We start from the raw sequence: 57,671 nt of genomic DNA on the forward strand, positions 1-57,671 counted from the left end.
TGGCGTCATTATGGCAACTGCAATTATTTTAGCAGTAGTAATGGCAATTATTGAAGGCCAAAAAAGACATATTATAAGCGATGATTTTGTAGATTTACTTTTATGGGCAGTACCGATTGGCTATCTAGGTGCGAGGATATATTACGTTGCATTTGAATGGGACTATTATGCGCAACATCCAGATCAAATTATTGCAATTTGGAATGGGGGTATTGCTATATATGGTGGATTGATAGCCGGATTAATTGTTTTATTGGTATTTTGTTATAAGAAATTATTGCCACCGTTTTTGATGCTAGATATAATCGTTCCTGGAGTAATGGCAGCCCAAATTTTAGGCCGTTGGGGGAACTTTTTTAATCAAGAAGCCCATGGCGCAGCGACTTCACTCCAGTTTTTGCAGAGTTTACATTTACCACTATTTATCATTAATCAAATGAAAATAGCTGGCACTTATTATCAGCCGACGTTTTTATATGAATCTGTACTAAATCTTATTGGCTTAATTTTAATTTTACTTTTGCGCCATCGCAGACATATTTTCAAGCAGGGGGAAGTTTTTATGCTATATTTGGCTTGGTATGCTGTGGTAAGATTTTTTGTTGAAGGTTTGCGCACAGATAGTTTATATATTGCAAATACAATCAGGGTATCGCAACTGCTAAGTCTAGTTTTGTTTATCGTGGTTTTCTTGTTATTTATCTATCGTCGAGTAGTGGTTAAACCTAAGTGGTACTTAGATGGTAGTGGATTAAAATACCCGTATACAAGGGATTAAATATTGAGATAGTTATTAAAGAAAGTTTGGAAGTTAAATGACAAAAATTGCAGTTTTAGGAGCAGGTTCATGGGGAACGGTTTTAGGATCTTTACTTGCTGATAAAGGTAATGAGGTTATACTTTATGGTAATAATGCTCAAGTTAATCAAGAAATTAACACTGAGCATACTAATACACATTACATGAAGGATTGGCAAGTGAATGAAACGGTTTGGGCAACAGCTAATTTAAAGCAGGCTTTAAATAATGCCGCAATTATCTTATTTGTTTTACCTACACAAGCAATTCGCAGTGTTGCAAAAGAAGTTAAGCTTGTTTTAAACCAAAGTAATCTTCAGCCATTGATAGTTACTGCTACTAAAGGAATTGAACCCGGTTCTAAAAAATTAATTTCAGAAATTTTAACAGAAGAAATATATCCGGAAAATCCAGAGAAAATAGTTGCTATTTCTGGGCCGAGCCATGCTGAAAGTGTAGCGCAAAAAGATCTTACTGCCATTACATGTGCTTCAATCAGTAAGGAAAATGCACAAAGAGTGCAAACTATTTTTACTAATGACTATTTACGCTTGTATACCAATAGTGATTTAATTGGTGTTGAAGTGGCTGGTGCGGTTAAAAATGTGATTGCAATTGCTGCAGGCATTTTAGCTGGTCAAGGTTATGGTGATAATGCAAAAGCAGCACTAATGACGCGAGGATTAGCTGAGATTACGCGTTTAGGTGTAAACTGCTACCAAGCACAGCCAATGACTTTTAGTGGTTTAGCGGGAATTGGTGATTTAATCGTAACTTGTACATCAGTCAATTCTCGTAACTGGCGTTGTGGCAAGCAATTGGGTGAAGGGAAGAGTTTTGCTTATATTGTTGAAAATATGGGTCAGGTGATAGAAGGCGCAACAACTGTTAAGGCAATTCATGAAATATGTCAGGAAAAAGCAATTGACATGCCAATTAGTGAAGCTGTTTATCGTGTTTTATATGAAAAAAGTAGTGTTGCTACTGAAATTACTAAAATGATGGATAGAAAGCCAAAACAGGAAATTAGACTTTAGAGTTATTTAGGAGTAGTATTTACTTACTAAAAGAAAGTGGCTAAGGTGAAAAAATGACTCAAAATTATGATGTAATTATTATAGGGGCTGGGCCAGGTGGCTTAACCGCAGCTTTATATGCCTCGCGAGCTAATTTGTCAGTTTTGCTTCTTGATCGCGGGCTTTATGGCGGTCAAATGAATAACACTGATGCAATTGATAATTATCCTGGATTTAGCGAAATTAAAGGTTCGGAATTAGGCGAAAAAATGTATAATTCCATTATGAAATTTGGTGCAAAATTTGAATATGGTGATGTACAACAGGTTAGTCTTGAAGGTAACTACAAAGTTGTAACAACTGATACCGGTGAATATCGTGCACCTGCTTTAATTATTGCAACTGGGGCAGATCACCGGCACTTGAATATTCCTGGTGAAGATGAATACGCTGGTAAAGGTGTTTCCTACTGTGCTGTTTGTGATGCTGCTTTTTTTAAAAACGAGGATATTGCTGTAATTGGTGGTGGCGATTCGGCTATTGAAGAGGGCATTTACTTAGCTCAAAATGCTAAGTCGGTTACAGTTATCCATCGCCGCGATCAATTACGGGCACAGCCAACTTTACAAAAAAGGGCTTTTGCCAATGAAAAGATGAATTTCATTTGGAATGCAGAAACTGAATCAATAGATGGGGATGGCAATCGCGTTACTAGTGTTACATATAAAGATAAGGAAAAGGGTATTACTAAGAAATTAACTACTCGTGGGGTCTTTATTTATGTTGGTGTGATTCCGCAAACTGCTCCTTTAAAAGACATCGGTATTGTTAACGAGCAGGGCTGGATTCCTACTGACGAACATATGAAAACTAAAGTGGCCGGTATCTTTGCTGTAGGAGATGTCCGGGCAAAAGATTTACGGCAAATTGCTAATGCTGTTGGTGACGGTAGCATTGCTGGACAAGAAGCTTATAATTATTTACAAGCTTTAAATGATTAAAAAACTTAAAAAAGAATTCAGCTTGTGGGTTGAATTCTTTTTTTTAGTTAATAAATGCTAGAATAGGGGTTATGAAAACGAATTTATTATAGAAAAAGAGGTTTAGTGCAGTAATGAGTGCAAAAGAAACTTTTAAAATATGGCAAAAAGCGCAAAATATGCCTGATTATTTGCAAGCACAATTAAATTTACTTGGTCAAAATGAACAGTGGATTGATGATGCCTTTGGTCAAGATATAAATTTTGGTACAGCTGGGATGCGCGGCAAACTTGAACCTGGAACTAATCGGATTAATTTATTTACAATTGGTCGAATCACTGAGGGACTAGCTCGTTTAATTGTTGAAAAAGGTTGTAAAGAAAAAAAAGCGGGGGTAGTGATTTCTTTTGATTCACGCTATCATTCGCGTGAGTTTGCTGAACATGCGGCTAGAATTTTAGGATTTCATGGTATTCAAGTTTATTTATTTGATGATATTCGGCCCACACCAGAATTATCTTACGCTGTTCGTCACTTAAAGGCCTTTGCAGGAATCAATATCACGGCTTCGCATAATGCCAAAGAGTATAATGGCTATAAAGTTTATGGGGCTGATGGCGCGCAGATGGGACCTGCTGACGCAGATCGAGTATTTACTTATGCCCAAAATGTAGAAGATATTTTTCAAGTTGAGGCAGCTAGTGTAGCCGAATTACGCTCTGCCGGCTTACTTAAATTAATTGGTGAAGATATTGACGAGCAATATTTAGCCAGATTACAAACGGTTTGTGTTAATTCGAATATGATTGCCAAAAATGCTAGCAAACTAACAATTATTTATACGCCGTTACACGGAACTGGTAAAATATTATATGACCGTGCGTTTAGGCAAGGGGGATTTACTAATGTAATACCAGTTCCGAGCCAATCGATTATTGACCCCGAATTTCCAACTACTAAGAAACCCAATCCCGAGTACCGGGATGTATTTGATGTAGGAATTAAATTAGCTAATGAAAAAAATGCGGATTTGATTATTGCAACTGATCCAGATGCTGATCGGATGGGGGCTTGTGTCAGAACAAAGACTGGTAGTTTTGAGGTTTTAACCGGTAATCAGATAGCAACATTAATGATTTATTATTTGTTGACTAATTTAAAAGAAAGTCAGCGCCTTTCTAATGATTATGAGTTAATCACTTCAATAGTTTCAAGTAGCATGCCACTTAAAATTGCTCAAGATTTCGGGATAAGAACTAAGTCTGTTTTAACTGGCTTTAAGTTTATTGGTGAAGAAATTGATCGGCTGGCAAGAGAAAAGGATGGCAAATTTTTAATGGGCTTTGAAGAAAGCTATGGTTATTTATTTAAGCCATTTGCTCGTGATAAGGATGCGATGCAAGGGGCATTGATGTTTGCTGAAGTTGCTGCATATTATGCTAGTCGAGGAATGACCGTATTTGACGGCTTAAACGAAATATGGAAAAAATACGGCACTTCTTATGAAATTACTACTGCAATTGAGATGCCTGGAATTGATGGGCAAAGCCAAATGAACAAGTTAATGAGTCAATTGCGTAGTGAGCAACTAACACAAATTAATGGAAGTAAAGTTGTCAAAACGCAAGATTTTTTACAGCAAAAAGAAATAGTTAATAATGAAGTAAAATCACTAAGCGAACTACCACCAGCTAACGTATTAAAGTATTACTTAGCTGATGAAACTTGGCTTGCCCTGCGTCCTTCTGGAACTGAGCCAGTAATTAAAGCCTATGTTGGAGTTAACCAGTCAAGTATTGCAAAAGCTAAGTCTAAAGCTGAACAGTACCAAGTAACTTTAAAACAATTATTACAATAAGCAAATATTGTGCGAAAATATGTTCGAGAGCGTAAAATAATATCTGTCAATTGAGAGTTGGACTGTGAATGTCCAACTTTTTTAGAAGGAGCCTTTCTATGATTAAACGACAAGAAAAACGAAAATTTGAGCTTGTATCTAAGTTTAAGCCTGCGGGCGATCAAGAGCAGGCAATTACTAAACTAACAGCTGGCTTTAACAATGGATATAAAGAGCAGATTCTTGAAGGGGCCACCGGGACAGGTAAAACTTTTACGATGGCTAATATTATTGCTCAACTTAATAAACCAACTTTGGTTATTTCACATAATAAAACGTTAGTTGGCCAACTTTATGGTGAATTCAAGGAATTTTTTCCTAATAATGCAGTTGATTATTTTGTTTCATATTATGATTATTATCAGCCAGAGGCTTATGTGCCTCAATCCGACACATACATTGAAAAGGATTCCGCTATTAACGATGAAATCGATCAGTTACGTCATAAAGCAACTAGTGATTTAATGGAGCGCAATGACGTAATTGTGGTTGCCTCTGTTTCATGTATTTATGGTTTAGGCGATCCTAAGGAATATTCTGCTAGTGTAATTACGGTTCATGAGGGTGATGACTATGGGCGCAATACGCTTTTGCGAAATTTAGTCAATATTCAATATGACCGTAATGATATCGATTTTCAGCGGGGACGTTTTCGTGTCCGTGGGGATGTAGTGGAAATTTTTCCAGCTGGAAATTCTAATCATGCTTATCGAATTGAATTTTTTGGTGATGAAATTGACCGGATTGTGGAGATAGATTCCCTAACTGGTGAAGTAATAGGCGAAAGAGAAAGTATTTCACTTTTTCCTGCCACTCATTTCATGACTAATGAAGAACAATTGCGGCGTGCTATTAAGGCAATTTCGCAAGAAATGAAAGTTCAGGTAAAAGAATTTGAGGGACAAGGTAAACTATTAGAAGCGGAACGGATTAAACAGCGGACAACTTTCGATCTCGAAATGATGGGTGAAGTAGGCTACACTAACGGGATTGAAAATTATTCGCGGCATATGGAAGGGCGAAAAGAAGGTGAACCGCCCTATACACTGTTAGATTTCTTTCCAGATGATTTTTTAATTTTGATTGATGAGTCGCATGCTACAATGCCTGAAATTCGGGCCATGTATAATGGTGACCGTAACCGAAAAAAGACCCTGATTGATTATGGCTTTCGTTTACCCTCAGCCCTTGATAACCGGCCACTAAAAATAGCAGAATTTGAGCAGCATGTTAATCAAATTTTATATGTTTCAGCTACTCCAGGTGATTATGAGTTAGCGCGGACAGATCACAAGGTGGAGCAGATAATTCGGCCGACAGGGTTGCTTGATCCTAAAATTGATGTTCGACCAGTTGCAGGTCAAATTGATGATTTAGTTGGAGAAATCAATCAACGCATTGACCATAACGAACGTGTTTTTGTAACAACCTTAACCAAAAAAATGGCTGAAGATTTAACGGATTATTTAAAAGATATTGGAATTAAAGTGCAATATTTACATTCAGATGTTAAAACACTAGAACGGATGCAAATTTTGCATGATTTACGAGAAGGTAAGTATGATGTTTTAATTGGGATTAATTTGTTGCGTGAGGGAATTGATGTACCAGAAGTTTCCCTAGTGGCTATTCTAGATGCTGACAAAGAAGGCTTTTTGCGGGCTTATCGTCCCTTAGTTCAAACAATGGGGCGAGCTTCACGTAATGCAAATGGTGAAGTTATTTTGTATGCGGATACGATTACTGACTCAATGCGCCAAGCAATTGAGTCAACTAAGCGTAGACGTGACTTACAAATTAAATTTAACGAAGAACATCAACTTAAACCGCAGACAATTATTAAACCAATTAGAGCAGTTATTTCGGCAACTAAAGCAGTTGATGAAGAACAAAATGAAAGCTTTGCTGATTTAAATTTTGACGAATTGAATGCTAAACAAAAGAAAACAATGATTAAAGACTTGCGTCAGCAAATGCAGCAAGCTGCTAAAAAATTGGATTTTGAAGGAGCAGCCACTTTGCGTGATGCAATAATGGAATTGGAGAGTTCTACTAGAAAACCAAGTATCAAAAAAGGAAATAAAATAAATGGCAAATAATCAAATTGTTATTCGTGGTGCACGAGAACATAATTTAAAAAATATTAGCTTAACAATTCCTAAGGATAAATTAGTTGTAATAACTGGTTTATCTGGTTCAGGTAAAAGTTCATTAGCTTTTGATACCCTATATGCTGAGGGACGAAGACGTTATGTTCAATCACTTTCAAGTTATGCAAGACAGTTTTTAGGCCAAATGGATAAGCCTGACGTTGATGCAATTGATGGCTTAAATCCCGCAATTTCGATTGATCAAAAAACCACATCGCATAATCCACGTTCAACTGTTGGTACAGTGACTGAGATTAATGATTATCTGCGATTATTATGGGCACGAGTTGGTCATCCAATTTGTCCCAATGATCAAACCCCAATTGAACGGCAATCAGCCGAACAAATGGTTGACCGTATTTTAGAATTACCTGATCGGAGTCGAATTCAATTGCTAGCCCCGGTTATTCGAGCTAAGCGCGGTGCCCACCAAGAGGTCTTTAAGCGTGTTCAACGTGCAGGTTATGTCCGTGTAATTGTTGATGGTGAGATGCATGAAATCGGTGATGATTTTACGCTTGATAAAAATAAAAGGCATACTATTGATATTGTAGTTGACCGCTTAGTTATTAAAGATGGTATTCGCTCGCGTTTATTTGACTCAGTAGAGGCAGCGTTGCGCTTGTCTGATGGATATATGAATGTGGACGTGATTAATAGTGAGATGCTCAACTTTTCAGAATACTACGCTTGTCCGAAATGTGGCTTTACAGTTGGCGAAATGGAACCACGACTTTTTTCGTTTAATGCTCCTTTTGGTGCTTGTCCAGATTGTGACGGTTTAGGCATAAAATTAGCGGTAGATGAAGAATTAGTTATTCCGGATCAAAGTAAAACCTTGGCAGCAGGGGCAATTGCACCATGGAAAAATTCTAAATACTACAGTGAAATGCTAACTCAAGCTTGCGCTGCCTTAAAGATACCGCTAGATAAGCCCTTTGGAAAATTAACCAAAAGACAAAAAGAAATAATTTTGCATGGTTCAACTAAAAAAATAAAATTTCATGTGACTGGTGATTTTGGTGTTAATGATACAACTGCTCCTTTTGAGGGCGTAATGGAGAATGTGGAAAAGCGTTATTTGCATCCTATGTCTAAATTTATGCGTGATGTGATGGCCAAGTATATGGCAGAATTAACTTGCTCAACCTGTCATGGCAAGCGGTTAAATCGCAAAGCTTTAGCTGTTAAAATAATGGGTAAAGATATTGCGGAAACATCAAATTTAGCGATTAGTAAAGCCATAGAATTTTTTAATCATATTCAGCTTAGTGAGCAAGAAGAAGTTATTGCTAAGCCAATTTTAAAAGAAGTGCGTGATCGCTTAACTTTCCTAGATAGCGTGGGCCTTGATTATCTGACTTTATCACGAACTGCTAATACTTTATCTGGTGGTGAAGCGCAACGTATAAGATTAGCTACCCAAATTGGGTCTAATTTATCAGGTGTAATGTATGTCTTAGATGAACCCTCGATTGGTCTGCATCAACGTGATAATGATCGCTTGATTGCTGCCCTAAAAAGAATGCGTGATTTGGGGAACTCCCTAATTGTGGTTGAACATGATGATGAAACTATGCGCCAGGCAGACTACTTAATTGATATGGGACCAGGTGCTGGTAGTTTTGGTGGTAAAATTATGGCTGCTGGCACACCAAAAGAAGTTGAAAAAAATACCAAATCACTAACCGGCCAATATCTAGCTGGTAAAAAATTTGTACCGGTTCCTTTAACAAGACGTAAGGGAAATGGCAAAAAGATAACTATAACCGGAGCAGAGGAAAACAATCTTAAAAATATAAAGGTAGACTTCCCACTAGGTAAATTAATAGTAGTAACTGGGGTTTCCGGTTCAGGAAAGTCAACTTTGATTAATATGATTTTGAAAAGGGTATTAGCGCAAAAGTTAAATCGCAATCAAACTAAACCTGGTAAATATCAGAGCATTAGCGGGTATAAGAATATTGAGAAAGTTATTGATATTGATCAAAGTCCAATTGGGCGAACTCCAAGAAGTAACCCGGCAACTTATACTAGCGTTTTTGATGATATTCGCTCGCTTTTTGCGCAGACTAATGAAGCCAAGTTACGAGGCTACACTAAAGCAAGATTTTCATTTAATGTCAAAGGTGGACGTTGTGAAGCGTGTCATGGGGATGGAATTATTAAGATTGAAATGAACTTTTTACCGGACGTTTATGTACCGTGTGAAATTTGTCATGGCAATCGTTATAATTCAGAAACAATTGAGGTAACTTACCGTAATAAAAACATTGCACAGGTGTTAGACATGACAATTGTTGATGCGTGTGACTTTTTTAAAAACATTCCGAAGATTGCGCGCAAGCTACAAACAATTGTTGATGTGGGCTTGGGTTATGTTAAATTAGGTCAGTCTGCTACTACATTATCTGGTGGTGAAGCTCAACGGATGAAGTTAGCGGCTGAACTACAAAAACTTTCAACTGGTAAAAACTTTTATATCTTAGATGAGCCAACCACTGGGTTACATACGGATGATATTAAGCGTTTACTTGAGGTGCTCCAAAGGTTAGTAGATCAAGGAAATACTGTTTTAATTATTGAACATAATTTAGATGTTATTAAAAGTGCAGATTGGTTGATTGATTTAGGACCTGAAGGAGGAGAAAGAGGTGGCACAATTATTGCAACTGGAACTCCAGAAAAACTTGTTCAAGTTAAAGAAAGCTATACCGGACAATACCTTAAACCAGTGCTGGAGCGTGACAAAATTTTAACAGAAAGCGCTAACAAAAAAGCAAACAAATAGTAATTATTTTTAATACAGTGTAGAATACTCTTCAAGGGGGAAAAGAGATGGATAATTTTTCTACTTATAGGGAAAAGCATGGCTTTAACTGGGCTGCTTTAATAGCTGGTGTACTAATGGTTGTTGCTGGGCTATTCTTGATACTTCATCCTGGCCGAGCTTTACATGCCTTTGTATTACTTTTTGCTATCTTGTCGATTGTTCAAGGTTTTGTTTGGTTAGCAGTTTATAGTCATTTACGTTATTTTATTTCCTTTAGTTGGCTAGCAATTGTTTCTGGAGTTATTGATATTATAATTGGTATTTTATTTCTCTATTCGTATGATGCCGCAGGACTGACTATTGCTTATTTATTTGCTTTTTGGTTTTTATTTGATTCCGTATCAGGTATTAGCTTTAGCTGGCATCTAAAAAGTACATTAGGTCCTTACTTTTGGATTAATATGATTTTGAGTGTTTTAAGCTTATTTATCGCCATTGGGATGATGTTTAACCCAGCATTATCGGCATTAACTCTAATTTGGCTAGTTTCATTCTGGTTATTAATTTTTGGAGTAAGTGAGATTGTAGCAGCATTTGGAAATCGTTAATTGTTATAGATGAAAAGTTCGTTTGAGAACTTTTTTTTTATAAAAAAATATGAAAACTGTGTGTGCTATAATTTAGATGATAGGAGACTTATGAAATGGCTGATGAAAAAAAGCAGTTACTGATTGTAACGGGAATGAGTGGTGCCGGTAAAACTGTAGCATCACATGCCTTAGAAGATATGGGGTATTTTGTTGTTGATAATTTACCACCGACGCTTTTACCCAGCTTTTGGGAACTGATTGTTAATTCAGATGATTTTACTAAAGTGGCAGTCGTTGTAGATTTACGCGTTAAAAATTTTTATAAAGATTTGCTCAATGAAGTAAATTCATTAGAAGATAATGGTAGTGTTCGTTCAATCATTGTTTTTTTGGAAGCGGCTGATGACACTTTAGTTGCCCGCTACAAGGAGACTAGGAGAATTCCACCATTAGGTAAAAGCGGACGTTTGCTTGATGGTATTTTAGAAGAACGTCAGATACTAACAGGTATTAAGAACCGTGCTAATTATATAATTGATACTTCAGATTTGTCTCCACAACAACTAAAGCAAAAATTGCTTAATGAGTTTAGTGATCAAGCAAAACAGCCATTTTCAGTTGAAGTAATGTCATTTGGCTTTAAATATGGTCTCCCCATCGATGCAGATATTGTAATGGATGTTCGTTTTTTGCCGAATCCTTTTTATTTGCCTGAACTTAGACCATTTACGGGTCTTGATAGACGAGTTTTTGATTATGTAATGAATAAAGAAGAAACGCAAGTTTTTTATCATAAACTGCTTAACCTAATTGAGTGTACCTTACCAAGTTACATTAAGGAAGGTAAGGCTAAGCTGACAATTGCTATTGGCTGTACTGGTGGTCAACACCGTAGTGTTGCAATTGCTAAGCAACTGGCTCATGATTTAGCCAATAATTATACAGTTGATCTTACCCATCGTGAAATTAGTCGTTATATTAGAAAAAGGTAAAGTATGAAGTATGAAGATGCAAAAGTAGTTCGGATAACTAAAAGTAGACGACCACAAGTTGTGGTGATTGGTGGTGGCACCGGCCTACCCGTGGTTTTAAATGCTTTAAAAGATCAAAATGCCGAAATTACCGCTATTGTTACCGTATCTGATGATGGCGGTTCATCAGGCTCAATTCGTAATTTTATTAATGTTGTTCCACCAGGTGATATTCGGAATGTTTTAGTTTCTTTGAGTGAAATATCGCAAGAAGAAAAGGATATTTTTCAATATCGCTTTGATTCATCTGATTCTTTCTTTTCTGGTCATGCAATTGGTAATTTAATTATTGCCGCTTTAAACGAAATGCATGGTAATATTTTTGATGCCGTTCAATCCCTTTCCAGAATGATGCGGGTTGATGGTCATGTTTTTCCAGCTTCTAATGAACCGTTAACTTTAAATGCAGAATTTATTGATGGCACAATTCAAGCTGGTGAAAAAGAAATTACTAATCAAGATAAGAGAATTAAACGAGTGTGGGTAACTAATACTAATTTGGCGGCCGAACCTGAGGCAGTGCCACCTGTACTGGATGCTATTATGCAGGCTGATGCAGTAGTATTAGGACCGGGTAGTTTATTCACTTCGATTTTACCTAATTTAATGATCCCTAACTTGGGCGAAGCAGTGCGTCAAACTGAAGCTGAAGTTATTTATATATGCAATATTATGACTCAGCTAGGTGAAACAGACCATTTTTCTGATTGCGAGCATGTTTCAGTAATTAATAAGCACTTAGGAGGGCATTATATTAACACTACCTTGGTTAATGGGGCCAAAATTGATATGTCTAAATTTAATCCTAAAGATTATGATGCGTATATTGAACCAGTTAAAAACGATTTTGCTGGTTTACGTGCGCAAGGTAGCCGCGTAATTACTGATGATTTTATTGATCAACGTAGTGGGTTAGTTTTTCATGATGGACAAAAAGTAGCTAAGGAGATTATTAATTTGGCTTTTGCTGCAATGTCTCGTAGAAAGGAATAGTTAAATAATGGCAAGCTATGCAAGCAAGGTGAAAAAAGAATTAACTTCATTAACAATTCATCCAGAACATGCTAAGGCGGAGCTGGCTGCTTTTTTACGTATGAATGGTGTTTTGAATTTTCATGATCACCGGTATAGTCTTGATATTACTACTGAAAATCCAGCAATTGCCCGCCGAATTTTTTCCTTGATAAAAACGGCTTATAAAGTAGAACCACTTTTGATTGTTTCACGTAAAATGAAATTGAAAAAAAATAATCAATACTTAGTTCGTTTGCAAAATCATGTTCATGAAATTCTAACTAATCTAGAAATCTTAGCTGCTGATTTAGGGATAATTACGCGAGTTCCTCCCCGAATTACCTCTTCCCGTGAAGGTGCTATGTCTTATTTACGGGGGGCTTTTTTGGCTAGTGGTAGTGTGAATAATCCTGAAACTAGTAGATATCATTTAGAAATTTATTCAGCTTATGAGGATCATAATAATGACTTGTTGGAATTAATGAATCACTATTTTCATCTTAATGCTAAGACGACTAAACGGCGGCGTGGTTTTATTGTTTACTTAAAAGAAGCAGAGAAAATTGGCGATTTTTTGCATATCGTTGGGGCTTTTAACGCAATGTTATCGTTTGAAGATTTACGTATTATGCGGGATATGCGTAATTCAGTTAATCGGTTAGTTAATTGTGATACGGCTAACTTAAAAAAGACAGCTACTGCGGCGGCTAAGCAAGTCGAAGACATTGAATTAATTGAACGTAAAATTGGTTTAGAAAATATTCCAGAAAAATTACAGACGATTGCCCGGCTTAGGTTAGCTAATCCGGAATTGTCTTTAAAGGAGCTAGCCCAGCAAATACCAGATGGTCCAATTTCTAAATCAGGTGCCAATCACCGCTTAAAAAAATTGCATGATTTGGCGCAAAGTCTGCAAGATTAGTAAAATAAAAAAAGCTCCCAGTAAAAGGGGGCTTTTTTTATTTTACTAATCTTGTTTTTGATTAACCATAATTTCATCAATTAGGCCGTAATCTTTAGCTTCTTCAGCTGTTAGATAATTATCACGTTCAGTATCTTTTTGAATTTTCTCAAGTGGTTGCCCGGTAGTTTCATGCAAAATCTTGTTAATCTTCTCACGACTCTTCAGAATTTCATTAGCTGCAATTTGAATATCAGTTTGCTGTCCTTGAGCTCCACCTAAAGGTTGATGAATCAAGACTGTTGAATTTGGCAAAGCAAACCGCTTTCCCTTAGCTCCACTGGTTAAAAGGATGGAGGCCATTGAAGCAGCCATACCAATTGCAATAGTGGAAACATCAGATTTAATGAAATTCATGGTGTCCATAATTGCCAATCCGGAGGTGATTACACCACCAGGAGAATTAATATAAAGAGAAATGTCTTTAGTATTGTCTTGGGCGTCAAGAAACAATAATTGTGCGATTATTGTATTAGCCATGTCGTCATTAATTTCACCGCTAAGCATAATAATGCGGTCCTTTAATAAGCGTGAATAGATGTCATAAGCACGTTCACCACGTGCAGTTTGTTCGATAACTGTAGGTACTAGCATCTTTTCTACCTCCTAGTTTAAATTAAAAATATTAGCACTCTAAATAGTACAGTGCTAATTAAATCACTTACATTAAGTGCTGTCAATGAAAGTGTATCAAATTTGTATTCTCTGTAATGTTATTTTTATATTATAATATAAAGTGAATTTAAAATTTTGGAGGAACTATTTTGAAGCTTTTTAAAAAATTAGCTGCGATTACACTATTATTGTCAAATTTTGCTGTTTCAAGTCAATTAGCAACTGTTTCAGTTCTAGCGGCAGATGCAAGTGATTCGCAAGCACAAAGGCAAGATCAAGAGCAAGATGATGCTAGTAAGTCAGTTGATGATACTAAATCTGATAGTGATGATTCAAACAGTCGAGACAGGGATAAGACTGATAGCTCTGACAAGGATAAGACTGATGATAATCAGTCAGCAGTCCAAAGAAAAACTAAACCTAAGCAAACTATTACAGGTTTTTCAATGATGACTAAAGTTGCCGGTACTAAGAATTATGCGGTATGGCAAGATGTAGTTGATGGTAAAGTTAGCAAAAAAATCGCTGATGGAATTAACTATCGTTATAGCCATATTCAATCAGATCAATTAATTGAAACTAAGAAAAATCGCTACTGGCGTATATATGTAAACGGTCGTGAAGTAGGCTATGTTAATGAAAAATTCTTTGCCCGTAATCAAATTGCCGTACCCAAGACTGTAAGTCTGGTACGTAATGAGTATTATAGCTTTTTCCCTAAAGATGCAATCTCATACGTAACTAACGGCATGGGTACAGTAATCGATAATGAACAAGTTCAGGTTTCAAGAGATAGTATTGATTGCGCTACTCCTAAAACTTATAAAGTTAAATATACTTACGGTGATACTTCTGCGACCGTAAAAGTTACCGTCAGAAAGAGTACTACAGAAGGTATTGCTGACGCTGAAGTAGTCAATTCTTTTCCGGCCCAGGAAGGGACTAATGACTATAAAACTTGGAAAACACATTATGGTTCTTCTGTTAACTACATCAGCCCTAATGAATATAGCCCCGAAAATGATTCGCGCGAATTAACTAGTGGCGACTTAACACTTAGAACGCGCTTTTATCAACCTGTTTTGTTAAGTGTTAAAGATCCAAGTGATGATAATATTAACCGTGTAGGGCATATTCCAGAAGGATTAACTGTTTCACAAGGTTGGGCTTATACTAGTCTTTTAAGTCATACAAACTTAAATAATGGCCATATTGTTGGTTATGACTTAAATAATTTAAAGAGTCCTTATAATGCGCAACACTTACTTGATATGTCCCAAAAAGCTTTTAACAATTATGTCAAACATATTAAGGTTAGTCCATATATTCCAATTGGGCATGGTCAAGCCATGGGGGCTAGTGATAAATATATTTATGTTTTAAATAATATAAATACGATTCGTGATGGACGACCTGATTCAGAAGAATTAATTCAAATACGTAAAAGTGACTTACAAATCAATAAAATTTGGACAATTAAAACCTGGGTTGGTGATCAAACTAATCCGCGTTATTTCCAAAATGGAGTAATGATGTCTGATTATGAGATGTACACCGTTTACCGTGATACTAAAAATAATTGCTATGAATTTTGGCAATTAACACGCAGTGGTGATAATTGGTATCCTAAATTAGTGGGTAAGACTAGTGGTAGTTTTGTTAATAACAATGCCCCCTGCCAAGGCATTACTTATGATCCTAAACACAAAAATTTCTATTTAGCTTTTAATGATTTAATTTTTAAACTCGGTCGTGATGGTACTTTAAAGCAAACTTACTCATTCGATACTGGACGCGAAATTGAGGGAATGTCAGTTAGTGGGAATAAATTATATGTTAATCTGGCTCAACGAGCAGAATTATTAGAAAGTATGGCTATTAAGTAAGTAGTCGAAACAAAAAAAAGAGCTAAAAAGCTCTTTTTTTGTTTCTAAAATTTAAGCTTGCTAAAAATAAAAAATTATTAAAAGGTTAATCTATTTAATAATAAATGTTATTAAAACTTAAAAAAATCCAATAATTGACATAAATAATTAATTATTATATCAATTTATATTCTGAAAGCGTATACTGGAATCTTTGGTATATAAGCAAATTTAAGCGCTTGATTATTATTTAAAAATAACATTTGATATGTATATTTGTACCCTTTTATATTGCTAATTAAATTTGATTTTATATAAACTTCAACTACTTGGCTGATAGAGCTAACATAAACATAGTAATTTTATATTCAGTTTTTGATGTATAGATATAATTGCACAGTTGTCTGTATATTCATTAACTATTTATAACAAATTATCACCAATGAAAAGTGTTTGCTGTGAGCAACTGCTTTAACAGTAAAGTAAGCGCTAAGCATTAATTTGGTTACTTCTTTGTATGATAATTGGCTCTAATAATAGTGGCAGTTGAAAGGGATAGATTTTTAATTATACATGTGTATAAGATGACTAATCTAACATAAATAGTCACATTGGTAATGGTAAATTACACACGCAATGAAGATAACAGAATTTTTACAATTTAATTAATGCTTGCTACTTAAGTTACTGTTAATAACTTGCTTAGGTTTGTGAGGTTTAGAAATAATGAGTAAAAATAGTTTTTATAAAAAAATGATAATTTCTGTAGCTAGTGCTGCACTATTATCCGTTGGCGTTACTGAAAGCACTACTGCTACTAATAATGTTAGCGCTACTACAGTAAAATCAGCTAAGAAAGTTGTTGCAAAAACCAAGGTTGTTGGTGCAACTTCTGCTGTTTACAAAAAAGCTGGTAAAAAAGTAGTTAAGACTAAGCAGACTATTAGTGCTGGTAAGAAAGTTAAGACTTATGGTAAAAAGACCATTGCTGGTGTGGCATATTACAGTATTGGTAAAGACCAATATGTTAAGGCTGCTAACCTTGATGGTAAAACCCGTCAGCTTGCTAAGAGTGTAGCTTTGTATGCTAGAAGCGGTAAAGTAATTAAAAATAGCAAGTTACGTAAAGGGCAAAGCGTTAAAGTTTATGGTACTGCTGTAACTATTAAGGGTAAAAAGTATTACTCAACTGGTAAGGGTTATGTTGCGGTAAAGGCTTTGGCTAAGAAAGTTGCCGAAGAAGTTCCAAACAACAAGACGAACACGCCAGCAACAGATACTAATAAACCAGCTGATAACAATAAACCAGCTGAAAATACTAATAACCCAAGCTCTAACAACACAAATACAAATAATTCTAGTTCAAATAATTCTGGTTCAAGTTCTAATGAAGCTTCGCTGAAAGCTTTAAAGGACGCTGCTAGTGCCGCAATTGATGATGCCGCCGCAGCAGCTAATGCGCAAATTGATAATAGTACTTTGCCAACTGTAGACAAAGATAAGGCAAAAGCCCACATTGCTAAAGCTGTAACATCTGCTAAAAAAATAATTAATGATGAACAAACTAAATCAGCTGATATTGTGAAAATCACTAATTCATGGATTAGCACTATTAAACAATTTGTACCAACTGACACTTTAAAAGATGCTAAACTGTTAGCAGCTAAAGCAATTGATGAGGCTGCTAAAGCTGCTAAAACTAATATTAGTAATAGTATCTTATCAAGTGAAGACAAAGCCAAAATGCAAGCTCATGTTGATAATATTGCAACAGATGCTAAAAAGGCAATTAATGATGCTACTAGCCTAGAAATGATTGCAAAAACGCAAAGCGATTGGACTAATAACATTAATACCGCTGCTCCTAAAAACATAAAATGGCAAGATTCAGATTTAACTTTAATCAATGGTGTTTTGAAAATAAAAGGTAGTGCTACACCTATTAAAGATCCTGCGACAATTTTATCTGCTTTGAACACAGCAAATATTGATCCAGATGAAGTTACCAGCATTTCAATTGAAGGAAATTTGAAGTTATCTGGTAAAGTTGATGAATTATTTAGTAGTTTACATAAATTACAAAAAATTGATGGTTTATCATTATTAGATATCAGTGAAGCTACTAGTATACAATCAATGTTTTATGGTTGTAAGGATTTAAAAGAATTAGATCTAAGTAGCTTTAATACTAACAAAGTTACTGATATGCACAGTATGTTTAAGAAATGTTTCAATTTAAGTAAGATAACATTTGGAAAAGATTTCAGTACAAAATTAGTTACTGATATGCATGGAATGTTTGGCGACTGCAGTGTATTGACAGGATTAGACCTAAATGGTTTTGATACCTCTAATGTCACAGATATGCGAGAAATGTTTGCAGGTGATAAGCAGTTAACTAAGTTAGATTTGAGTAAGTTTAATACTGATAAAGTTACTGATATGTATGATATGTTTTATTGTTGCTATGGTTTGACAGATTTAGATTTAAGTAATTTTAATATAGGTTCTACTACTAATACAGAAGGTATGTTTAAAGGCGATACTGCTCTAGTTAATATCAAGATTTCAAGTAAACTACTAGATGCATTGCATACTATAGTGAAAGATAACGGTTTAGATATAAACAAATTACATTTAGATGTATTACCGATTGTATCAACTAATAAGTAATAAAATAATATATGTTAATTGATATTATTAAAAAGCGACAAGCTATTAAGGCTTATCGCTTTTTTTGTTACAAAGTTTACTAAATTAAAAATAATATATTTGTACATATTTTGTATACATACTTGCATATTTAATAGATGTTATGTATACTTTGTTAAATAATTATCCCAACTATAGTGCCTTGAGTTATATTATTTAAAAAGAGATATTTCATATGTACGTAAACAAAAAATTATTTAAAGCAAAGTTATTATTTATTAGTATATACGTATTTGTCTTGTTCATGATTGGCTTTGATGTCATTAAAGCAGATACCCAGAATATTAGTGCAACTGACCAAGTAGCAGCTACATCTTATCAGATCCAATCCAGTGCAGATAATGGTAATAATGAAGAAATTAATTATTTTGAATCAAACCAAGATCAAGGCACAAGTGATGTATCTAGACAAGAGTCTAGTCAAATTGCTACAGAATTGCAAACTGATCCGCCTACTCCTAGGCTAGCCCTAGCACCGATTCAATGGGGAAATTCACAGTTAGCTTTTGATCAAACTACGGGTGTAGTGACAATTAACGGGGGACTAGTTAATAATCCATTACCAATTTCTCGAGTACTCCAACAAGAGCGAAATAATATCAAAAGTATAAAAATTACGGCTCCTTTAACAATCACTGGATCGGCAAGTTATCTGTTTGCCGCATTGCCGAATTTGACTACAATTGAAGGGCTAAATCTGGTAGATACTACGGCAATTACTGATATGTCAGATATGTTTAATAACTGCCGTAATTTGACAAGCTTAAAGATCCAATCCTTTAATACGGCCCAGGTTACTAATATGGGTGGTATGTTTAATGGGTGTGAAAGTCTTGCTAAATTAGATTTGGCATCCTTTAATACAGCCCAAGTTAAGAATATGAGATGGATGTTTCATAATTGCTATAGTTTGAAGCAGCTCGACTTAAGCCATTTTGACACTTCAAATACTGAAACAATGGAAATTATGTTTAATTCTTGTAAAAGTTTAACTAAGCTGGATTTGAGCAACTTCAATACTGCTAAAGTAACTAGTATGATGGCCATGTTTGATAATTGTGCCAGTTTAGTAGAATTAAATATTCGAAATTTCAATACTAAACAAGTTACGGACAAATCTTGGATGTTGGGGCTACCTAAGTTAAAGATTATTCATCTGGGTACGGAAATTACTGATTTGCAGAGAACCTATTTTTCAACTACTGGTGGTAAATGGGCTAATGTTGGTCGCGGTACGATTAATTCCCCAGAGAGTAGTAAAGTTTTTGCGGCAGCAGATTTAGAGCAAAACTATCACGGTGAAAAAGATGCGGATACCTATGTTCGTCTTGATTCAGATGTAGTTATCAGAGTCAAATACGTTGATGAAAATAATCAAGCGCTAGCGCCGGATGATATTTTAACTGGGAAACTTGGTGAAAATTATGTAACCACACCTAAGAACATTGCACAGTATTATCTTAAATACCAGCCTAGCAATGCTCAGGGAAAATTTGGCATATTTGAACAAGAAGTCATCTATGTTTATTCTCTGCTAAAGGATAGTGGCACTAGTCGGCCCCCACTTAAAGGCGCTGATATAATAATTCATTATCAGGATGCACAGGGTAATACAATAGCCTCAGATGAGATTCTTCACGGTAATGTTGGCGACGGCTATATTTCAATGAGCAAGGAAATAGCTGGTTATCAATTAAAAACTCGGCCAGATAATGCGACTGGATTTTTTACTGACCAGCCTCAAGTAGTTATTTATGTGTATACCAAATCTACTACTAGTGATAGCCCTCAATCTGGTGCTTCTATTATAGAGAAACCTAAGAATACTGATCCTGACTTGGGTCATTATGAGATAGCTTGCCCAGTTAATAAAGCAAAAAAGCAATTGGCGATTAAGGTTAATCACTTAGCTCGACCTACTAACTCAAGGCATCTTCATCCTGCTGCACCTAACAATTCTTTACCACAGACTGGCACCAATCAGAAACTGGCGAATCTATATTTTTTATTAGGAGGCATTTTATTATTAGCAAGTTTTGGCGGAGTAGTCTGGCACCTTGCTAAACAATTTTAAATAATGAAGCAATATTTTCTAAACCCGCAAACAGCGAATCAGCTATTTGCGGGTTTATTGTTGGTATTAATTATTGGCGCCACTTTTTATGAGAGCGTAACAACATCAGTTTGAAGTTGAGGTGCTGAATGATAGTAATTAGCTGTAATTTTAAAGAAGTTGTTCATGTGCGAAATTATCAGTAAATTGTGAGTTTAATTATTGGGGAAATTATATTAAAGTTTTACTTTCAAATGGAATTTTAGTACAAACTAAAAGAACTCGCTCCGACTATAGGTCAGAATGAGTTCTTAAAGTAAATCAATTTAAAATGCCCTTTGGGCTTAAGCTTTATTTTCTTGATGATTGCGAATAGCCGGCAAAATTAACCCGAGTAAGAACAAGACAATCGGTGTTGCAATGTTTAGCGTTAAAGTTACTGGATCGGTTGAGTAAACTCCCAAAAGACAGCAAGCAAAATTAATAAAGAAAGCCCAGAAACCAGCAGAATATGCTAGCCATTGATGTTTAGTCATCTGGTAATTACCAGGGGTATGGAATTTTTTGATTTGCTTACGTAAAGCAATGTAAGCCACAAATACCCATAAATAACGCATTGGCATCACAATTGAGTTAAGCTTAATTAATTGAGCCATAACTGCTTGCGCATCAGGTAGTAGAGCTTGGAAGACAATTAAACCACCGGATAGAATGACGATCATCCAGATACCATTAATATATGCGCCATGCTTGTTAACTTTGAGTAATTTTTTAGGTATGTAGTCCTTCGCTTCTTTACTACCTAAAAGCATTCTCAATGGGGCATCAATACTCAATACTAACGTAGAGAATTGACCAATCACATTACACCATGAATAGATATACATGAATAAGCCGCCAACCCCATAATATTCACCTAACTTGTTGAAGGCCATGTAAGGTCCATTAGAAATGTACTCGTTAAGGTTATTATTAACAACTTTTGGATCAAACATCATTGCTAAAGCAATTGTTCCCAGAATGGCACAGACCATAACCATTATGGCTAAACCAATCATTGCTTTAGGGAAATTCTTTGAAGGGTCTTTCAGTTTATTAACGTAAGGTGATATTTTTTCACAACCCCCTACGGCAAAAACTAAAATAGATAAGGAAGTAAAGTATTTAACGTTAAAGTCAGGGATAAGATTCTTCACATTCCAACTTATGTTCATAAAACCTGCGTGAGGATTAATTGCTGGTGCGGCAAACATCATCAAAATAAATAAAATAGACATTATAAACATTGATGATCCAGCGATTGTTGACAAAGTCTTAATAACTGGGACACCGCGACTAGCTACCCAGCAGAAGAATAAGAAGACAACTAAAGTAGCTAATTGGGTCCAAGCAGTAGGTAAACTATCATACCAATTAGTATTACCGAAAATGCCCCAAGCCATACTCCTTAATCCACCGGTACCCTTACTTGAAATGTAAACAACATGGACTGCCCAAAAAGTCCACCCGGCGTAATAAGCCCATTTTGGTCCCATGGTAGCGTTAATCCAAGAAGAAACGCCACCTTCGGAATCTTTAAAAACAGATCCTAATTCGCCGACCATTAATGAATATGGAACGAAAAATAGTAGGAAAATTAAAATCCAACTAAAAATAACTTTTGTTCCATCAAAGTAGATGAAACCATTAACTACGTTACCAAATCCCCACACGGTCGAAAAGGCCATGATTGCTAGGGTGGTCCACATCATTTTTTTTGAATTTTTTTCTGATTCAATCATAAAATTAATGCTCCTAATGAAAACTATAATAACTAGTTTATTTTAAACTAGACAAAGAAAAAAATCTATCATTTTATAGCTTAAATAAATAATTAGATAACATAATACATCTATTGCTTATAATTAATAATTATGCAAAAATACATATATAGTTTTAGAAGGTGGGTATATAATGAAGAAAAGAATTAAAAACTTAGCGTTTCTTACAAGTTTAATTTTAGTTATTGCTTTATTTATTGGAAGTAATAATTCAGCTGTAAGTGCTAAGACTTATCATAAAGCTGTTACTAAAATTGCTGGTAATGTAAATTATCCGATTTACCATCATGTTTCAAAGAAGGGACCTGCCGGTAAATTTTCTTCTACTAAATATTTTAAATTTGCTCAAATTCAGTCCAAACAGTCAATTTCTACTAAAAAAGGAGAGTATTGGAAAATTATTGTAGATGGGCGGCCGGTAGGATGGGTAAAACAAGATTTTTTTGCTTGCAATCAAATATCGGTTGCCAAAAATGTTAGTTTAGTCCAAAATAGTGCCTTTGCTTTTGATCCTAAAGATGCGATTAATTATGTTACAGATGCTCAAGGAACAGCCATTGATCTTAACCAAGTAAAAATCTCTCATTCTAGTATAAATTCTGCTTCACCAGGTAAGACGACAGTTGAATACACTTATGGTTCGGCTAAGGCCAGCGTTGACGTTGTAGTTCGCTCTGATAAGAATGAAGGGATTGCTCGGGCTGGTTTACGTCCAATGAACGGACCTAAAGAAGTTTCGACTTGGAAAGGTAGCTCTCCATCTTCTTCTCGTAATTGGAATGCTGCCCATAATTTTAGGTTAGAGACTAGAGCCAACGCCTTTAGAAGTAATGGTTTAACCTTGAAAACAATACTATTTCAACCACGATTTGTCAGCCTTGACTATAATAAGGCCGCAGATAAGATGGGACAAGTTGGGGTAATTCCAGAAGGAATAACGGTTAAGGACGCTAATTTTACGGTTGCAGTTTTTAATTCTAGCAGTGCTGCTTATGGACACCTTGTTTCATATAATTTAAATCAGATAAATAAATTTAAGGCACAAAATTTACCGCAACTTAAGTGGTCAACTTTTAAGCACTATGCCGCTAATATTAAAGTCAGTCCATATATTAAGTTGGGGCATGGCCAAGCGATTGGTTCATCAGAGAATTATATTTATGTAATTGCCAACGATAACAAGTCCAGAAATTCAAATAATTCGGAAGAAATATTGCAAATTCGCAAGTCTGACATGAAGATTAATCAAATTTGGAGTTTTCGTATTTGGAGTGGTACCTCACCTCGTTATATTCATAATGCGACATTTGCGGATGACAACACGATGTATTGTCTCTTTCATAATGGTGCTAATAATTACTATGAATATTGGAAAGTAACTCGTTCAGGTGATACTTGGACTCCTATTCAAGTTGGTGCTACTAAAGGTAATTTTATTAGCAATGGCTCGCCCGTCCAAGGCTTTACCTATGATAAAAAGCACCGTCAATTCTTTATTGGCTTTAATGATTACATTTTTAAAGTTGCAGAAAATGGTACTTATCAAGCAACCCATCATTTACATGTTAAACGTGAAATTGAAGGCTTGTCGGCCGATAAGGGTAAGTTATATGTTGAGTTTGCCCAACGAGGTGAATTAACAGCAGGAAAAATTAATTAAGTTTAAAAACAGGCTCATTGGTGTGAGCCTGTTTTTTTCAAAATATAAGTCTATGGCACTTTTGGCAAAAATAAATAATAGAAAAGCTAAGTAGGTATTTCTATACTTAGCTTTTTATTTTAATGGGTCCCCTGAGAGTCGAACTCAGATTTTAAGAACCGGAATCTTACGTGCGATCCATTACACTAAGGACCCAAACAATACTTTAGCTATTATAGCAGAAAAAGAAGGAAAAATGAAATCTTTTTTTAGCACTAAAAAAGAAAGTTGTAGTATGATTAAGTTCAAGGAGAACTTGGTTATCTTGTATAACTTTGTTTTTCTTGAATTATTTAAAATTGGTTGTTATACTATAGATGTCGATTGAGAAATGGGAGATTTAATATCTATTAGTCCACGTTTCTCTTATATTTTTAGGCAAAGCGGGACAAAAAATGACAACTGATGGGTCAATTTACGTCCCAAGATAAGGAGAGAAGTTGATGTACGCGGAATTTCCAGTGCTTGAAGCTCTCGTTCCTGACATACTAAAAGTTTTTCGGCAAAGATATCTTGTTCTTGAACAGATATCGCTGAATGCGCCCGTTGGTCGCAGAAGTGTGGCTCAGGCATTAGGTCTTTCTGAAAGAAACGTGCGAACGGAAACAGAGAATCTTCGTGATCTCGGTTTAATCGAAATTAAGAATTTTGGCATGTTTATGACAGAGAAGGGCGAGAAGATGCTGCAAGATGCAGCACCACTGATTGACCGTTTGTTTAATGCACGCGAAACCGAAATTGATTTGGCACGTAAACTGGGCATTGAACGAACAATCATTGTACCAGGTGATAGTGATTTACAAGAACTAGTTTTTGAAAGAATGGGTGAAGAGCTCAATGCAGCGCTTGACTTGCTTTTACCACTAGGTCATTCGATTATTACCGTACTTGGTGGGGCAGCACTTGCTAAATCTGCTAAAAATTTGTCTAAAAGTTTAGGGAAAAATCGGCAATTAGAGTTTGTTCCTGGTCGTGGTGCCTTGGGCGAAAATGTTGCTATTCAAAGCAATACAATTGTTCAAGAAATGGCTGCGGCAACTGGTGGCAAATACAAGACCTTATATTTGCCCGAGCAAGTTTCAACCGCAGCTTATAAATCGCTAATTCGTGAATCTACCGTGGCTGATGTTTTAGAAGACATTTCTAAAACAGATGTTTTAATTCACGGCATTGGACTTGCTCATGATATGGCTCGACGCAGAGGTTATAACGCAATGCGGCTATCTGAATTGCGGGAAAAAAGAGTCGTTACCGAATGTTTTGGGTGTTTCTTCGATAACAAAGGTAAGATTGTCGACCGCGTGCAACAGGTTGGCTTGCAGTTCGAGAATCTAAATAAAATACCCCACATATTTGCTTTTGCTTGCGGTAGCCATAAGGCTAAAGCAATCAATGCTTATATGCCTAATGCACCTCATCAAACCTGGCTAATAACTGATGAAGGTGCCTTAAATAAGATTTTAAAGGAGAAATAATTCTCGTTTAAAATAAAAGATGTATGTAGTTCTTACATAGTTCCTAAGGAGGACTTTAGAATATGACAGTTAAAATTGGTATTAACGGCTTTGGCCGTATCGGTCGTTTAGCATTTCGTCGCATTATGGATTTAGGCGAAAAGTCAAAGGATATTGAAGTTGTTGCTATTAACGACTTGACTACTCCAGCACTTTTGGCTCACTTATTGAAGTATGACTCAACTCATGGTACTTTCAACCACGAAGTTTCAGCTACTGAAGATTCAATCGTTGTTGATGGTAAAAACTACCGTGTATACGCTGAGCCACAAGCTCAAAACATTCCATGGGTTAAGAACGATGGTGTTGACTTTGTTCTTGAATGTACTGGTTTCTACACCAGCAAGGCTAAGTCACAAGCTCACCTTGATGCTGGTGCCAAGAGAGTCTTGATTTCAGCTCCTGCTGGCAACGACTTGAAGACTATTGTTTACGCAGTAAACGATGACACTTTAGATGCTAGCGACACTATTGTTTCAGCTGGTTCATGTACTACTAACTCATTAGCACCAATGGTTGATGCATTGCAAAAAGAATTTGGTGTTAAAGTAGCTACTATGACTACTATCCACGCTTACACTTCAACTCAAATGCTTTTGGATGGACCTGTTCGTGGTGGTAACAAGCGTGCTGCCCGTGCTGCTGCTGTTAACATTATTCCTCATTCAACTGGTGCTGCTAAGGCTATTGGTCTTGTTGTTCCAGAATTGAACGGTAAAGTTAACGGTCACGCACAACGTGTTCCAGTTACTGACGGTTCATTAACTGAATTAGTTTCAATTCTTGACAAGAATGTAACTGCTGATGAAGTTAACTCAGCAATGAAGAAATACGAAAGTGACTCATTTGCTTACAACGATGATGAAGTTGTTTCAAGTGATATCGTTGGTATGACTGCTGGTTCAATCTTTGACCCAACTCAAACTATGGTAACCACTGCTGGTGACAACCAATTAGTTAAGACTGTTGCTTGGTACGACAATGAATACTCATTCACTTGCCAAATGGTTCGTACTTTGTTGAAATTTGCTACTCTTTAATTTTTAAATTAATTAAGTAGTAAAAGAGAAGGCGGAGGGAAATTCTTCCTTCCGTCTTTTTTCTTATCATTAAAATAATTAAGTTATCGGAGGATATAGATGGCTAAATTAATTGTTTCAGACCTTGATGTAAAAGATAAAAAGGTTTTAGTTCGTGTTGATTTCAATGTGCCAATTAAAGACGGTGTGATTGGTGATGACAACCGTATTGTTGCCGCCCTTCCTACCATCAATTATATTATTGATAATGGTGGTAAGGCTATCTTACTTAGTCACTTAGGCCGAGTAAAGAATGCTGATGATAAAAAAGAATTGTCACTTAAGCCAATTGCTGAACGTTTAAGTGAATTATTGAAGAAGCCAGTAACCTTTGTACCTGAAAATGAAGGTCAAGAAGTTGAAAATGCAATTAACAACATGCAAGATGGTGATGTCGTAGTTCTTGAAAATACACGTTTTCAAGACATTGATAATGACTTTGGCAAGCGTGAAAGTAAGAATGACCCCGCTCTTGGTGAATATTGGGCAGCTCTTGGCGACATGTACGTAAACGATGCTTTTGGTACTGCGCACAGAAGTCATGCTTCAAACGTTGGTATTGCCGAAGCTATGAAAAAGGCTGGCAAGCCTGCAGCAGCTGGCTACTTAATGGAAAAAGAAATTAAATTCTTAGGCGATGCCGTAGCTAATCCAGTTCACCCATTTGTAACTATCTTAGGTGGAGCGAAAGTTTCTGACAAGATTGATGTTATTACCAATTTAATTCCAAAGTCAGACCACATTTTAATTGGTGGCGGGATGGCTTATACCTTCTTAGCTGCTCAAGGTCATAACATTGGTAAGTCATTATTTGAGCCAGATAAGGTTGACTTGGCTAAGCAATTGCTAAACGATGCTGATGGTAAGATTGTATTACCAGTTGATAACTTAGCAGCAACTGAATTTTCAAATGATGCTGCTCGTGAAGTTGTTGGTGATGATATTCCTGACAACATGATGGGACTTGATATTGGTCCTAAGAGTGTTGAAAAGTTCAAAGAAATCTTAAAAGATGCTAAGACAGTTGTTTGGAATGGACCAATGGGTGCCTTTGAAATGCCAAACTTTGCCGAAGGTACTTTAGAAGTTGGTAAGTCATTAGCTGAATTAACTGATGCCACTACGATTATTGGTGGTGGTGACTCAACTGCAGCTGCTAAACAATTAGGAATTGCTCCTAAGATCACCCACATTTCAACCGGTGGTGGTGCCTCACTTGAATACCTTGAAGGTAAGGAATTACCTGGAATTGTCTGCATTTCAGATAAATAGTTCTCAGAAAGGAATTTAAGATATGCGTACACCAATTATTGCTGGTAACTGGAAATTGAATATGAATCCTGAACAAGCTGTTGCATTTGCGACTGCCGTTAAGGATAAGTTACCCCAAGCAAGTAAAGTTGAATCCTTAATCTGTGCTCCAGCTGTAGACCTTGATGCTTTACAAAAAGCAGCTCAAGGTTCTGATTTACAGATTGGTGCAGAAAATGCCTACTTTGAAAATGAAGGTGCTTTTACGGGTGAAACTTCACCTAAGGTACTTAAAGAAATGGGTATTAACTACTGCATTATTGGTCATTCAGAACGTCGGGATTATTTCCACGAAACTGATGAAGATATTAATAAGAAGGCCAAAGCATTATTTGCCAATAACATTACCCCAATTCTTTGTTGTGGTGAATCACTTGAAAAGCGTGAAGCTAATAAGCAAGAAGAATGGGTTATTGGTCAAATTAAGGCTGCCTTAAATGGTTTGACTGCAGACCAAGTTTCAAGCTTGGTAATTGCTTATGAGCCAATTTGGGCTATTGGTACTGGTAAAACTGCAACATCAGATCAAGCTGAAGAAATGTGTAAAACCATTCGCGATACAGTTAGAGATCTATACGATAATGAAACTGCTGAAAATGTTCGCATTCAATATGGTGGTTCAGTTAATCCTGCTAACGTTAAGGAATTAATGGCTAAGCCAAATATTGATGGTGGTTTAGTTGGCGGAGCCAGCTTAAAAGCAGATTCATACTTAGACTTAGTTAATTACCAAGACTAAGTTATAAAATCTAAAAAAACAGCTATTGCATAGTGTAATAGCTGTTTTTTTATTGAAATACCGGGCAATAATAAAGTAATTAGTTATAGATAGTAAAGTATATTTTTGCTTCCTTTTTTTAATTTTTTTATAAAGTTGCTGCTTGTAAGATGCAACCAAGGCCTCAATAATGATAAATTTCTTTTTAAGAAAATGCTATATTAACAGGCTTTAAATTAAGTAGCCATAATTATGGTGACACCACATGGTCCAAATGTTTGGTGATAATGTGATTACATGATTAAATTAAATAATAAAAAAATCAAAATTAATAAAAGTGAGGTTTGAAAATGAAAAAAATATTTTGTTCAATGATTGCTACTTTAGCTGTTTTATTGACTTTTCCATTTTTAATTCATAATAAATATACTGATTATTTTAACCCTTTATTAAAAACGGAAATTTCTTATGCTCAGGTGCCTAAAAACACGCAAAAATATTATAATGTTCAAGCTGTTAATAAATTCGGCAAGAAGTTACCCTACAAATTAAACTTTGTTGGTGGCTATGATGCCTCAAAAGAGTACATTGCGATTCAACATAAAGGGCAGTATGTCAAACTAGTTGACTATATTGCAGAAAAGCAAATGCCTATGGAATGAATAACTAAAGATACTATAGTGAATATCGTCTTTAATAGGTCTAAGAAGTAAGAGGGCGTGCTATGACTGCTATTAAGCAAATTAGGTTATGAATGCCAGTAATTTTATTGTATCTTTTTGATTACTAATATGACCGTTTGTTTACTATAACCTTACATCTAAGTTTTGTGGTCCAATTGGCTTGTATCGCAAATTACCTGTGGTATAATCCTAAGAATAATAAAAATTTATTAGGAGATAAAAAATGAAAAGTAATAAAATTTTAACTGTATTGGCAGCTGCTGCAATTGGTGTTTCTACTGCTACTAGCCTAGGTGCTACGCAAGCCCAAACATCTCATGCGGCTGCTAAGCAAGCTAAGACGGTTAAGCCAAGTAAACAAGCTAAAGCAGTTAAAGTTGCTTTTGGTAAGTCATATGCCTTCCCTAAAGAGTGGGCTGGTAAATGGTATAGTAATGATCTTTTACGGATGGAGCCATTAGATTTTCATAAAACTGGACTAGGGTCACCAAGAAGTGGTGAATATGCTAAAGCAGTTACAAGTGCAAAATTAAAGGGAACTAATAAGTACCCATGGCAAATGTCTGCTGATTGGCAAGCTAAGAATGCTAAAGAATTAAATAAGTACGTTCGTGTAAGTAAAAAGAAGGTAAACGGTATTGACTGGATTATTGTTACTCCAGTTGGTAAAAAGTCAATTGATAATGGTTTCGCTTTTGCGGCTAGAACTGAAAAACTAAATGGCAAAAAGGAAACTGTTATTTTTGAAGCTAATCCACATGTTGGTGCAGCTACCCAACAATATTTCCGTACTAAGGAATTAGCTGATAAGTATGGTAAGCACCAATTCAAGAATATGGAATATAGTAAATGGGTTTTGCTTAGATCAAAAAACAAATAAGTTAGTTAAATAGTTATTTAGGGTCTTACTACTTAAGTAAGACCCTTTTGTTTGTGCGAATTATAAGAAATTAAAGATAAAATATTTATTAGGTAATTGAAAGTAAAACAAATTCGCCCCTAGTTTTAGTAACTCTGTGGAGCGGAATTTGTAATGGAGCTAATTTTTATTTGTAGCGGTAAATTAGTTAAAATTCACATTATACCGCGGGCCAATTGGTGGAAAGGTAGGCAAGCGTAAGGGAGTTGTGTGCCATTGAGTAAAAAGGGTTGCGCATAAGAGGATAAAGGGGACGTCTTCTGGACGTGAAATTTTACAAGTTAGCACCACGCCAATCTTAACCATAGTGGTTTGAACAGTAGCGATTTTTTTGATGCCAGTTAAAAATTTATAACGTCCATTTTTGATATTACCAGTGACAAGGTAATTTAACCTTGTAATATAAAAAAGATTGGCCAGGTTATTATTCAGGTGCTTGACCTTAACCAGCGAATGATTGACCACATCAATTGTAAAAGAGGAGATTAGACCATTACCATCAGCATATAAGCGGCCAATTTCTGTTCCATTTACCGTTTTTAAATATAGGGTATGATTAGGATTATTCAAGTTACCTTCAATAATGTAGCGAATTTTGCCATTTTCATTGGCGACAGGAATTTGCCCATATTCTTGTTGTTGATTGAGTTCCAATAAATAGCGCATAACGACTCCTATTCCTTAGCATTTGCGCTAATAAACTTCCTTAATATATAACCGACACCATGATCATCATTTGATTTAGTAGTTACTTGGGCTATTTCTTTAATTTTAGGAACAGCATTGCCCATTGCTACACCGATACCTGCATCGCGAATCATACTTAAATCATTTAGATTATCTCCAATAGCTGCAATTTCTTCCCGCTTGATTTTTTTCTTATGAGCATAATCAAGTAAAGCTGGTCCTTTTTGTGCGTGAATATCATTGATTTCAATATTGACGGGACCGCTAGAAGTAATCGCTAGGTCGCCTAAGGCAGCAATTTCTTGTTTGGCTTGCGTAAATGCCTGTTGTCCATTAGCATTAAAAGAAATAATTTTCATGACTTCGATTTGCGGATCATTTAAAAGTTCGGTAAAATTAGCTACAAATTTCATGCTTAACATCGCATTACTCCCAGCAGCAATTGCTACGGCCTTTTTAAAAGTTAGTTCAGCGTTTAATTGCATCAATGATCGTGCTAAATTAGCAATCCGCTGGCTTGTGTCCGTAGAATAAATTTGATCGGCAGTTACAAGTTCATAATAAAGTTGATGTCGTTCTAAAATAGCGACAATTTGCTTAGCCTTTGATTGAGGAAGGGCATGTTTGACTTGTAATTGGTCATTAGCATCATAGACTAAGGCGCCATTAATATTGATAAAACCGGTCTGTAACCCATATTTTCTAATTGCTTGACGTGATTGTTTAGGTGAGCGGCCAGTTGCTATTAAAAATTCAATATTATTTTGTTGGGCTGCTTTAATTGCGGCAATATTTTCGCCGGAAATGTCTAAACTACTATTGAACAGTGTTCCGTCAAGGTCACAAGCTACTAATTTAATCAAGGTTAAATGTTCCCCTTCCTAATAATTCTATAAGGTAATAAATATTCTGTCTATTAAGATTATATTTGCTAAAGAAGCGCTAAAATTATTCAGCTTCTTTTCGATAACAATTAATTTCATGATACCATAAAAGCTAATGAAAGCGAGGACGTTTTACAGAATGAAAAAATATATCGGCAATGACTGGGATCAAGTCTTAGCTCCAGTATTTGCTAGTAATGAATATCATAAGTTACATGAATTTTTAAAAGTAGAGTATGCAACTAGGCAAATTTTTCCAGATATGTACCATATTTTTACCGCTTTTAAATTAACCCCTTTTACTAAAACTAAAGTAGTAATTCTTGGTCAAGATCCATATCATAACCCTGGTCAAGCAACTGGGCTGAGTTTTGCCGTAATGCCTGGCATCTCGTTACCGCCATCATTGGTTAATATTTACCGTGAATTGTATGATGACGTTGGCTGTGCGCCAGTTAATCATGGTTATTTAAAAAAATGGGCTGATCAAGGTGTTTTACTGCTTAATGCCGTTCTAACCGTGCCTTTGGGTCAGGCAAATGGTCATCAAGGTAAAGGTTGGGAGCAGGTAACTGATGCAGCAATTAAAGCACTTAGTGATCGCGGAAAAGTGGTCTTCATTTTATGGGGAAGATACGCTCAAAATAAGATTAATTTAATTGACCAAAATCGTAATTTTGTGATTAAATCAGCTCACCCTAGCCCATTGTCAGCTAGCCGTGGCTTTTTTGGGTCCCGACCATTTTCACGTTGTAATGCTGCTTTGAAAAAATTTGGGACAGGTCCCATTGATTGGCAGCTACCCGCAGAAATTAAACAGATAGACTTAGCATAAGGAATGAAAAATGAGTATTTTTACATTGTTAGAAGACAAATTAAAAAAAACGGGCGTAAAATATCGCTTAGTGTTTCCTGAAGGAAATGAGCAAAAGGTTCTGGAAGCAGCCAGTAAATTAGCTGCGGGATCAATTGTTGAGCCAATCTTATTAGGTAATCCCCAAAAGATTATGACTACTATTAGGAGCAGCAAGTTAACTTATCCGCAACCAAAAATTATTGATTATCAGCATGATTCAGCAATTAGTGAATTAGTACCAGCCTTCATTGCTGCTCGCGGTAAAGAGGTGGATGAAGCCGATGTGTTACGAGCATTGAATGATGCTAATTATTATGCAACAATGCTAGTCAAAATAGGTAAAGCTGATGGAATGGTTTCTGGAGTTGCTCATTCTACAGCCGATACTGTCCGACCAGCTTTACAATTAATTCATACAGCTGCAGGGATGAAGCGAGTTTCTGGTAGCTTTATTATGGAACGTGGAGCAGAAAGGTATATTTTTGCAGATTGTGCCATTAATCCTGAACCTGATAGTAAAACTCTAGCTGAAATTGCCTATCAGTCAGTTGCCACTGCACGTATGATTGACCTTGAACCACGGGTAGCTTTTTTAAGTTTTTCAACTAAAGGTTCAGCTAAGGGGACTATGGTTGACCGCGCAGCGGAGGCTTATCAAATATTTGTTCACAATCACCCCAATATTCTTGCTGATGGGGAATTGCAATTTGATGCAGCCTTTGTACCTGAAGTGGCTAGAAAAAAAGCGCCGACATCTCCGCTTAAAGGGCGAGCTAATATCTTTATTTTCCCAGAATTACAGTCAGGTAATATTGCTTATAAAATGACGCAGCGGTTAGGAAATTTCACAGCAATAGGACCAATTTTGCAAGGAATTGCGCAACCCATTAATGACCTTTCAAGAGGTGCTAGTAGTCAAGATATATATAATATGGCAATATTAACTGCTGCTCAAGTAAGTGCAGAGGGTGAGTAAGATGAAATTAACTGTAAATTCGGCAGCTGAAATGAATAAAATCGGTGCAGCTATCGCTCTAACAACTAAGCCACATGATCTCTTGCTTTTAAAAGGTGATTTGGGTGCAGGCAAAACGACGTTAACGCAAGGAATTGGTCGTACTCTTGGAATTAAGCGACCAGTAAAGAGCCCAACTTTTACAATTGTTCGGGAATATCGCGAGGCATGTCTGCCCCTTTTTCATATGGATTTTTACCGTTTAGAAAACGACGATTTGTCCTCAATTGATCTAAATAGTTATCTAGCTGAACCTGGCTTAGTTGTGATTGAATGGCCCCAAGTGATTAAAGCGCAATTACCAGAGTATGCTTTGCAATTGACTATCCGCCGTGTTGATGATCAGTGGGATTCGACTAAAAGAACGGTTGAATTTGAAGTGCAGGGTGAGCGTGCTAAACAATGGCTAGCGGATATTTTAGTGCAGCTTAAATCCATTAGCTGAAGCTTAAATTTTTAGCTTTAAAATATTTTATTAGTAAAAAGAGTTAGCATTGGTCAGTGCTAACTCTTTTAAATATGGCCGATTTCTAGCCTTTATACTTGTTCAACTAAATTCTTAAGTGCCTCGTCACCAAATTTCTTATTTTGGGCAATCAAAATTCCCGCACAAGCTTCACTGTCGCTTAAGGCATTGTGATGATGCCATAGTTCAACTTGAAGTGCTTTAGCTACAGTATCCAATTTATGGTTTGGCAAATCAGGCTCAAATAACTTACTAGTTTTAAGTGTATCAAGAACGAAATAATGCGGTTCGGTAATATCATAACGTGCTAAGCTTTTACGCATGACATTAGTATCGAAACGAGCGTTATGTGCACACACTAACATACCAGGTTGGTATAAATCTTTAATTTGAGGCCAGACTTCAGCCATTGTTGGTGCCGTTTTTACTTCATCTGCGGTAATATCATGTACTTGAATATTACGACTGTCAAATGGCATTTGTGGATTAATCAAGGTATAAAAGCGGTCGATAATTTTATTATCTCGCACCATTACAAGTGCCAGAGAACAAGCACTTTCAGGCTGCCGATTGGCAGTTTCAAAATCCATAGCAATAAAATTCATTTTTTCTCCTTAAATAATTAATTTTAGTATAACATAGAGTGAAGCAAATGCCTTAATGCGGTAAAATAGAAAAAGTATTATAAAGGGGATTTTAACGGTGGAGTTATTTAATATAGAACAAGTAGGAACTAAAATTGAGAAACAAGTTCCGCTAAGCAAATATACTTTTACTAAAACAGGTGGTCCAGCAGAATATTTAGCTTTTCCTCAAACTATAACTGAGTTAAAGGAACTAGTACGTTATACATTTGAAAATGAGATACCCTTAACTGTAATTGGTAATGCATCTAATTTAATTATCCGTGATGGTGGAATAGATGGTTTAGTTGTTATTTTAACTCAAATGAACCAAATTAAAGTTACAGATAAGCAAGTAACAGCTCAAGCTGGTGCACGTATAATTGATACTGCTTTTACCGCAGCTGAACATGGTTTAAGTGGACTAGAGTTTGCCGCTGGGATTCCTGGTAGTGTAGGTGGAGCTGTCTTTATGAATGCAGGAGCCTATGGTGGAGAAACTTGTGCGGTAGTGAAAAATGTAAAAGTTTTGACACGCAAAGGTGAGTTTAAAGTATATTCTAATGAAGAAATGAAATTTGCTTACCGACACTCACTTATTCAGGAAAATGGTGATATCGTAATAGCTGTAGATTTTACTTTAAAAAGGGACACCAAAAGTAAAATTTTAGCTGATATGAATTATTTAAATGCCTTGCGTAAGTATAAACAGCCACTAGAGTATCCGTCATGTGGTAGTGTTTTTAAACGACCAAAAGGTCATTTTGTGGGCCCAATGATTATTGAAGCTGGCTTACAAGGTAAGCAAATTGGGGGGGCACAAGATTCTATGAAACATGCTGGTTTTATTGTAAATAAAGGCAATGCCACTGCTACTGATTATTTGGATTTAATTCACCTGATTCAACGTGTAATTAAGGAAAAGTTTAAGCTGGATTTACAAACTGAAGTTAGAATAATTGGAAAACCCACTGAATAAAAAGTAAATCTCTAATAGTGGAAAGGAGCAGAGATGAATTTTAATGTTGGCAACATCTTTACTTGGAATAACTTGTCAATTATTCTTGACGTATTAATCATTTGGTTCTTAGTTTATCATTTGGTTATTTTAATTAGGGGTACTAAGGCAGTTCAACTAGCCAAGGGTATCGTCTTAATTTTTATTGTCCGCATTATTGCAGGTGTTTTACAGCTGCACACTACAACGTGGTTGATAGATCAAATTGTTTCTTGGTCAGTCATTGGTATCATTATTATTTTTCAACCTGAAATACGTCGTGGACTTGAGCATTTAGGACGATTACCAATTTTTGGTGAGCGCGAAGATAGCGAGCGTAATGAATCGCTTAGGTTTATTAATGAACTTGATAAGGCTATCCAGTACATGTCTAAAAGGCGGATTGGCGCCTTAATTACCTTGCAACAAGAGACTGGACTTGATGATTATATCGAAACAGGAATTAATTTAGATGCTCGTGTTACAGGTGAATTATTAATTAATATTTTTATTCCTAATACTCCACTACATGATGGGGCAGTAATTATTAATCAAGACCATGAAATTGCGGTCGCAGCGGCTTATTTACCTTTATCAGATAGTACGATGATTCCTAAAAGACTTGGTACTAGACACAGAGCTGCTGTAGGTATTTCGGAAGTAACTGATGCAATTACGATTGTAGTATCTGAAGAAACCGGTGGCGTAACTATTACTCGTAATGGGCGGCTACTTTTGGATATTAGTCGGGATGAGTATATGAAGTATTTAACTGCCGCGCTTGTTCCTAAGAAAAATAATAATGAAAAATGGTATCAAAAGGCTTTGCGTAAAATTTGGAAATGGGGTGCTGACCGATGAAAGAATTTTGGCGCAAGGCATGGTTCATTCGTTTAGTTTCACTCTTAATTGCTATTTTACTGGTAATTTATGTAAATTATACTCAAAGTGGATTTTGGACACAGGGAGAACCTGAACGGACTAAACAAACTGCTAATAAAACGCAAACTATTAAAGTTCCTTTGCAAGTTTCGGTTGACACTGATAAGTATTATGTGATTGGTTATCCTGAAAAAGTTAGTGTTACTTTAGAAGGCTCGACGGCTTTAGTTACATCAATGGTCAATACCCAAAACTTTCGAGCATATATTGATTTAACTAATAAAAATATTGGTCGGCATACGGTTAAAATAAAGATTACGGGAATGAGTAAACAGGTATCATATTCTGTTAATCCTAAAACAGTAAATGTGAATATTCAACGACGAAAATCTACCACAATGCCTATACAAACAGAGTATAATAAGGGAGCAGTCGCCCGTGGATATAGGTTAGGGGATGTTAGCATTTACCCACAAGAAGCTGAAGTAACCGGTGCTCGTAGTGAAGTTGACCAGATTGATCAAATAATAGCTAAAGTAGTTTTACCTAATGGTATTGATCATACCTTTGAACGGCAAGTCAGTTTGATTGCTGAAGATCATAAAGGACGTCAGCTCAACGTAGTCATCGAACCGGCGACTGCTAAGGTAATAATTCCAATCACAATTGCTCAAAAAATGATAAAAGTTGAATTACAACCAATGCATGAAAAGCAAAATAAATTATACTCGATTAGTACTAGAAGTAATTATGTTACTTTGTTTGGGACCGAAGAGGCTTTGACTAAAGTGAAACACTTGAAAGTACCGCTTGATTTAAGCAAGATTAACAGTTCAACGACTAAGTTAGTGAAGTTAAAATTGCCTCAAGGTATAGTGAAGGCTGATCCGAGTCAAGTTAGTGTGGATCTAAAAGTCGAGAATACGAATAATGAAAAAATTAAAGGTAAATAATGGATAAGGAAGGTTGTTTATAAAATGTTGAAATATTTTGGTACAGATGGTGTTCGTGGCGTAGCTAATCGAGATTTATCTCCTGAGCTGGCATTTAAACTAGGACGTGATGGGGGTTACATCTTAACTAAGAATACTAAAAATGAACAGGCGAAAGTCTTAGTTTCAAGAGATACTCGGGCTTCCGGACAAATGCTTGAATATGCTTTGATTTCAGGATTACTTTCAGTGGGAATTGAAGTATTAAAAGTTGGTGTAATTACTACTCCAGGTCTATCATATTTAGTTAGAGCACAAGGAGCTGATGCTGGCATTCAAATTTCAGCTTCACATAATCCAGCTGAAGATAATGGTATTAAATTTTTTGGTAGTGATGGCCTAAAATTATCTGATGAGATGGAGGAAGAAATTGAAAAATTAATTGATAATGAAAAAGATGCCTTACCACGTCCATCAGCTGCGGGACTGGGTTCGGTAACTGATTTTCATGAAGGCAGTGCCAAATATCTGCAGTTTATTGAAAATACTATTCCTGAAGATCTCAATGGTATTAAAGTAGTTATTGATGGCGCTAACGGAGCGGCAAGTAGTTTAATCTCACGCTTATTTGCTGATTGTGGTGTTGACTTTACGACCATTGCTACTCATCCTAATGGCTTAAATATTAATGACCATGTTGGTGCAACGCATACTGAAAAATTACAAGAAGAAGTGGTTAAGCAAAAGGCTCAATTAGGCTTGGCCTTTGATGGCGATGCTGATCGTTGTATTGCTGTAGATGAAAATGGTCACGAAGTTGATGGTGATCACATTATGTACATTTTAGGTACTTACATGGAAGATAGTGGACGCTTGAAGGATGATACAATTGTGACCACTGTAATGAGCAACTTGGGATTTACAAAAGCTTTAGAAAAACATGGTATTAAGAATGTACGTACGCAAGTTGGAGATCGCTATGTTTCCGAGGAAATGAGAAAGCATGGCTATAACTTAGGTGGTGAACAATCTGGTCATGTAATTATGAGTGATTATCATAATACTGGGGATGGGATGCTAACTGGTTTACAGTTAATGCTAGTAATGAAAAAAACGGGTAAGTTACTGACTGAGTTATTAAAAGACTTTAAAGACTATCCTCAATGTCTAGTAAATGTTCCAGTTACTGATAAACATAGTTGGGAAAATCATCAAGCGATTGTTGATGTAATTAAGAAAGTTGAAGCAGATATGCAGGGAGATGGCCGGGTAGTGGTTCGTCCTTCTGGCACACAATCATTATTACGGGTAATGGCTGAAGGTCCAACACAAGAAATAACCGATGCTTATGTAAAGCAAATTACTGATGTAGTTGAAAAAGAGATGGGTATTTAAATTTTATAAAGTGATAAAAAAGCAGACCAAACACTGAGAAAATGTGTTTGGTCTGCTTTTTATTTTTAGATTAATACAAAATATTTAATTTAGTATATACCAATTTAGATAATTTAGCTTGACCAACTTTAATAAAAAAGCTATTATTCCTTTTGTTGCAACTAATATTTAAAAAACCAATTTAACAAAATTAAATATACCAAAGGAGAATAATATGTGTGGAATTGTTGGTCTCGTAGGTAAAGAAGCAAAAGAAATCGTGCTAAATGGTCTAACTAAGTTAGAGTATCGCGGCTATGATTCTGCCGGAATCTATTTGAATGATTTGGCGGGTAATGAATATTTGACTAAGACTACCGGTAGAATTCAAAATTTAAAAGAGCAAATGCAAACAAAAGAGCAAGGATTAGTAGGAATTGGGCACACTCGCTGGGCTACACATGGCGAGCCCACTGATAACAATGCTCATCCTCAATTTGATCAAACGAAACGCTTTTATATGGTTCACAATGGGGTAATTGAAAATTATCAGGAAATAAAAGATGAATACTTAAAAAATGTAATTTTTAAATCAAATACGGATACTGAAGTTATTGTTCAATTAATCAGTAAAATTGTTCAAGAACAGGAGTTAGATACCTTTAGTGCACTAAAACAAGCTTTGAATTTAATTAAGGGTTCATATGCAATTTTATTAGTTGATAATAAATATCCTGATCATATCTATATCGCTAAAAACAAGTCGCCGTTAATGTTAGGTTTAGGCCATAATTTTAATATTATAGCTTCAGATGCTCTTTCAGTTTTGGATCAAACAAAAACTTTTATCGATATCCAAGATGGTGAAGTTGGCGATATTACTAAAAATAACTATAAATTAGAAACACTTGATGGAAAAGCGGTGGCACATCAGTCATATCAAGTTAATATTGACCCTAATGCTGCAAGTAAGGGAACTTACGAATTTTATATGTTAAAAGAAATTTGTGAACAACCAACTGTTTTACATCATTTGGCACAAACTTATCTCGATCAGTCTGGTACACCTCAAGTTGATCCGAAAATTACCACTGGTCTATCTCGTGCTGATCGTATTTATATTTTTGCTGCAGGTACAAGCTATCATGCAGGTCTAGTTGGCAAAGAAATTATTGAAGAATTGACAGAGATACCGACCGAAGTTGCTTTTGCTTCAGAAGCAGGATATCATTTTCCAATCTTATCGCAGCATCCTTTCTTTATTTTTCTTTCGCAATCTGGAGAAACGGCTGATTCTCGGGTGGTTTTGCAGGAAGCAATAAAGCGTAAAATTCCTTGTTTAACTTTGACTAATGTTCCCAATTCAACTCTAGCCCGTGAAGCTAATTATGCAATGTCGCTCGAGGCGGGGCCAGAAATTGCAGTAGCTTCAACTAAAGCTTACATTGCCCAAATTACAGTTGAAGCCATTTTGGCTAAGGCTGTAGGTGAGAAGTTAGCTAAAAAAAGAGCGAAAGATTTCTTGTTAAAAGAAAACCTTGCCTTGGCTGCTGAAGGAATTGAGCAGGTTCTTTCGACCCAAGATAAAATTGCTCAACTAGCCCGAAAATATTTAGTACCATCGCGTAGCGCATTTTATATTGGACGGGGAATTGATTACCCTGTTGCTTTAGAAGCAGCATTAAAATTAAAAGAAGTTTCGTATATTCAAACAGAAGGTTTTGCAGCTGCAGAATTAAAGCACGGTACGATTTCATTAATTGAACCCGGTACGCCGGTAATTGCATTAATCAATGATCCATTAACTGCAGATTTAATGCGCGGAAACATTCAAGAAGTTATTGCCAGAGGGGCAAAAGTAATTACTATTGCTAGTCAAAGTTTGGCTAAAACTAATGATGATATCGTTTTGACTAATCTTAATTATTATTTAAGTCCACTTATTTCTGTTGTAGCGGCACAGTTATTTGCCTACTATACTTCTAAAATAAAAGGACTAGATGTTGATAAACCAAGAAACTTAGCTAAAAGTGTTACCGTAGAATAAAGTATATCTAAATAAAAAGAAAAGGTCGTAAGTAATTACGACTTTTTGTATAATGAAGCTAATAATGCTAAGAAGTGGGAGGAAAAAATTTTGGCAATTAAAATAATTGCAGTTGATTTGGATGGAACTTTGCTCACAAGTAATAATCAAATCTTACCTGAAACTGAAAGAGTGTTAAAGCAGGTAAGTCGTCAGGGAATTAAAGTTGTTTTAGCAACAGGTCGTCCTTTATCTGGTGCAATGCCCTATAATCAACAATTAGAATTAATGGGAAAAGACCAATATGACATTGTTTTTAATGGTGCAGTAATTCAAGACTTAGCTGGTAACATTTTAATGAATCAAAAGATGGGCTATCAAGATTTTACTAATATGTTACGTTTACAACGTTTAGCTCATGTGAATTTACATTTTGAAACGCCTGATTGCTTTTGGACTTGTGATCGAGATGTAGGAACTAACTTGGCAAATAACGGTGCAGTTACTAACAATATGATTAAAATTAGACGACCAGAAGAAATTCCGCAAGCTTTTTCTTTTAACAAGATTGGTTTCAGTTTAATTGATGATCTTCAAGAAATGGACAAACTATGGAATAATATTCCTGAATGGGTATTTAAGAAGTACGATGTAGTAAGAAGCTTTGCAGAAATCATTGAAATCAATGACAAGATTGCTTCTAAGGGTAATGCTTTAATCCAATTAGCTGATCTCCTTAAAATTCAGCAAAAAGACGTGATGATTTTTGGCGACCAGGGTAATGATATTTCAATGTTTTCTAACCCCAACTTTAAAAAAATAGCGATGGGTAATGCTATCGAATTAATTAAGGATAAAGCTGATTATGTAACTGCTGATAATAATCATAATGGAATTGCCAAAGCAATAAAAAAATTTGTTTTGTAGTAAAATAAAGTAGAGTTGATTATTATGGTAGAAAAAAAGATAGAACATAATGTTTCAGAAGCTGAGTGGGAAGTAATGCGGATTATTTGGACCCTTGGTGAAACTCATACTGGTGACGTGATTGAACAACTGCAAACAAAAAAGCATTGGTCAGAATCAACAATCAAGACTTTAATGGGACGTTTGGTCAAGAAGGGCTTACTACAAACGCGCAAAGATGGGCGACGGTTTGCTTATTCGGCGACAGTTAGTCAAATTGAAATGATGATTAAGGTGACTAACCAATTAATGGATCATATGTGTGATATGCATAAGGGTCAGGTATTGATTGAAATACTAAAAGGGCTGCCCCTATCTCAAAGTGATATTGCAACTATTGAAAATGAGCTTATTTTAAAAAAAGCCCATGCACCTAAAATGGTTCCTTGTAATTGTTTAGCTTCAGGTCAACACAATTGTTAATCAAATTAATAATTAGGAGGTTATAAATGAGAAGGTTTGGCAGTATTTTAATGCGTTTGGTATTTACTGTTTTGTTATGTGTATCAGGATTTTTGTTACTGGAAAGTCCAGTAATTATGGCTGTACCTAATGTCCCGCAAATGGCTAAAACACTTATTCAAAAGAGTATTGACCAATCAGATAATGATAGTTTTAAAGGTACATATCGGTTGGCTAAGGAATTGGGCGTAGAAGATAAAATTCTAGAACAATTGCCGCGCAAATACCACCAAAATATATCTTATGTCAGTATGTATAACCTTAGTGTTACCTATCGCGAAAATGGAGAGTTAACCGCAAAAAATTTAGCGCTACCGGCTAATAACAAAGTACAAGAAGCGGTAAATTATGTAATTATAAATAACATTAATGATAACCTTAAAAAGAATAAAAAAGATGTTAACCAAACTATTGCTATCTTTCATTATTGCTTCTTTGGTTTGATTATTCTCTTTGCAATTGCTATTATCCTTGTTTTATTTGGTAGATGGTGGGCATCAATTGCTATTTTGCTAGCTACTGTTGGCTCTTTTGGAGCCTTACAGTTCTACAGTAATAATGTTTTGCATAATTTACAAACGCAATATCATGGTATCACGTTGACCACTTCGTCTGCACTTTGGTTAGGATTAGCCATCGGGTTGGTTGCTCTGATTCTCTGGCCACCAATTTTGAAAATTACGAAAAAAAATGGACATGATAATTAAAAATGTTAAATGACTAATTAGCTAAATAACCGCTAGTCTTAGAGACTAGCGGTTATTTTATTGCGTTCTTAAGAAATTCAAATTTAGACTATTTGTACTGGTCTAACTTATTAGCAATAATTACTTAGTATAATTTGGTGCTTTTTTAGTAATTTGGACATCATGGGGGTGAGATTCACGTAGTCCGGCATTAGTAATACGTATAAATTGTGAATTTTCCCGTAAGTCAGTGATTGAAGCAGCACCAACGTAGCCCATACCTGAACGTAAGCCACCAAGAATTTGAAAAATAATGTCCGAAACATCACCTTTATAGGCAACCCGAGCTTCCACTCCTTCTGGCACGAGTTTATTAGCTTCGTTAACACCACCTTGGAAATAACGGTCAGATGAGCCATGAGATTGGGCCATTGCGCTAACTGAACCCATCCCGCGGTATGCTTTATATTTTTGCCCATTACTTTCAAAAATTTCCCCGGGTGCTTCAGTGGTGCCTGAAAGCATACTACCAAGCATTACCGCATGTCCACCTGCGGCCAGGGCCTTAACAATATCGCCAGAATATTGCATACCACCATCTGCAATGATTGGTTTATGATATTCTCGCGCTGCAGTAGCCGCGTCGTAAATAGCAGTGATTTGGGGTACGCCAACCCCAGCAACTACCCGAGTAGTACAAATTGAGCCCGGGCCAATTCCTACTTTAACAACATCAACACCTGCATCAAAGAGGGATCTGGCTGCATCACCAGTTGCAATATTGCCAGCAATTAAAGTAGTTTGAGGGAAATGCTCTCTAATTTCTTTGATTTTACGAAGAACACCTGCTGAATGCCCATGGGCGGTATCAATAACAATTGCATCGGCGCCATTTTCAAGTAAAGTAGCAGCGCGTTCAAAGGTATCACTAGTAACTCCAACGGCAGCAGCTACTAGCAGATGATTGTTTTGATCAATGGCTGCCTTAGTAAAATTATTTGGGACAACGACATTTTTAACATTGGCAACTTCACTGGCTTGAGCTGTAATTGACATGTTCTTATGAATGACTCCCAACCCACCTTGTAAAGCAATTGCGATTGCCATGGCACCTTCTGTTACAGTATCCATTCCGGCGCTAATAATAGGAATGTTTAGCTTAATATTTGGTGCTAGTTGCGTGTGAAGATCAACTTCATTAGGTAGAACGTGACTTTCAGCGGGAATTAATAAGACGTCATCAAAGGTTAAACCTTCTTTATTAAATTTCGTTGTCCAATTTGACATTTAGTGCACTCTCCTTACTTAGAATTATTAAAGTTAAATTGATTACACTTTACTAGGGAATTGCATGGCGGTCAAGTGCTAATTTTTAATTAAATTAAACTTTGCATGTAAACCGAACAAAAAAATGGTTTTTATTTTTATTGTAAACCTTTAAGCAAAGTGATATTATTTTTTTAAATCAGAAATAAGTAGTTATATTTCTTGTGCTAAGTTAATTATATTTACTGAAAAGCGATTGCTTAAATGTTTATTTAGGTATAAATAATAAATTTAAGAAAAAGAAAGAGGAGCAAATGAATAAAGAACTGACCCGTGAATTTGTTGCTGGTTTACCTAAAGCCGAACTACATGTTCATATTGAAGGAACGCTTGAACCAGAATTAGAATTTACCTGTGCGCAACGTAATCAAATTGATATTCAAGCTAAGTCACCGGCTGATATAGATCATAGCTATGGTTATGGTCTAACGGAATTCTTGAAGGCCTATTACCGTGGTATGAAAGTTTTGCGTACTGAACAAGACTTTTATGAAGTAACTTGGTCCTTTTTACAAAAGATGGCTCAAAGTAATGTTAAACATGTTGAGTTATTTTTTGATCCTCAAGCTCATACTACTAGGGGGATTGCTTTTGAAACTGTGATTGAGGGGATTCACGCCGCAATTGTGGATGCGCAAGCTTTAGGAGTTGATACGCAATTAGTCATGTGTTTTTTACGTGAGCTTTCCAAACAATCGGCATGGGAAACTTTAGCATCAGCTAAACCATATCATGAAAAAGGTTGGATTATTGGGGTGGGGCTTGATTCAGCTGAACACCATAATCCGCCTTTAAAATTTATGACTGTCTTTGATGAGGCACAGCGACAAGGATATTTTTTAACCATGCATTGTGACCCTAAGCAAGTTGATTCGGTTGAGCATGTTAAGCAAGCTCTTGAAATTATTGAAGTTAATCGGCTCGACCATGGTATGAGTATAGTGCAAAATACGGATTTAATGGAATATTTAATTAGTCAACAAATTGGGATTACCGCTTGTCCAATTGCTTATTATTATACTCGTAAGGATATGGAGCAAACGGCTATTATGGAATTGTTTGCTAAAGGTGCTGTAATCAGTCTTAATTCTGATGATCCTTCATATAAGGGCGGCAATTATATCAATGATGTTTATTATAAGTTTGGTCAAAAATGTGGTTGGGGTGAAGATGAGATTGTACAAGTAGCTCGAAATTCTTTCCAGAGTGCGTGGATTAGTCCTGAAGCTAAAGCTAGCTATTTACAACAGATTGATGCTTATTTACAAAATTTGGGTTAAAGCTAAAAAAGGTTATTCTAACTAAGAATAGCTTTTTTTATAAACAATTTTGTTTACATCTGTAGTCATATCCTGTATATTTAACTTAGTTTACAAATGTAAATAATACTTTTGCTAAGGAGAGTACATTATGGCTAAAATTATTATTTTAATAACTGGTCTAGCAGGCATCGCTTTTATTGCTTGGTGGTTTTTTGGCCAATATCATGTGCAAACAAAACAGGCCAAAATGGCAGCCAATAAACAAAGTATTGATATCGAAGTTAAGGGTGGCTATTCACCAGAAAAAGTAATTTTAAAGCAGGGCATTCCAGCGACTTTAAATTTTAAACGTTTAGATTCAGCAAGTTGTTTGGATCATGTTGTATTTTCTGATTTTGGAATTAATCAAGTATTGCCTCAAGGTAAAGTTGAACAAGTTGAAATTGATACCAGTAAACCTGGTGAATATGATTGGGAATGTAGTATGAATATGTTTCATGGTAAAGTTATTGTAAAGTAAATTTGCGGGAGATTTAATATGAAAATTACAACACGATTTTGGACGTCGTTAATCCTATCAATACCAATGTTGTTAGAAATGATCATTCATCCCTTCACGGGTTGGATGCTCCCGGGTGGTAATTGGACAATGTTTGTGCTTACAAGCATTATTATGTTTCTTGCTGCTGGTCAATTTATCACAAGTGCTTGGGCTGCTTTTTTAAAGCATCATGCCAACATGGATACATTGGTTGCGCTTGGGACATTAACGACTTACATTTATAGTGTTTATGCAATATTGACTAAGCGACCGGTTTTCTTTGAAACGGCCGCTTTTGTTATTACATTCGTTTTACTAGGTCAAGTGTTAGAAGAAAAAATGCGTAGCAATGCTTCTAGTGCTATAAGTAAACTAATTAACTTAAATGCAAAAAATGCTCTTGTTAAACGTGGGCAAGATTTTATCCAAATTCCTGTTAGTCAAGTCGTTAAAAATGATTTAATCCAGGTAAAACCTGGTGAAAAAATTCCGGTTGATGGAAAGATAATTTCAGGTTCATCAAATATTGATGAGTCAATGATAACAGGTGAAAGCATGCCTGTGACAAAGACAGTTGGTGACCAGGTAATCGGAGCAACAATCAACCAAACAGGCTCGTTTGTTTTTACAGCTGAAAAAGTTGGTAATGATACAATGCTTGCTCAAATTATTGCAATTGTCAAAAAAGCGCAAAATAGTCATGCTCCAATTCAAAAGTTAACCGATAAAGTGGCTAATATTTTTGTACCAATTGTATTAATTATTGCTATTGCTACTTTTGTTGTTTGGAATGTCTTCTTAGGACAAGACATTCCAACTGCACTTAATTATGCCGTTGCTGTAATGGTAATTGCCTGTCCTTGTGCCCTAGGCCTGGCTACGCCAACTGCTTTAATGGTTGGAACTGGCCGGGGAGCCAAGATGGGAATTTTGATCAAAAATGGTGAAACTCTTGAAGCTGCTAATCATATTGGAACAATGGTTTTTGATAAAACTGGCACGTTGACCGAAGGTAAACCTGAAGTAACTGATCTAATTGGTAACAAGCAACAGGTAGTGCCAATTGCTGCTGGATTAGAAAAGTTATCGGAGCATCCACTGGCGGCTGCAATTATTACCTATGCCAACAAAGAAAAGATAGTACCTGCAGTTGTTAGTGACTTTCAAGTTCTAGAGGGCCGCGGCGTTTGTGGTAAAATTGGGACTGAATCTGTCTACATTGGTAAATTAATAGCTGCTGCTAATTTGAAAATTTCTGTAAGTCTGGCCAATGAGGCAGAGAGATTAGAGACAGCAGCTAAAACGGTTGTTGCTGTTTCAGTTCAAAATGAAGTCATTGGCTTAATTGCAATTCAAGATGCGCCAAAAAAGAACGCAAAAGAAGCGATTAGCGAGCTTAAGCAAATTGGTTTGCAAACCGTAATGTTAACTGGTGATAATCAAAAAGTAGCACAGTCAATTGCCGAGCAAGTCGGCATAAAGCGGGTAATCGCTGGTGTCTTACCCACCGATAAATCAGATGTTATTAAAAAATTGCAAGAAAAACACTATGTGGCTTTTGTCGGTGATGGTATTAATGATGCGCCCGCATTAACACAAGCAAATGTTGGAATTGCAATGGGATCCGGTACAGATGTGGCAATAGATGCTGGTGGCATTGTTCTAATGAATAATGATTTAATAGCAGTGGTACGTGCATTAAAACTGAGTCGGAAAACTTTTCAACGAATAAAACTCAACCTGTTTTGGGCCTTTATTTATAATGTTTTAGGTATCCCGATTGCCGCTGGCGTTTTTGCCGGAGTTGGTTTGGTTTTAAGTCCAGAGATTGCGGGTTTGGCAATGGCCTTTAGTTCATTATCAGTTGTTATTAGCTCGGTTTTATTAGGTAAAAGTAAAATATAAATACTTAAGTAATAGCAAAAAGCGGATACTGTTAAAGTAACCGCTTTTTTATTTAAGCCATTTTTTAGCTTAAGTTAGAAAAAGTAATAATTTGCTTAATTATATTTATGATGTCTGGTCTTTAACACATGTTTGCTCTGTATGATATAAGTTATAATTCCAATTGCTAACCAAATTATCGTAACTAAAAGACTGCTGCGTAAATCGGCATATTTAAACTTAATTAAATTAATAGGACCATAAAAAGGGAAGAGTAGAGCAATTTTTTCTAGCCATTTGGGATAGGCCGAAATAACTACTAAAATTCCGGCAACTAAACTCATTACCGAACTAATCAGATTTGACAGAAAATATGGGTCATTCATTTCCCAACTAATGGCCCAGGCAGTAAAGCCTAAAATTATGCCAAATAAACATAGTAAGGGTAAGACTAGGATAGTGCGATTAATAATTACCAGTGGGGCACCAAAAATTAGGGCCAGGATTAAGTTAGATGTTGCTAGAATAAAGCCAGCTATCAAGGCTACGAAAACTTTATTTGTCCAGTAATGTAGGCTAAAAGGCCGTTGGGCAATCATTTCGTAGTCAATGTCTAAATTGGCATCGGTAATTAGTGATTGGGTCATGGTCGTCATTGAAAGATTAGTGGCATCAATGGCAATTGATGCTAAAACGATGGACCAGTTAAAGTGACCGGTATATTGCATATTAATTAAAACTAAAAGGATCATGTCAACAAAAGGTGTGATAAAAAAGTAAACTAGGATAGTGCGCCAATTTGCTAAAAATGATAATGATGAAAATTGTGTTTTAAGCATCAGATTAAATTTAATTCTCCCTTCTTACGTGCCAACTGGTTAATTTTTTTAACCATTAAAATTATTAAACAAAACCAAATTATTAAACTAGAAAAATAAGCCGACCAATTAAAGGTTGAACTAGTGCCAGTTAAAGTGGCTATTGGAGTTGTCATGGGAATAAACCACTGGGCGATTTTTATAAATGGCCGCAAAAAATTAGGATTGCCAAAGAGTCCTGAAAGTAGAACAAGTGGTGTACCAATCAAACTTTCATAAGTAATGGCATTGGGAGTGAGGGTAAAGAAAGAGGCAATAAAAATTCCCATAGTTGCCATGGCTAGCCATAATAAAATAACAGTTAAACTAAACTTGAAAGTAATTGCGTCAGTTGTAACCCCTAAAAGTTGGGCAAGCAACCATGCTAGCGGAAAAGCTGCTAAGCCATAGGTTGAAGCTGGTAATAATAAAGCAATTAAAGACAAGCGTTCATCGTAAGCGTTATTAATTAAATAAGGTAAAGTTCCCTTGTATCTTTCAAAGCCGATACTGCCAGCAGCAGTGGTACAAGAAGACCACATGCCAAAGATTGCACTTTGTAACCATACACTAGTGTTGGCTAATTGATGATTGGCATAAGCGAGCGTATATTGTACCAAAAAGATGGACAGGGTACTCGTCAAAGTCAAAGTGACAAAATATTGATCTGACAAATATTCTTTAAAATGGAACCAAAACAGGCGGACAAATCTCATTTTATTTCCTCCGCAATTCTGGTGCTAAGGCTAAGTATGATTCTTCTAAGGTCGCAGGGCGGTCGATATGGCTCACCTGTGACTCTTTAACAATGTCTTCAACTGTTCCAGTAGAAAAAATGCGCCCAGCACCAATTAAGATAATTTGGTCAGCTAAAGCCTCTACTTCAGACATGGTATGGCTGGTTAGTAAAATACTAATGCCAAGATCAGAAAGATTCTTAATTGTATCGCGAATGCTTTTAGCAATTTCGACGTCGAGTCCGCTAGTTGGTTCATCGAGCAGAAGCAGTTGCGGATTACCTAAGAGTGCACGCGCAATATGCAGCCGCTGCGTCATACCTTTAGAAAATTGCCCGACTTTTTTCTTCGCCACGTTGCTTAAATTAACAATTTCTAGTACACGAGTGATTTCAGTTTTTTGCTGGCGGTATGGCACTCGCGCCAAATCGGCAAAGAAAGCAAGATTTTGGGCGGCAGTTGCTCGATGGTAAAAGCCGAGCTCACCGCCAAAAGAGACACCTATATGCGGGTGATGGGTTGTGCTAATAATATTTTGCCCATTAAGCAATACTTGTCCCTGGGTTGGCAGTAAATAGCCGCCAATAATTGATACAATCGTTGTTTTACCAGCACCATTAGGACCAAGTAATGAAACGATTTGTCCTTTTTTAATGTTAAAAGAAATATCTTCAAGGGCATGAAATTCTTCATTTTTGCTATGATAAATCTTTTTTAAATGTTTTACTTCTAAAATATTTTCCAAAATAAATTCTCCAAAATTAGTTGTAAATTTAAGTGTCACTATTAAGGAAGGGTGACATCATGATTTTACAGGTTAAGTTGAAGATCTTTTGTTGATTTACATTAAAGCTTTGCTAAAATTATAACATAAAAATATTATTTGGCTATTTAAATTAATTAGTTTTTTATTTTAAGGGTAGAAAATGACATCTCTAAAATATTTATAACAAGTAACAGTTGGTCAAGTTAAACAAAATCAGTCGGTTAAGTTGGTTAAATATGACAGTAAATGGCCCCCAATTTTTTCAAATTAATTCAACAGGCTTTGGTTCTACTGCGGTTATGGGACGCAGGTCTAAGCATTTTATTGGTTGTTGCTCATCCTAGTGTTGAAGTAAGTTATGCTCTGCAATTACAACAAGCTGGTTATACTCTATGAATTTGGGAGTCGGAATTGCAAGAGCATCGAATGGTTCTGGACATTGATTATGATGTACACCTTCATGTATATGATCTGGCTGGTCAAGAAGTTAAAGACTTAATCCTCTTTGGTGATTGGTTAAAAAAATAAGACCAATCGGTTAAAATATCAAGAGTTTTAAAAAAACTAGCAACCCGGTGCTGGCCAACGGTTCAAGATGATGCTGATGCAAAGGGACCATTGATATATAAAATTAAGCAACGAGCAATTAATAATTGTAAGAAAGATTGAATGATATAAATAATAATTAAAATAAAGAAATATTAAAAGCCAGATCCGATCTAATTTAGAATCTGACTTTTAAAATTAACTTCTTTTAAGCCTAATCAACCGATTTTAGGGCTTCGAGCATTTCTAAATTTTTCAACTTATTGTTGACAATAAACCCAAGAATGAGCGTGACGATACCAATTACTCCTAGTGGCCACAAAAAACTTGAAGCAGATAGAGCCGGATTAAACATGACATTAGCTGGTGGTACGACATAAAGAATATAACGATAGAGTAAATCGCCGATAAAGTATCCGATTAGAATACCGATAATTGTTAATAAAATAGTTTCACGATAGATATAGAGGGTGACTTCATTATTATAAAAACCTAGTACTTTAATCGTTGATAATTCGCGAATACGTTCTGCAATATTAATATTGGTCAAGTTGTATAAAATAACAATTGCCAAAAGTCCAGCGACTACAATCAAGACAACCATAATCATGTTCAAAGATTGGACGACTACATCTAGTTCTTGACTGATAGCAGTATTTTGAACAACATTACCAACGCCAGCTAAATTCATAAATTTAGCAGCAATTTTTCTGGTATTAGCTGGCTGACTATCTTTTAAGTTAACCAAGTAAGCATTGGAAGTATATTTTTTAGTAAAAATATGTTCGTACTGTCTTTGATTCATAAAGATAAAGTGTCCCATGTACATTTCACTTATCCCTGCAACTTTCATCGTACGTTGCTGATTATTCTTGTCAGTCAAAGTAATCTGGTCACCTTCTTTAATTTGCAATAAGTTGGCTAAGCGTTCAGAAATGATGACACCGTTATTGTCTAAAGTAAGGGATTGGTGACTGCGGCGATTATTTAACTGGACATATTTTTTTAGCTGCTGACTAAATTTAGGTGCAATTAAGGTTATTTCTTGGGTATCACCATTTTTTCCGGCAACTTTGGTCATTGATTCATAATAAATAGGCATTTCAGCAGCGATGTTAGTAGCATGCAATTTGGTTTTAATTACTTTTTTTTGTTTAGCGGTGACGGGTGCTTTTTCAGCCACAATCAGGTTATAGTGGATTAATTCAGAAAATTGGCGCTCATTCATGTTACTAATTGAATTTTTTACGGCAAAGCCCGCAAATAAAAGAGTAGCTGCTCCACAAACACCAAAAATTGTCATCAACATTCGTTTTTTGTAACGAAAAATATTACGAGCAGTAACTTTATGAGTGAAACTCAACTTGTTCCAAATTAAAGGGCAACGTTCAAGTAAAATTTTAGAGCCAGCGGCTGGTGGCTTAGGTAAAAGTAAAGCCGCTGGCTTTTCTTTAAACTCATTTTTGGCCGTTAAATATGCAGGTAAAACGGAACTAATCCACGATAATAAGAGAGCAATCAGGCTAATTTGCCAATAAAAATGTTCTTCAATTGCTGGAAGGGTAATTGACTGATAATAAGCGTGGTAAACAATTTGCGGTAATAATGTATGGCCTAGATAGACACCAATGATTGTGCCGATTGTCCCTGATAAGAAGCCATAAAAAACAAACTTACTAATGATTACCGTATTGCTGTATCCAAGTGCTTTTAGTGTGCCAGAATTTATTCTTTCTTCATCAATAAAGCGATTCATGGTGGTAAAAGTAACTAAGGCAGCAACAAAATACAAGAAAATGGGAAAAACTTTAGCTAAGTCTTCCACTACTTGAGCCACCGTAGTATAAACGACAGTTCCTTCACCACCTGGTAATTCGCGGCGGTTGTAAACACTATAATTTAAAACTAGCGCCTTAATTTGCATTTTTGCGTTAGCAATTTTCTGAACACCAGTATTAATTTTTCTTTGAGCAGTTGCTGCTTTTTGTTCTAAAGTATAGCTTTGCTTTTTCAACTCTTGCGTTTGAGTGTTTAATTTAATTTGTGCTTGTTGCAAATTTGCCTGCATTTGTGGTGAAGTTGCTTGGCTAGCTTGCTGTTTGAGTTTGCTTTCTTGTGAGCTTAACTCATTTTGGGCAGCTATCAGTTGTTGCTTAGCAGTGGCTAACTTATTGTGGGCCAATGCCAAAGTTTGTGCTTTTGCCTTTAGCAGATGTAAGCCCATTTTTTTAATGCGTTTTTCGCGTTGAGGTGTTTCTTCTTTTAGAACTTGTTGTGCAACTTTCTTATGTTGACCTAGGCGTTTAGCATATATTTTGCCATATGAGTCAAGCCCCCTTAAATCCTGATAAGTCAGGTTGGCTACTGTGTAAACAGTCTGATTAAAAGCTTGAGGCATGGCTACTGCATAACCTTTAAGCTCTCCAGTACCGCTACTACTTTGACCAAGATTAACATTAGAAAGAATTTGACTTGAGCGAACAAAGCCAACAATTTTAAAATTTTTATTTTTTAAAAAAGTAGTTCCTAAAATATTCTTTTTTTCATGAAAGCTAATTTTTGAGCCCAGTTTATATTTTGAACGATAGTAATCAGTAATGGCAACTTCATCTGACTTTTGAGGAAGATGCCCTTTGATGACTTGATAAAGTCCAACCTTTTGGGGTTTAGAAAAGATGCGAAAGCTAGCGTGACTATTTTTTAATACAGTATCAGTCATATAACCAAATTCTGCATTTTTAAGTCCCTTAAGCTTACGTATTTTTTGTGCGTCTTGTTTATCAAGCCCATAATTAGAAACAATGGTTAAATCAGGTGTGTTTAATTTTTGGGCATAATGATTGCCGGTTGCTCGCATATTAGGTCCGGTGACAAACAGTCCTACAAGAGCAAAGGAACCGATGAGCATTAGACCCATGATTGACAAAAACTGCCCTTTAGTTTGTATAATAGATTGCCAAAAATCTTTCCAAATTATTTTTTTCATTGTTAATCTTTTCTACCATTTAATATTAGCTATATTTTCAGGATGCTTAGTTTGGGTAACTTTTGTTACTTGTCCGTCATGAAAGTGAATCACACGATTGGCAATTGGGGCAAGGGCGCTATTGTGTGTCACAATAATTACAGTGGTGCCATGGTTGCGACTCATATTAGCAATTATCTGTAAAACGTTTTTCCCAGTTTGATAGTCAAGCGCTCCAGTTGGCTCATCACAAAGTAGAATTTTGGGATTTTTAGCAATGGCACGAGCAATTGCTACTCTTTGTTGCTCACCGCCAGATAATTCTGCTGGAAAATTATTAACACGTGCTTTTAATCCAACGTCAATTAGAGTTTGAACAGGATCAAGTGCATCAGCAACAATTTCAGCAGCAAGCTCCACGTTTTCTTTAGCAGTTAAATTTTGAATTAAGTTATAAAATTGAAAAACAAAACCAATGTCATTGCGACGATAGTTGGTTAGCTGAAGTTGATTATAATTGGCAATATTTTCTCCATCAATAATTATATTTCCAGAGCTATTAGTATCCATTCCCCCTAAAATATTAAGCATAGTTGACTTGCCAGCACCAGATGCCCCTAAAATAATTGCTAGCTCACCTTTTTCAATCGAAAAGCTAACATCATTATTTGCTAAAATTTCGGTGTCACCTGCTTGATAGCGTTTAAAATTATGTTGAACTTCAATGTAACTCATAAGATCTATCCTTCATATTAAAAAAATATTTTTTACTTTACTAACTATTTTAAGCTAAATATTTTTCAAGTACTTGTAAAACGCCCATCTCATTGTTACTTGGTGCTTCATATTTGGCAATCTTTTTAAGACGCTCATCTCCGTTACGCATAGCATAGCTTAAGCCGGCCAGTTCGATCATTTCTTTATCATTCATGCCATCACCAAAAGCGATTAGTTCTGCTGGTTTGATATTGAAATAGCGTAAAAAATATTTCAAACCTTGCCCTTTATTGACATTTGCGGGCATGACATCGATATTATTAAAGCCGCTACTAGTACAATGGATTCGTTCACAATTAGCTTGATTAAATTTTCGTTCCAAGTCATTAGCCAATTCTGAGGAACAATTAAGGGTTAATTTGGTTAAATTATCACTGGAGGGAATATCAGTTAGCTTTGCTATTTCAATTATATTGGGATAAAAGAAATGCATTAAATTTTTAAATTGAATTGGCGCTTTTTTGTTAACATATGCTCGTTCTAAGCCACTGGCTACAATATTAATTTCTGGATAATTTGTCTCAATAAAATTAATCAACTTGATTCCAGTGCGGTAAGTAAAAACATGTCGTGAAATAATTTTATTATCCTGGGTTAAAATTGAGCCATTGTCAGCGACAAAATCAATTCGATCTAAAAAGTCGTAGAAATCTCGTTGTAATCGAGAGAGCGGGCGTCCACTTGATACAATAAAGTGAACATGTTGTTTGCGTAATTTGGTTAATATTTTTTCAAAACGCTGCTGGTCAAACTGTTTGTCATCATTTTCAAAAGTTCCATCCATGTCGACTGCAACAGCTTTAAAAGGTAAAAGTGTCATGTTTAAACTCCTTATTTTGTAGTTAATAATGTCCTAGCTATATTTTAAAGCAAAAATAGCTTCATTTAATATTAATGAAGCTATTTTTCAAATTTACTAATTAAATTTTACTTTGTAACAGGCTTTCTTCGCCCTACAAGCCAGCATATCAAAATTGCTAGTATAGTTTCGCTAATAATCAAGATAATATTAAGCCCTAGTTTTATTTGTCCAATAGCAATTGAGTTAATGCCAAAAAGTTTATTTTTCTCACCTAAGTATAAATCAAAAATAATTGAGCCAATAACTAAAGTGAAAATAGTAATCCATTGGTTTCGACTAAAGGCAATGCCGTATTCTTCTTCTCTGCGCCTAATGCTTGGCAAAATGACCCCTAATCCAATTAAAACAACGACGGCAATAATATTAATAATTAGTTCGTACCACCAATAACCGCTAAATTCTTTGATGTCTTGAGGAGCAATTCCTAAAATTGTTGCGACAGCAGTTACTATTAGGAGAAATAATCCGGCTAAGTAGGCAAGTTTGTCATTTTTTAAGAAAACATAATCTGATGGGAATTTTTGCGAATTTTTTCTAATCTGCATAAAGGAGAAGAAAATCCAACATGTCACTCCAGGAGAAATAATGCCATTTAAGTTGAGTAGCCAGTTAAAAATATCATTCATATCTGGCAAAAAAATTCCTAAAAGCATGATAAAAGCAGATAAGGCAACAGTTAAAATGTAACCATTAATTGGCAAACCATTTTTGTCTTTCTTTTGCAAGAAATGAGGCATATATTTATCGCCTGTATCTGAAATCAACATTCTAGTCATTGCATCGAGTAAAACAGCTAGTAGTGCTGCATTATAAAAGACAGAAGTCCATGCCCAAACATAAAGTAGCGTTTTGCCCCAACCATATTGGTGCCCCACCATATCAAAAACATAGTATGCACCATTCATTTTTAAATCATTAGGAATGTGATAACTGTTAAAGTAAATTCCGAGAGCAAAGGAGCCAAAAACAGTTAAAAAGATGGTCATTAAGGCCAAAGCAATCATTGCCTTGGGAAAATCTGATTTTGGCCTCTTCATTTGTGTAACATATGGAGCAACTAATTCGCAACCATTTAACGCATAAATAAGCATAGCGATTGTTGTCCAATAATGCATGTCAAACTTAGGAATTAAAGTTCGCCAGGTAAAAGGTTGAGTTGCCATATGTCCACCAGATCTTACTAGTCCAGTAAAGGCTAAAAAGACAAACATTAATGTCATAATCAACATAAGTCCACCACCAATAGTGGATAAAACTTCCATCGATCTTGAAAAATAGTGTTCAATTACAATAAAAATAATAAACATTGCAAAGGTCATCAAAGCAAATTTTGTATTTGAAATTTGGCTTTGGAACTTTTCCGAGCCAGTTATTGCCCAACCAATATCTACAATTATTTCGTTAGCTGAATCGACAGCATAGGGAATTGATGCTGCCCAGTAAGTCCACGCAGTAAAATAACCGAGAAATTCGCCATTAGTTCCGCGTACCCATGAAGAAAGCCCACCACCTTCATGGTCAAAAACTGATCCAAGTTGCCCCACCATTAATGAATAGGGAATAACATAAAAAAGACACATAATAATCCATGATGTGACTACTGGCATTCCTTGGTTTTGAAAATTGTACATGATATCATCAAGACCAATGACCGTGCAAAATGCCATTAATGTCAATATTGGCCAAGATATATATTTTTGATTTGAATTTATTTCCTCCACTTAAACTATCTCCTTTTATAATAATCAATGTTCTTATTTTACTAATTAAAAAGAATATTGACTAGATAAAATCATAATTTCTTAGCTAATAAGGCAAAAATATAAAAAAATATGCTTAATCAATTGCTGGTATTGAATTTTATTAGTCTATGCGGTAAGATTATATCGTTAAATATGATGAAAAAGAAAGAAGGATTCTCATGTCAGGACATTCAAAATGGCACAATATTCAAGGCCGCAAGAATGCGCAAGACGCAAAAAGAGGTAAGATTTTTCAAAAATTATCTCGTGAAATATATATGGCTGCAAAGAATGGTGGTCCTGACCCTTCCGGAAATCCTAATTTGCGGATGGTAATGGATAAGGCACATG

Annotated in this window: 49 protein-coding genes (2 of these 49 running past the window's edge); 36 read left to right on the forward strand and 13 right to left on the reverse strand. The window is 35.8% G+C overall.

The features are described from left to right. From lgt to whiA, 10 genes are all read left to right on the forward strand, one after another. Nucleotides 1-778: the 3' portion of a prolipoprotein diacylglyceryl transferase gene (lgt, locus tag F5ESL0230_RS02695; protein WP_122021474.1), read on the forward strand. Its footprint begins 59 nt before the window's first position; the window shows 778 of its 837 coding nt (coding positions 60-837); the start codon falls outside the window, past its left edge; it ends in the stop codon at nucleotides 776-778. A gap of 37 nt (nucleotides 779-815) precedes the next feature. Beyond that, complete coding sequence (locus tag F5ESL0230_RS02700) at nucleotides 816-1,835, forward strand: NAD(P)H-dependent glycerol-3-phosphate dehydrogenase (protein ID WP_122021475.1); 1,020 nt, start codon at nucleotides 816-818, stop codon at nucleotides 1,833-1,835. 53 nt (nucleotides 1,836-1,888) lie between these two features. Further along, nucleotides 1,889-2,815, forward strand: coding sequence for a thioredoxin-disulfide reductase (trxB, locus tag F5ESL0230_RS02705; protein WP_122021476.1), 927 nt, complete (start codon nucleotides 1,889-1,891; stop codon nucleotides 2,813-2,815). A gap of 113 nt (nucleotides 2,816-2,928) precedes the next feature. Beyond that, nucleotides 2,929-4,653, forward strand: coding sequence for a phospho-sugar mutase (locus F5ESL0230_RS02710; protein WP_122021477.1), 1,725 nt, complete (start codon nucleotides 2,929-2,931; stop codon nucleotides 4,651-4,653). Nucleotides 4,654-4,751: 98 nt separating this feature from the next. Next, nucleotides 4,752-6,791, forward strand: a complete 2,040-nt coding sequence (gene uvrB / locus F5ESL0230_RS02715; protein ID WP_122021478.1) for an excinuclease ABC subunit UvrB — start codon at nucleotides 4,752-4,754, stop codon at nucleotides 6,789-6,791. Beyond that, on the forward strand, nucleotides 6,781-9,633 hold the full coding sequence (gene uvrA, locus F5ESL0230_RS02720) for an excinuclease ABC subunit UvrA (RefSeq protein ID WP_122021479.1): 2,853 nt from the start codon (nucleotides 6,781-6,783) through the stop codon (nucleotides 9,631-9,633). The genes uvrB and uvrA overlap by 11 nt, the downstream gene beginning before the upstream one ends. 47 nt (nucleotides 9,634-9,680) lie before the next feature. Next, on the forward strand, nucleotides 9,681-10,223 hold the full coding sequence (locus F5ESL0230_RS02725) for an HdeD family acid-resistance protein (protein WP_122021480.1): 543 nt from the start codon (nucleotides 9,681-9,683) through the stop codon (nucleotides 10,221-10,223). Between the two features lie 95 nt (nucleotides 10,224-10,318). After that, the gene (gene rapZ / locus F5ESL0230_RS02730) at nucleotides 10,319-11,197 is read left to right on the forward strand and encodes an RNase adapter RapZ (RefSeq protein ID WP_122021481.1); all 879 of its coding nucleotides are present in this window, start codon (nucleotides 10,319-10,321) and stop codon (nucleotides 11,195-11,197) included. 3 nt (nucleotides 11,198-11,200) lie between these two features. After that, the gene (yvcK, locus tag F5ESL0230_RS02735) at nucleotides 11,201-12,229 is read left to right on the forward strand and encodes a gluconeogenesis factor YvcK family protein (RefSeq protein ID WP_122021482.1); all 1,029 of its coding nucleotides are present in this window, start codon (nucleotides 11,201-11,203) and stop codon (nucleotides 12,227-12,229) included. 7 nt (nucleotides 12,230-12,236) lie between these two features. Then, a complete protein-coding gene (whiA, locus tag F5ESL0230_RS02740; protein WP_122021483.1) occupies nucleotides 12,237-13,172 on the forward strand; it encodes a DNA-binding protein WhiA in 936 nt (311 codons plus the stop codon). Nucleotides 13,173-13,217: 45 nt separating this feature from the next. On the opposite strand, the gene clpP is transcribed toward whiA, so the two are convergent. Next, complete coding sequence (gene clpP, locus F5ESL0230_RS02745) at nucleotides 13,218-13,805, reverse strand: ATP-dependent Clp endopeptidase proteolytic subunit ClpP (protein WP_122021484.1); 588 nt, start codon at nucleotides 13,803-13,805, stop codon at nucleotides 13,218-13,220. A 170-nt stretch (nucleotides 13,806-13,975) separates the two neighbouring features. Here clpP and F5ESL0230_RS02750 point away from each other — a divergent pair, with 170 nt between their 5' ends. The 3 genes from F5ESL0230_RS02750 (at nucleotide 13,976) to F5ESL0230_RS02760 (ending at nucleotide 20,477) form a co-directional block, all read left to right on the forward strand. Next, the gene (locus F5ESL0230_RS02750) at nucleotides 13,976-15,712 is read left to right on the forward strand and encodes an SH3-like domain-containing protein (RefSeq protein WP_233551639.1); all 1,737 of its coding nucleotides are present in this window, start codon (nucleotides 13,976-13,978) and stop codon (nucleotides 15,710-15,712) included. Between the two features lie 705 nt (nucleotides 15,713-16,417). Further along, nucleotides 16,418-18,364 carry a BspA family leucine-rich repeat surface protein gene (locus F5ESL0230_RS02755; RefSeq protein ID WP_122021485.1) on the forward strand — a complete coding sequence of 649 codons (1,947 nt, stop codon included), beginning with the start codon at nucleotides 16,418-16,420 and terminating at the stop codon, nucleotides 18,362-18,364. 214 nt (nucleotides 18,365-18,578) lie between these two features. Next, the gene (locus F5ESL0230_RS02760) at nucleotides 18,579-20,477 is read left to right on the forward strand and encodes a MucBP domain-containing protein (protein WP_122021486.1); all 1,899 of its coding nucleotides are present in this window, start codon (nucleotides 18,579-18,581) and stop codon (nucleotides 20,475-20,477) included. Between the two features lie 323 nt (nucleotides 20,478-20,800). Here the strand turns inward: F5ESL0230_RS02760 and F5ESL0230_RS02765 are convergent, their stop codons facing one another. Next, nucleotides 20,801-22,237 carry an APC family permease gene (locus tag F5ESL0230_RS02765; RefSeq protein ID WP_118897981.1) on the reverse strand — a complete coding sequence of 479 codons (1,437 nt, stop codon included), beginning with the start codon at nucleotides 22,235-22,237 and terminating at the stop codon, nucleotides 20,801-20,803. 172 nt (nucleotides 22,238-22,409) lie between these two features. Between F5ESL0230_RS02765 and F5ESL0230_RS02770 the strand changes: the two genes are divergently transcribed. The 7 genes from F5ESL0230_RS02770 to F5ESL0230_RS02800 all read left to right on the forward strand — a co-directional run bounded on the left by F5ESL0230_RS02770 (nucleotide 22,410) and on the right by F5ESL0230_RS02800 (nucleotide 30,160). Then, complete coding sequence (locus F5ESL0230_RS02770; protein WP_122021487.1) at nucleotides 22,410-23,936, forward strand: SH3-like domain-containing protein; 1,527 nt, start codon at nucleotides 22,410-22,412, stop codon at nucleotides 23,934-23,936. Between the two features lie 482 nt (nucleotides 23,937-24,418). Further along, nucleotides 24,419-25,450, forward strand: a complete 1,032-nt coding sequence (locus F5ESL0230_RS02775; protein WP_122021488.1) for a sugar-binding transcriptional regulator — start codon at nucleotides 24,419-24,421, stop codon at nucleotides 25,448-25,450. Between the two features lie 62 nt (nucleotides 25,451-25,512). Then, complete coding sequence (gap, locus tag F5ESL0230_RS02780) at nucleotides 25,513-26,529, forward strand: type I glyceraldehyde-3-phosphate dehydrogenase (protein ID WP_090093108.1); 1,017 nt, start codon at nucleotides 25,513-25,515, stop codon at nucleotides 26,527-26,529. Between the two features lie 99 nt (nucleotides 26,530-26,628). Then, nucleotides 26,629-27,840, forward strand: coding sequence for a phosphoglycerate kinase (gene pgk / locus F5ESL0230_RS02785; RefSeq protein ID WP_122021489.1), 1,212 nt, complete (start codon nucleotides 26,629-26,631; stop codon nucleotides 27,838-27,840). Nucleotides 27,841-27,862: 22 nt separating this feature from the next. After that, the gene (gene tpiA / locus F5ESL0230_RS02790) at nucleotides 27,863-28,618 is read left to right on the forward strand and encodes a triose-phosphate isomerase (protein ID WP_122021490.1); all 756 of its coding nucleotides are present in this window, start codon (nucleotides 27,863-27,865) and stop codon (nucleotides 28,616-28,618) included. A gap of 329 nt (nucleotides 28,619-28,947) precedes the next feature. After that, entirely contained in the window at nucleotides 28,948-29,259 is a 312-nt protein-coding gene (locus F5ESL0230_RS02795; protein ID WP_122021491.1) for a YxeA family protein, read from the forward strand. 244 nt (nucleotides 29,260-29,503) lie between these two features. Further along, nucleotides 29,504-30,160 carry a hypothetical protein gene (locus F5ESL0230_RS02800; protein ID WP_122021492.1) on the forward strand — a complete coding sequence of 219 codons (657 nt, stop codon included), beginning with the start codon at nucleotides 29,504-29,506 and terminating at the stop codon, nucleotides 30,158-30,160. Between the two features lie 183 nt (nucleotides 30,161-30,343). On the opposite strand, the gene F5ESL0230_RS02805 is transcribed toward F5ESL0230_RS02800, so the two are convergent. Beyond that, complete coding sequence (locus F5ESL0230_RS02805; protein ID WP_122021493.1) at nucleotides 30,344-30,865, reverse strand: hypothetical protein; 522 nt, start codon at nucleotides 30,863-30,865, stop codon at nucleotides 30,344-30,346. Nucleotides 30,866-30,873: 8 nt separating this feature from the next. Then, nucleotides 30,874-31,749 (reverse strand): Cof-type HAD-IIB family hydrolase, encoded by an 876-nt coding sequence (locus tag F5ESL0230_RS02810; protein ID WP_122021494.1) that lies wholly within the window; start codon nucleotides 31,747-31,749, stop codon nucleotides 30,874-30,876. Between the two features lie 160 nt (nucleotides 31,750-31,909). Here F5ESL0230_RS02810 and F5ESL0230_RS02815 point away from each other — a divergent pair, with 160 nt between their 5' ends. The 3 genes from F5ESL0230_RS02815 to tsaE are packed head-to-tail and all read left to right on the forward strand — an operon-like array spanning nucleotide 31,910 to nucleotide 34,086. Continuing rightward, nucleotides 31,910-32,605, forward strand: a complete 696-nt coding sequence (locus F5ESL0230_RS02815) for a uracil-DNA glycosylase (protein ID WP_090093120.1) — start codon at nucleotides 31,910-31,912, stop codon at nucleotides 32,603-32,605. 10 nt (nucleotides 32,606-32,615) lie between these two features. Beyond that, nucleotides 32,616-33,602: a phosphate acetyltransferase gene (gene pta / locus F5ESL0230_RS02820; protein WP_122021495.1), complete on the forward strand. Its 987-nt coding sequence runs from the start codon at nucleotides 32,616-32,618 to the stop codon at nucleotides 33,600-33,602. 1 nt (nucleotide 33,603) lies between these two features. Beyond that, a complete protein-coding gene (tsaE, locus tag F5ESL0230_RS02825; RefSeq protein ID WP_090093123.1) occupies nucleotides 33,604-34,086 on the forward strand; it encodes a tRNA (adenosine(37)-N6)-threonylcarbamoyltransferase complex ATPase subunit type 1 TsaE in 483 nt (160 codons plus the stop codon). Between the two features lie 92 nt (nucleotides 34,087-34,178). Here the strand turns inward: tsaE and F5ESL0230_RS02830 are convergent, their stop codons facing one another. Further along, complete coding sequence (locus tag F5ESL0230_RS02830) at nucleotides 34,179-34,712, reverse strand: 3'-5' exonuclease (protein WP_122021496.1); 534 nt, start codon at nucleotides 34,710-34,712, stop codon at nucleotides 34,179-34,181. A gap of 97 nt (nucleotides 34,713-34,809) precedes the next feature. Here F5ESL0230_RS02830 and murB point away from each other — a divergent pair, with 97 nt between their 5' ends. The 8 genes from murB (at nucleotide 34,810) to F5ESL0230_RS02870 (ending at nucleotide 43,076) form a co-directional block, all read left to right on the forward strand. After that, nucleotides 34,810-35,709 (forward strand): UDP-N-acetylmuramate dehydrogenase, encoded by a 900-nt coding sequence (murB, locus tag F5ESL0230_RS02835; protein WP_122021497.1) that lies wholly within the window; start codon nucleotides 34,810-34,812, stop codon nucleotides 35,707-35,709. Nucleotides 35,710-35,742: 33 nt separating this feature from the next. Further along, nucleotides 35,743-36,588, forward strand: coding sequence for a diadenylate cyclase CdaA (cdaA, locus tag F5ESL0230_RS02840; RefSeq protein ID WP_122021498.1), 846 nt, complete (start codon nucleotides 35,743-35,745; stop codon nucleotides 36,586-36,588). After that, nucleotides 36,585-37,562 carry a YbbR-like domain-containing protein gene (locus F5ESL0230_RS02845; protein WP_122021499.1) on the forward strand — a complete coding sequence of 326 codons (978 nt, stop codon included), beginning with the start codon at nucleotides 36,585-36,587 and terminating at the stop codon, nucleotides 37,560-37,562. The genes cdaA and F5ESL0230_RS02845 overlap by 4 nt, the downstream gene beginning before the upstream one ends. Nucleotides 37,563-37,586: 24 nt before the next feature. Further along, entirely contained in the window at nucleotides 37,587-38,936 is a 1,350-nt protein-coding gene (gene glmM, locus F5ESL0230_RS02850) for a phosphoglucosamine mutase (RefSeq protein ID WP_118896784.1), read from the forward strand. Nucleotides 38,937-39,150: 214 nt separating this feature from the next. Continuing rightward, nucleotides 39,151-40,962, forward strand: coding sequence for a glutamine--fructose-6-phosphate transaminase (isomerizing) (gene glmS / locus F5ESL0230_RS02855; RefSeq protein WP_122021500.1), 1,812 nt, complete (start codon nucleotides 39,151-39,153; stop codon nucleotides 40,960-40,962). Between the two features lie 90 nt (nucleotides 40,963-41,052). Further along, nucleotides 41,053-41,868, forward strand: a complete 816-nt coding sequence (locus F5ESL0230_RS02860) for a Cof-type HAD-IIB family hydrolase (RefSeq protein ID WP_122021501.1) — start codon at nucleotides 41,053-41,055, stop codon at nucleotides 41,866-41,868. 24 nt (nucleotides 41,869-41,892) lie between these two features. Then, the gene (locus F5ESL0230_RS02865; RefSeq protein WP_090093134.1) at nucleotides 41,893-42,330 is read left to right on the forward strand and encodes a CopY/TcrY family copper transport repressor; all 438 of its coding nucleotides are present in this window, start codon (nucleotides 41,893-41,895) and stop codon (nucleotides 42,328-42,330) included. A 26-nt stretch (nucleotides 42,331-42,356) separates the two neighbouring features. Further along, entirely contained in the window at nucleotides 42,357-43,076 is a 720-nt protein-coding gene (locus tag F5ESL0230_RS02870) for a hypothetical protein (RefSeq protein ID WP_122021502.1), read from the forward strand. A 120-nt stretch (nucleotides 43,077-43,196) separates the two neighbouring features. Here F5ESL0230_RS02870 and F5ESL0230_RS02875 read toward each other — a convergent pair whose 3' ends face one another. After that, nucleotides 43,197-44,342 (reverse strand): IMP dehydrogenase, encoded by a 1,146-nt coding sequence (locus F5ESL0230_RS02875; protein ID WP_122021503.1) that lies wholly within the window; start codon nucleotides 44,340-44,342, stop codon nucleotides 43,197-43,199. Nucleotides 44,343-44,635: 293 nt separating this feature from the next. Here F5ESL0230_RS02875 and add point away from each other — a divergent pair, with 293 nt between their 5' ends. From add to F5ESL0230_RS02890, 3 genes are all read left to right on the forward strand, one after another. After that, nucleotides 44,636-45,661 (forward strand): adenosine deaminase, encoded by a 1,026-nt coding sequence (gene add / locus F5ESL0230_RS02880; protein ID WP_122021504.1) that lies wholly within the window; start codon nucleotides 44,636-44,638, stop codon nucleotides 45,659-45,661. A gap of 130 nt (nucleotides 45,662-45,791) precedes the next feature. Then, nucleotides 45,792-46,163 carry a cupredoxin domain-containing protein gene (locus tag F5ESL0230_RS02885; protein ID WP_122021505.1) on the forward strand — a complete coding sequence of 124 codons (372 nt, stop codon included), beginning with the start codon at nucleotides 45,792-45,794 and terminating at the stop codon, nucleotides 46,161-46,163. A gap of 18 nt (nucleotides 46,164-46,181) precedes the next feature. Then, entirely contained in the window at nucleotides 46,182-48,089 is a 1,908-nt protein-coding gene (locus F5ESL0230_RS02890; RefSeq protein ID WP_122021506.1) for a copper-translocating P-type ATPase, read from the forward strand. A 95-nt stretch (nucleotides 48,090-48,184) separates the two neighbouring features. Here F5ESL0230_RS02890 and F5ESL0230_RS02895 read toward each other — a convergent pair whose 3' ends face one another. From F5ESL0230_RS02895 to F5ESL0230_RS02905, 3 genes are read right to left on the reverse strand one after another with little or no spacing between them, the layout of a single operon-like run. Then, nucleotides 48,185-48,907 (reverse strand): antibiotic transporter permease, encoded by a 723-nt coding sequence (locus tag F5ESL0230_RS02895; RefSeq protein ID WP_122021507.1) that lies wholly within the window; start codon nucleotides 48,905-48,907, stop codon nucleotides 48,185-48,187. Further along, nucleotides 48,907-49,641, reverse strand: coding sequence for an ABC transporter permease (locus F5ESL0230_RS02900; protein WP_122021508.1), 735 nt, complete (start codon nucleotides 49,639-49,641; stop codon nucleotides 48,907-48,909). The genes F5ESL0230_RS02895 and F5ESL0230_RS02900 overlap by 1 nt, the downstream gene beginning before the upstream one ends. A gap of 1 nt (nucleotide 49,642) precedes the next feature. Then, nucleotides 49,643-50,407, reverse strand: a complete 765-nt coding sequence (locus F5ESL0230_RS02905; RefSeq protein ID WP_122021509.1) for an ABC transporter ATP-binding protein — start codon at nucleotides 50,405-50,407, stop codon at nucleotides 49,643-49,645. A 267-nt stretch (nucleotides 50,408-50,674) separates the two neighbouring features. On the opposite strand from F5ESL0230_RS02905, the gene F5ESL0230_RS08380 reads away from it, so the two are divergent. Further along, nucleotides 50,675-50,824 (forward strand): hypothetical protein, encoded by a 150-nt coding sequence (locus F5ESL0230_RS08380; RefSeq protein ID WP_158593050.1) that lies wholly within the window; start codon nucleotides 50,675-50,677, stop codon nucleotides 50,822-50,824. Between the two features lie 364 nt (nucleotides 50,825-51,188). On the opposite strand, the gene F5ESL0230_RS02910 is transcribed toward F5ESL0230_RS08380, so the two are convergent. The 4 genes from F5ESL0230_RS02910 to F5ESL0230_RS02925 all read right to left on the reverse strand — a co-directional run bounded on the left by F5ESL0230_RS02910 (nucleotide 51,189) and on the right by F5ESL0230_RS02925 (nucleotide 57,245). Further along, nucleotides 51,189-53,960, reverse strand: coding sequence for an FtsX-like permease family protein (locus tag F5ESL0230_RS02910; protein WP_122021510.1), 2,772 nt, complete (start codon nucleotides 53,958-53,960; stop codon nucleotides 51,189-51,191). Between the two features lie 12 nt (nucleotides 53,961-53,972). Continuing rightward, nucleotides 53,973-54,674, reverse strand: a complete 702-nt coding sequence (locus tag F5ESL0230_RS02915; RefSeq protein WP_122021511.1) for an ABC transporter ATP-binding protein — start codon at nucleotides 54,672-54,674, stop codon at nucleotides 53,973-53,975. Between the two features lie 49 nt (nucleotides 54,675-54,723). Beyond that, entirely contained in the window at nucleotides 54,724-55,536 is an 813-nt protein-coding gene (locus tag F5ESL0230_RS02920; RefSeq protein WP_122021512.1) for a Cof-type HAD-IIB family hydrolase, read from the reverse strand. A gap of 107 nt (nucleotides 55,537-55,643) precedes the next feature. Further along, the gene (locus F5ESL0230_RS02925; protein WP_369931596.1) at nucleotides 55,644-57,245 is read right to left on the reverse strand and encodes an APC family permease; all 1,602 of its coding nucleotides are present in this window, start codon (nucleotides 57,243-57,245) and stop codon (nucleotides 55,644-55,646) included. Between the two features lie 254 nt (nucleotides 57,246-57,499). On the opposite strand from F5ESL0230_RS02925, the gene F5ESL0230_RS02930 reads away from it, so the two are divergent. Continuing rightward, a protein-coding gene (locus F5ESL0230_RS02930; RefSeq protein ID WP_090093156.1) for a YebC/PmpR family DNA-binding transcriptional regulator crosses the window boundary here: on the forward strand, nucleotides 57,500-57,671 show its beginning. Its footprint extends 554 nt past the window's final position; the window shows 172 of its 726 coding nt (coding positions 1-172); the start codon lies at nucleotides 57,500-57,502; its stop codon lies beyond the right edge, outside the window.

The organism is Lactobacillus sp. ESL0230, from assembly GCF_003692805.1.
Lineage (GTDB): Bacteria > Bacillota > Bacilli > Lactobacillales > Lactobacillaceae > Lactobacillus > Lactobacillus bombicola.

Excerpts from the sequence above, each read along its gene's own strand:
- F5ESL0230_RS02700 (WP_122021475.1), top strand. The coding sequence starts at position 816 with ATGACAAAAATTGCAGTTTTAGGAGCAGGTTCATGGGGAACGGTTTTA.
- trxB (WP_122021476.1), top strand. The coding sequence starts at position 1,889 with ATGACTCAAAATTATGATGTAATTATTATAGGGGCTGGGCCAGGTGGC.
- F5ESL0230_RS02710 (WP_122021477.1), top strand. The coding sequence starts at position 2,929 with ATGAGTGCAAAAGAAACTTTTAAAATATGGCAAAAAGCGCAAAATATG.
- uvrB (WP_122021478.1), top strand. The coding sequence starts at position 4,752 with ATGATTAAACGACAAGAAAAACGAAAATTTGAGCTTGTATCTAAGTTT.
- uvrA (WP_122021479.1), top strand. The coding sequence starts at position 6,781 with ATGGCAAATAATCAAATTGTTATTCGTGGTGCACGAGAACATAATTTA.
- F5ESL0230_RS02725 (WP_122021480.1), top strand. The coding sequence starts at position 9,681 with ATGGATAATTTTTCTACTTATAGGGAAAAGCATGGCTTTAACTGGGCT.
- rapZ (WP_122021481.1), top strand. The coding sequence starts at position 10,319 with ATGGCTGATGAAAAAAAGCAGTTACTGATTGTAACGGGAATGAGTGGT.
- yvcK (WP_122021482.1), top strand. The coding sequence starts at position 11,201 with ATGAAGTATGAAGATGCAAAAGTAGTTCGGATAACTAAAAGTAGACGA.
- whiA (WP_122021483.1), top strand. The coding sequence starts at position 12,237 with ATGGCAAGCTATGCAAGCAAGGTGAAAAAAGAATTAACTTCATTAACA.
- clpP (WP_122021484.1), bottom strand. The coding sequence starts at position 13,805 with ATGCTAGTACCTACAGTTATCGAACAAACTGCACGTGGTGAACGTGCT.
- F5ESL0230_RS02755 (WP_122021485.1), top strand. The coding sequence starts at position 16,418 with ATGAGTAAAAATAGTTTTTATAAAAAAATGATAATTTCTGTAGCTAGT.
- F5ESL0230_RS02760 (WP_122021486.1), top strand. The coding sequence starts at position 18,579 with ATGTACGTAAACAAAAAATTATTTAAAGCAAAGTTATTATTTATTAGT.
- F5ESL0230_RS02765 (WP_118897981.1), bottom strand. The coding sequence starts at position 22,237 with ATGATTGAATCAGAAAAAAATTCAAAAAAAATGATGTGGACCACCCTA.
- F5ESL0230_RS02770 (WP_122021487.1), top strand. The coding sequence starts at position 22,410 with ATGAAGAAAAGAATTAAAAACTTAGCGTTTCTTACAAGTTTAATTTTA.
- F5ESL0230_RS02775 (WP_122021488.1), top strand. The coding sequence starts at position 24,419 with ATGTACGCGGAATTTCCAGTGCTTGAAGCTCTCGTTCCTGACATACTA.
- gap (WP_090093108.1), top strand. The coding sequence starts at position 25,513 with ATGACAGTTAAAATTGGTATTAACGGCTTTGGCCGTATCGGTCGTTTA.
- pgk (WP_122021489.1), top strand. The coding sequence starts at position 26,629 with ATGGCTAAATTAATTGTTTCAGACCTTGATGTAAAAGATAAAAAGGTT.
- tpiA (WP_122021490.1), top strand. The coding sequence starts at position 27,863 with ATGCGTACACCAATTATTGCTGGTAACTGGAAATTGAATATGAATCCT.
- F5ESL0230_RS02795 (WP_122021491.1), top strand. The coding sequence starts at position 28,948 with ATGAAAAAAATATTTTGTTCAATGATTGCTACTTTAGCTGTTTTATTG.
- F5ESL0230_RS02800 (WP_122021492.1), top strand. The coding sequence starts at position 29,504 with ATGAAAAGTAATAAAATTTTAACTGTATTGGCAGCTGCTGCAATTGGT.
- F5ESL0230_RS02805 (WP_122021493.1), bottom strand. The coding sequence starts at position 30,865 with ATGCGCTATTTATTGGAACTCAATCAACAACAAGAATATGGGCAAATT.
- F5ESL0230_RS02815 (WP_090093120.1), top strand. The coding sequence starts at position 31,910 with ATGAAAAAATATATCGGCAATGACTGGGATCAAGTCTTAGCTCCAGTA.
- pta (WP_122021495.1), top strand. The coding sequence starts at position 32,616 with ATGAGTATTTTTACATTGTTAGAAGACAAATTAAAAAAAACGGGCGTA.
- tsaE (WP_090093123.1), top strand. The coding sequence starts at position 33,604 with ATGAAATTAACTGTAAATTCGGCAGCTGAAATGAATAAAATCGGTGCA.
- F5ESL0230_RS02830 (WP_122021496.1), bottom strand. The coding sequence starts at position 34,712 with ATGAATTTTATTGCTATGGATTTTGAAACTGCCAATCGGCAGCCTGAA.
- cdaA (WP_122021498.1), top strand. The coding sequence starts at position 35,743 with ATGAATTTTAATGTTGGCAACATCTTTACTTGGAATAACTTGTCAATT.
- F5ESL0230_RS02845 (WP_122021499.1), top strand. The coding sequence starts at position 36,585 with ATGAAAGAATTTTGGCGCAAGGCATGGTTCATTCGTTTAGTTTCACTC.
- glmM (WP_118896784.1), top strand. The coding sequence starts at position 37,587 with ATGTTGAAATATTTTGGTACAGATGGTGTTCGTGGCGTAGCTAATCGA.
- glmS (WP_122021500.1), top strand. The coding sequence starts at position 39,151 with ATGTGTGGAATTGTTGGTCTCGTAGGTAAAGAAGCAAAAGAAATCGTG.
- F5ESL0230_RS02865 (WP_090093134.1), top strand. The coding sequence starts at position 41,893 with ATGGTAGAAAAAAAGATAGAACATAATGTTTCAGAAGCTGAGTGGGAA.
- F5ESL0230_RS02870 (WP_122021502.1), top strand. The coding sequence starts at position 42,357 with ATGAGAAGGTTTGGCAGTATTTTAATGCGTTTGGTATTTACTGTTTTG.
- F5ESL0230_RS02875 (WP_122021503.1), bottom strand. The coding sequence starts at position 44,342 with ATGTCAAATTGGACAACGAAATTTAATAAAGAAGGTTTAACCTTTGAT.
- add (WP_122021504.1), top strand. The coding sequence starts at position 44,636 with ATGAATAAAGAACTGACCCGTGAATTTGTTGCTGGTTTACCTAAAGCC.
- F5ESL0230_RS02885 (WP_122021505.1), top strand. The coding sequence starts at position 45,792 with ATGGCTAAAATTATTATTTTAATAACTGGTCTAGCAGGCATCGCTTTT.
- F5ESL0230_RS02890 (WP_122021506.1), top strand. The coding sequence starts at position 46,182 with ATGAAAATTACAACACGATTTTGGACGTCGTTAATCCTATCAATACCA.
- F5ESL0230_RS02895 (WP_122021507.1), bottom strand. The coding sequence starts at position 48,907 with ATGCTTAAAACACAATTTTCATCATTATCATTTTTAGCAAATTGGCGC.
- F5ESL0230_RS02900 (WP_122021508.1), bottom strand. The coding sequence starts at position 49,641 with ATGAGATTTGTCCGCCTGTTTTGGTTCCATTTTAAAGAATATTTGTCA.
- F5ESL0230_RS08380 (WP_158593050.1), top strand. The coding sequence starts at position 50,675 with ATGGCCCCCAATTTTTTCAAATTAATTCAACAGGCTTTGGTTCTACTG.
- F5ESL0230_RS02910 (WP_122021510.1), bottom strand. The coding sequence starts at position 53,960 with ATGAAAAAAATAATTTGGAAAGATTTTTGGCAATCTATTATACAAACT.
- F5ESL0230_RS02915 (WP_122021511.1), bottom strand. The coding sequence starts at position 54,674 with ATGAGTTACATTGAAGTTCAACATAATTTTAAACGCTATCAAGCAGGT.
- F5ESL0230_RS02920 (WP_122021512.1), bottom strand. The coding sequence starts at position 55,536 with ATGACACTTTTACCTTTTAAAGCTGTTGCAGTCGACATGGATGGAACT.
- F5ESL0230_RS02925 (WP_369931596.1), bottom strand. The coding sequence starts at position 57,245 with ATGGCATTTTGCACGGTCATTGGTCTTGATGATATCATGTACAATTTT.